The 57,671-nt window shown below is 53.6% G+C and carries 49 protein-coding genes and 1 pseudogene (1 of these 50 running past the window's edge); 9 read left to right on the forward strand and 41 right to left on the reverse strand.

Going from position 1 to position 57,671, the window contains the following annotated elements; all coding sequences use genetic code 11:
- Together ACYX34_RS04615 and ACYX34_RS04620 are read right to left on the reverse strand one after the other, a co-directional pair.
- On the reverse strand, positions 1–1,759 hold a 1,759-nt coding region (locus ACYX34_RS04615), incomplete at its 3' end, for a coiled-coil domain-containing protein (protein ID WP_462075381.1).
- 692 nt (positions 1,760–2,451) lie between these two features.
- Entirely contained in the window at positions 2,452–2,937 is a 486-nt protein-coding gene (locus tag ACYX34_RS04620; protein WP_462075382.1) for a hypothetical protein, read from the reverse strand.
- Positions 2,938–3,209: 272 nt separating this feature from the next.
- On the opposite strand from ACYX34_RS04620, the gene purH reads away from it, so the two are divergent.
- The 3 genes from purH (at position 3,210) to ACYX34_RS04635 (ending at position 6,969) form a co-directional block, all read left to right on the forward strand.
- Entirely contained in the window at positions 3,210–4,766 is a 1,557-nt protein-coding gene (gene purH, locus ACYX34_RS04625; protein WP_462075383.1) for a bifunctional phosphoribosylaminoimidazolecarboxamide formyltransferase/IMP cyclohydrolase, read from the forward strand.
- Positions 4,767–4,991: 225 nt separating this feature from the next.
- The gene (purD, locus tag ACYX34_RS04630) at positions 4,992–6,266 is read left to right on the forward strand and encodes a phosphoribosylamine--glycine ligase (protein WP_462075384.1); all 1,275 of its coding nucleotides are present in this window, start codon (positions 4,992–4,994) and stop codon (positions 6,264–6,266) included.
- A 277-nt stretch (positions 6,267–6,543) separates the two neighbouring features.
- A complete protein-coding gene (locus ACYX34_RS04635) occupies positions 6,544–6,969 on the forward strand; it encodes a hypothetical protein (protein WP_462075385.1) in 426 nt (141 codons plus the stop codon).
- 14 nt (positions 6,970–6,983) lie between these two features.
- Here the strand turns inward: ACYX34_RS04635 and ACYX34_RS04640 are convergent, their stop codons facing one another.
- The 5 genes from ACYX34_RS04640 to ACYX34_RS04660 all read right to left on the reverse strand — a co-directional run bounded on the left by ACYX34_RS04640 (position 6,984) and on the right by ACYX34_RS04660 (position 10,084).
- Complete coding sequence (locus ACYX34_RS04640) at positions 6,984–7,325, reverse strand: FmdB family zinc ribbon protein (protein ID WP_462075386.1); 342 nt, start codon at positions 7,323–7,325, stop codon at positions 6,984–6,986.
- Positions 7,326–7,386: 61 nt separating this feature from the next.
- Positions 7,387–8,580 (reverse strand): pyridoxal phosphate-dependent aminotransferase, encoded by a 1,194-nt coding sequence (locus tag ACYX34_RS04645; RefSeq protein WP_462075387.1) that lies wholly within the window; start codon positions 8,578–8,580, stop codon positions 7,387–7,389.
- Entirely contained in the window at positions 8,577–9,065 is a 489-nt protein-coding gene (coaD, locus tag ACYX34_RS04650; protein ID WP_462075388.1) for a pantetheine-phosphate adenylyltransferase, read from the reverse strand. The genes ACYX34_RS04645 and coaD overlap by 4 nt, the downstream gene beginning before the upstream one ends.
- Positions 9,062–9,631, reverse strand: coding sequence for a 16S rRNA (guanine(966)-N(2))-methyltransferase RsmD (gene rsmD / locus ACYX34_RS04655; protein ID WP_462075389.1), 570 nt, complete (start codon positions 9,629–9,631; stop codon positions 9,062–9,064). Before rsmD ends, coaD begins: the two co-directional genes overlap by 4 nt.
- A 279-nt stretch (positions 9,632–9,910) precedes the next feature.
- On the reverse strand, positions 9,911–10,084 hold the full coding sequence (locus ACYX34_RS04660; protein ID WP_086426070.1) for a hypothetical protein: 174 nt from the start codon (positions 10,082–10,084) through the stop codon (positions 9,911–9,913).
- 188 nt (positions 10,085–10,272) lie between these two features.
- Between ACYX34_RS04660 and radC the strand changes: the two genes are divergently transcribed.
- Both radC and fusA read left to right on the forward strand, forming a co-directional pair.
- Entirely contained in the window at positions 10,273–10,977 is a 705-nt protein-coding gene (gene radC, locus ACYX34_RS04665) for a RadC family protein (RefSeq protein ID WP_462075390.1), read from the forward strand.
- A gap of 103 nt (positions 10,978–11,080) precedes the next feature.
- Positions 11,081–13,192, forward strand: coding sequence for an elongation factor G (gene fusA, locus ACYX34_RS04670; RefSeq protein WP_462075391.1), 2,112 nt, complete (start codon positions 11,081–11,083; stop codon positions 13,190–13,192).
- A 65-nt stretch (positions 13,193–13,257) separates the two neighbouring features.
- On the opposite strand, the gene ACYX34_RS04675 is transcribed toward fusA, so the two are convergent.
- The 3 genes from ACYX34_RS04675 to ACYX34_RS04685 form a co-directional block, all read right to left on the reverse strand.
- The gene (locus tag ACYX34_RS04675) at positions 13,258–14,652 is read right to left on the reverse strand and encodes a Do family serine endopeptidase (RefSeq protein ID WP_462075392.1); all 1,395 of its coding nucleotides are present in this window, start codon (positions 14,650–14,652) and stop codon (positions 13,258–13,260) included.
- A gap of 21 nt (positions 14,653–14,673) precedes the next feature.
- Positions 14,674–15,342, reverse strand: coding sequence for a TrkA C-terminal domain-containing protein (locus tag ACYX34_RS04680; protein WP_462075393.1), 669 nt, complete (start codon positions 15,340–15,342; stop codon positions 14,674–14,676).
- Positions 15,343–15,665: 323 nt separating this feature from the next.
- The gene (locus tag ACYX34_RS04685; RefSeq protein WP_462075394.1) at positions 15,666–16,682 is read right to left on the reverse strand and encodes a class I SAM-dependent methyltransferase; all 1,017 of its coding nucleotides are present in this window, start codon (positions 16,680–16,682) and stop codon (positions 15,666–15,668) included.
- Positions 16,683–16,989: 307 nt separating this feature from the next.
- Between ACYX34_RS04685 and ACYX34_RS04690 the strand changes: the two genes are divergently transcribed.
- From ACYX34_RS04690 to ilvD, 4 genes are all read left to right on the forward strand, one after another.
- On the forward strand, positions 16,990–17,928 hold the full coding sequence (locus ACYX34_RS04690) for an ATP-binding protein (protein ID WP_462075395.1): 939 nt from the start codon (positions 16,990–16,992) through the stop codon (positions 17,926–17,928).
- 85 nt (positions 17,929–18,013) lie between these two features.
- Positions 18,014–19,063 carry a DnaJ C-terminal domain-containing protein gene (locus tag ACYX34_RS04695; RefSeq protein ID WP_462075396.1) on the forward strand — a complete coding sequence of 350 codons (1,050 nt, stop codon included), beginning with the start codon at positions 18,014–18,016 and terminating at the stop codon, positions 19,061–19,063.
- A gap of 111 nt (positions 19,064–19,174) precedes the next feature.
- On the forward strand, positions 19,175–19,822 hold the full coding sequence (locus tag ACYX34_RS04700) for a Spy/CpxP family protein refolding chaperone (RefSeq protein WP_462075397.1): 648 nt from the start codon (positions 19,175–19,177) through the stop codon (positions 19,820–19,822).
- Positions 19,823–19,942: 120 nt separating this feature from the next.
- Positions 19,943–21,616 (forward strand): dihydroxy-acid dehydratase, encoded by a 1,674-nt coding sequence (gene ilvD, locus ACYX34_RS04705; RefSeq protein ID WP_462075398.1) that lies wholly within the window; start codon positions 19,943–19,945, stop codon positions 21,614–21,616.
- 14 nt (positions 21,617–21,630) lie between these two features.
- On the opposite strand, the gene ACYX34_RS04710 is transcribed toward ilvD, so the two are convergent.
- From ACYX34_RS04710 to ACYX34_RS04860, 31 genes and pseudogenes are all read right to left on the reverse strand, one after another.
- A complete protein-coding gene (locus ACYX34_RS04710; RefSeq protein ID WP_462075399.1) occupies positions 21,631–22,392 on the reverse strand; it encodes a class I SAM-dependent methyltransferase in 762 nt (253 codons plus the stop codon).
- Between the two features lie 53 nt (positions 22,393–22,445).
- A complete protein-coding gene (locus ACYX34_RS04715) occupies positions 22,446–23,624 on the reverse strand; it encodes a glycosyltransferase family 4 protein (protein WP_462075400.1) in 1,179 nt (392 codons plus the stop codon).
- A gap of 11 nt (positions 23,625–23,635) precedes the next feature.
- A complete protein-coding gene (locus ACYX34_RS04720) occupies positions 23,636–24,964 on the reverse strand; it encodes a protoporphyrinogen/coproporphyrinogen oxidase (protein ID WP_462075401.1) in 1,329 nt (442 codons plus the stop codon).
- A complete protein-coding gene (locus ACYX34_RS04725) occupies positions 24,961–26,007 on the reverse strand; it encodes an MraY family glycosyltransferase (protein ID WP_462075402.1) in 1,047 nt (348 codons plus the stop codon). Before ACYX34_RS04725 ends, ACYX34_RS04720 begins: the two co-directional genes overlap by 4 nt.
- Positions 26,008–26,123: 116 nt before the next feature.
- Positions 26,124–27,968 (reverse strand): hypothetical protein, encoded by a 1,845-nt coding sequence (locus tag ACYX34_RS04730; protein WP_462075403.1) that lies wholly within the window; start codon positions 27,966–27,968, stop codon positions 26,124–26,126.
- Between the two features lie 9 nt (positions 27,969–27,977).
- Entirely contained in the window at positions 27,978–28,991 is a 1,014-nt protein-coding gene (locus ACYX34_RS04735) for a class II aldolase/adducin family protein (protein ID WP_462075404.1), read from the reverse strand.
- 9 nt (positions 28,992–29,000) lie between these two features.
- Positions 29,001–29,774 (reverse strand): HAD family hydrolase, encoded by a 774-nt coding sequence (locus tag ACYX34_RS04740; RefSeq protein ID WP_462075405.1) that lies wholly within the window; start codon positions 29,772–29,774, stop codon positions 29,001–29,003.
- Entirely contained in the window at positions 29,771–31,816 is a 2,046-nt protein-coding gene (locus tag ACYX34_RS04745; RefSeq protein WP_462075406.1) for a uridine kinase, read from the reverse strand. The genes ACYX34_RS04740 and ACYX34_RS04745 overlap by 4 nt, the downstream gene beginning before the upstream one ends.
- Positions 31,813–32,403: a PI-PLC domain-containing protein gene (locus tag ACYX34_RS04750; RefSeq protein ID WP_462075407.1), complete on the reverse strand. Its 591-nt coding sequence runs from the start codon at positions 32,401–32,403 to the stop codon at positions 31,813–31,815. Before ACYX34_RS04750 ends, ACYX34_RS04745 begins: the two co-directional genes overlap by 4 nt.
- A complete protein-coding gene (locus ACYX34_RS04755) occupies positions 32,400–33,122 on the reverse strand; it encodes a glycosyltransferase family 2 protein (RefSeq protein WP_462075408.1) in 723 nt (240 codons plus the stop codon). Before ACYX34_RS04755 ends, ACYX34_RS04750 begins: the two co-directional genes overlap by 4 nt.
- 52 nt (positions 33,123–33,174) lie before the next feature.
- Positions 33,175–34,869, reverse strand: a complete 1,695-nt coding sequence (locus ACYX34_RS04760) for an NTP transferase domain-containing protein (protein WP_462075409.1) — start codon at positions 34,867–34,869, stop codon at positions 33,175–33,177.
- Between the two features lie 241 nt (positions 34,870–35,110).
- The gene (locus ACYX34_RS04765) at positions 35,111–36,259 is read right to left on the reverse strand and encodes a glycosyltransferase (RefSeq protein ID WP_462075410.1); all 1,149 of its coding nucleotides are present in this window, start codon (positions 36,257–36,259) and stop codon (positions 35,111–35,113) included.
- Entirely contained in the window at positions 36,249–37,631 is a 1,383-nt protein-coding gene (locus tag ACYX34_RS04770; protein ID WP_462075411.1) for a glycosyltransferase, read from the reverse strand. The genes ACYX34_RS04765 and ACYX34_RS04770 overlap by 11 nt, the downstream gene beginning before the upstream one ends.
- Positions 37,632–37,648: 17 nt before the next feature.
- Entirely contained in the window at positions 37,649–38,557 is a 909-nt protein-coding gene (locus ACYX34_RS04775; protein WP_462075412.1) for a glycosyltransferase family 2 protein, read from the reverse strand.
- On the reverse strand, positions 38,554–39,393 hold the full coding sequence (locus tag ACYX34_RS04780; protein ID WP_462075413.1) for an FkbM family methyltransferase: 840 nt from the start codon (positions 39,391–39,393) through the stop codon (positions 38,554–38,556). The genes ACYX34_RS04775 and ACYX34_RS04780 overlap by 4 nt, the downstream gene beginning before the upstream one ends.
- Positions 39,387–40,259, reverse strand: coding sequence for a class I SAM-dependent methyltransferase (locus ACYX34_RS04785; RefSeq protein WP_462075414.1), 873 nt, complete (start codon positions 40,257–40,259; stop codon positions 39,387–39,389). The genes ACYX34_RS04780 and ACYX34_RS04785 overlap by 7 nt, the downstream gene beginning before the upstream one ends.
- Before the next feature lie 15 nt (positions 40,260–40,274).
- The gene (locus ACYX34_RS04790) at positions 40,275–41,069 is read right to left on the reverse strand and encodes a TylF/MycF/NovP-related O-methyltransferase (RefSeq protein ID WP_462075415.1); all 795 of its coding nucleotides are present in this window, start codon (positions 41,067–41,069) and stop codon (positions 40,275–40,277) included.
- Positions 41,070–41,081: 12 nt separating this feature from the next.
- Entirely contained in the window at positions 41,082–41,762 is a 681-nt protein-coding gene (locus ACYX34_RS04795) for a methyltransferase domain-containing protein (RefSeq protein WP_462075416.1), read from the reverse strand.
- Positions 41,763–41,783: 21 nt separating this feature from the next.
- Positions 41,784–42,740, reverse strand: coding sequence for a glycosyltransferase family protein (locus ACYX34_RS04800; protein WP_462075417.1), 957 nt, complete (start codon positions 42,738–42,740; stop codon positions 41,784–41,786).
- A 10-nt stretch (positions 42,741–42,750) separates the two neighbouring features.
- The gene (asnB, locus tag ACYX34_RS04805) at positions 42,751–44,769 is read right to left on the reverse strand and encodes an asparagine synthase (glutamine-hydrolyzing) (RefSeq protein ID WP_462075418.1); all 2,019 of its coding nucleotides are present in this window, start codon (positions 44,767–44,769) and stop codon (positions 42,751–42,753) included.
- A gap of 35 nt (positions 44,770–44,804) precedes the next feature.
- Entirely contained in the window at positions 44,805–45,992 is a 1,188-nt protein-coding gene (locus ACYX34_RS04810) for a glycosyltransferase family 2 protein (RefSeq protein ID WP_462075419.1), read from the reverse strand.
- 12 nt (positions 45,993–46,004) lie between these two features.
- A complete protein-coding gene (locus tag ACYX34_RS04815) occupies positions 46,005–46,847 on the reverse strand; it encodes a class I SAM-dependent methyltransferase (protein WP_462075420.1) in 843 nt (280 codons plus the stop codon).
- Positions 46,828–48,099: an ABC transporter ATP-binding protein gene (locus tag ACYX34_RS04820; protein WP_462075421.1), complete on the reverse strand. Its 1,272-nt coding sequence runs from the start codon at positions 48,097–48,099 to the stop codon at positions 46,828–46,830. The genes ACYX34_RS04815 and ACYX34_RS04820 overlap by 20 nt, the downstream gene beginning before the upstream one ends.
- On the reverse strand, positions 48,099–49,034 hold the full coding sequence (locus tag ACYX34_RS04825) for an ABC transporter permease (protein WP_462075422.1): 936 nt from the start codon (positions 49,032–49,034) through the stop codon (positions 48,099–48,101). Before ACYX34_RS04825 ends, ACYX34_RS04820 begins: the two co-directional genes overlap by 1 nt.
- The gene (locus ACYX34_RS04830; protein ID WP_462075423.1) at positions 48,974–50,134 is read right to left on the reverse strand and encodes a glycosyltransferase family protein; all 1,161 of its coding nucleotides are present in this window, start codon (positions 50,132–50,134) and stop codon (positions 48,974–48,976) included. The genes ACYX34_RS04825 and ACYX34_RS04830 overlap by 61 nt, the downstream gene beginning before the upstream one ends.
- Positions 50,135–50,157: 23 nt before the next feature.
- Positions 50,158–50,922: an ABC transporter permease gene (locus ACYX34_RS04835; protein ID WP_462075424.1), complete on the reverse strand. Its 765-nt coding sequence runs from the start codon at positions 50,920–50,922 to the stop codon at positions 50,158–50,160.
- Between the two features lies 1 nt (position 50,923).
- Positions 50,924–51,856: an ABC transporter ATP-binding protein gene (locus tag ACYX34_RS04840; RefSeq protein ID WP_462075425.1), complete on the reverse strand. Its 933-nt coding sequence runs from the start codon at positions 51,854–51,856 to the stop codon at positions 50,924–50,926.
- A 245-nt stretch (positions 51,857–52,101) separates the two neighbouring features.
- Positions 52,102–52,980, reverse strand: a complete 879-nt coding sequence (locus ACYX34_RS04845; RefSeq protein WP_462075426.1) for a hypothetical protein — start codon at positions 52,978–52,980, stop codon at positions 52,102–52,104.
- Positions 52,977–54,935 carry an O-antigen ligase family protein gene (locus tag ACYX34_RS04850; RefSeq protein WP_462075427.1) on the reverse strand — a complete coding sequence of 653 codons (1,959 nt, stop codon included), beginning with the start codon at positions 54,933–54,935 and terminating at the stop codon, positions 52,977–52,979. Before ACYX34_RS04850 ends, ACYX34_RS04845 begins: the two co-directional genes overlap by 4 nt.
- Before the next feature lie 456 nt (positions 54,936–55,391).
- Positions 55,392–55,661: pseudogene (locus tag ACYX34_RS04855) on the reverse strand (type IV pilin protein); the annotation flags it as partial.
- Positions 55,662–55,989: 328 nt separating this feature from the next.
- Positions 55,990–57,671, reverse strand: partial view of a tetratricopeptide repeat protein gene (locus ACYX34_RS04860; RefSeq protein ID WP_462075428.1) — the 3' portion only. 142 nt of this gene lie beyond the right edge of the window; the window shows 1,682 of its 1,824 coding nt (coding positions 143–1,824); the start codon falls outside the window, past its right edge — the gene reads right to left on this strand; it ends in the stop codon at positions 55,990–55,992.

Genomic DNA, 57,671 nt, shown 5'->3' on the forward strand with positions numbered 1-57,671 from the left:
TGGTGCGATGGGCAGCTTCCCGATCACTGAGTTCGACTTCCAGCTGATGCACGCGATCTTGGGTTGCCTCCAGTTTCTTGACCTGGGCGCGTAGCCGGTCTCGGTGGGCGAGCCCTTCGTTCTGTTGGGCGATATGCTCACGGAGGACGCGGATTTCCTCTTTCAGGACTTCGCGGGTCTGCTCGGCAGTCCGGCAGGCCTCTAGGGCATCCTGAACTTCGTCCGCCTGCGCGGCCGCCATCGAATCGAACTCATTGATCCGCCGGTCTCGCTCCGCCAGGGCCTGTTCCAGTTGCTGGAGTGTTGCGCGATGGGCGGCTTCCCGGTCACTGAGTTCGACTTCCAGCTGATGCACGCGGTCTTGGGTCGCCTCCAGTTTCTTGACCTGGGCGCGCAGCCGATCTTGATGGGCAAGCGCTTCGTTCTGTTGGGCGATCTGTTCACGAAGGACGCGGATTTCCTCCTTCAGGATTTCACGGGCCTGTTCGGCAGTTTGACAGGCGTACTGCGCACTACGCAGCTCGTCCATGTGGGTCGCAGCAAGGGTGTCGAATTCCCCGATGCGCCGGTCTCGCTCCGCAAGGGTCTGCTCCAGTTGCTGGAGTGTCGTGCGATGGGCGGCTTCCCGGTCACTGAGTTCGACTTCCAGCTGATGCACGCGATCTTGGGTTGCCTCCAGTTTCTTGACCTGGGCGCGCAGCCGATCTTGATGGGTAAGCGCTTCGTTCTGTTGGGCGATCTGTTCGCGGAGGACGCGGATTTCCTCCTTCAGGATTTCGCGGGTCTGTTCGGCAGTTTGACAGGCGTGCTGCACACCACGCAGCTCGTCCATGTGGGCCGCAGCGAGGGTGTCGAATTCCCCGATGCGCCGGTCTCGCTCCGCAAGGGTCTGCTCCAGTTGCTGGAGTGTCGTGCGATGGGCGGCTTCCCGGTCACTGAGTTCGACCTCGAGTTGATGGACGCGACCTCGCATCGACTCCAACTCCTTGACTTGAGCGCGAAGACGCTCTCGGGCGGGGAGGCCTTCGTTGAGTTGGGTGATCTGTTCCCTGAGGATACGGATTTCCTCCTTCAGGATTTCACGGGCCTGTTCGGCAGCCTGACAGGCCTGCTGGGTACTACGGAGCTCCTCCATCTGGGCAGCGGCGTTCGTATCAAACGCACCAATTCGCTGATCGCGTTCCGTGAGGAGCTGTTCGAGCTGCTGGATTCTGCGGCGATGAGCGGCTTCCCGATCACTGAGTTCGACCTCCAACAGATGAACACGATCTTGAGCCGATTCCAGCTTCTCCATACGGACTCGGACTTGATCTCGATCAGCCAGCCCTTGGTTGAGCTGGGCAATATGTTCACGCAGGACACGGATCTCTTCCTTCAGAACTTCGCGAGCTTGTTGAGCCCCGCGGAGTTCTTCGGTCTGGGCAGCCATGATTGACTTCAGCTCATTCACCTGTTGTTGCGCAGCAACTCCATCGGTCTCGATGTCCGCCACTCGCTTCGATCGGAGAGCCAACTCTGCCTCGAGTGCTTTGATTTGTTCGCCGCGAGAGACAAGCTCTCGTTGGGCGGAGTTGAACTGCGTCTCCGATGACATGATCTTCTGCTCGAGAATCTGCATGGCGGCGGTCTTTACCTTCAGATCATGAGACGTCGTCTCCAGCGTCCGTTCCTTCGTCCGCAACAGATTGACAAGCTCTTGGTATTGTTGCTCTAAAGAACCTTTTGGAGGAGGTTGTAGCCATCTGCCCAGTGTGCTCATAGTTGATCAGTCCTTACAGCAGCTGCGTGATGTGATGATGCGGTTGAAGACGTATGTTTGGGTTGATGCCGCATGTGACGTGAGGGAGTGTATCGAGGCATATCCGGATCTGCTTGTGGGCGATGGAGTCGCATGCTTCTGGGGAACGAGGGCGTGGTGGTGGGATGCTTCGGCTGCAGGAGGGAGTATCAACGCCATGCCGCCGGTAAGAATCTCCGCATGCTTCACGAGCTTCTGCCCACTGTGGATGATGTGATGCCTGGGGTTCAACACCTGACCGTACCACAATTGATGAGGCATGTACCAGGGTGAAAGTTTGATAGGCTCTTCTTCTTGATAGGATAGGGCGTCGAGAGGCCGCTCTCAGTTTGGTCTGGGGGATATCGAGAAAACTGCGGGGTTCGTCACGGGTATGATTTGGCCGCGAGACTGGATGGAATATCTTGGGAAAGACGGGTGAGTCAGTGGAGGCCTCTCCAGAAGCGATCGGATCGAGTGAAGCGAACGCTCTGTTCGGTGTGTATGATGCGGCGACCTCAGGATCCACATGGATAGAACGTTCTCGGTTGTACAATCAGGTCGGTTGTTCTGGAATAACTGGAATAAAACGCTTGACAGAATAATGAAGTGGGGCTCACCAGTGTACGGTGAGCCCGCCGGTAGGTTGTCTGCGGAGTTACCCTGCCACAGGCCTATGCATGCACTTTCTGATGATCGTCCCTGCGACGGCGGAGTTTCTCTCCGACGCGAGTGCGTTCGCGCTCATACCCCACGGCGGCGTAGTACAACGCCCGATCGAAGAATTGGCCGAGGATGTGCATGAGCTCCAGCTCACCCTGCAATTCCATAGGGCCGTCCGAAAAGCCTTCACGCTGAACGAAGGTCACCATGTGTTCTCTGGTGGCGGTGATGGCCCACAGGAAATGGCTGAACGCGACGCCTTGCCCCGCACGCCGCACACCTAAATCCGTGTAGCGCATCTCAATCTCAAGCTCGGTCATATCCATCAACCAGTTGTTTAAGTTTTGGTAGATTTCGCTGGTGCGGGCTTGGAGTTCGTCGGATGGGACTTTGCGTAAATCACTACAGCGGGGAGAATTCCACACTTTCTCACTGAGTTCTCTCGCGAGCTTTTCGGAGTTCTTCTCGATCAACCTCACCAATCGGCCAGCCAGCATGGCGCACCTCCATATGCAGGTTTACCTGGATTACCCTTGACGGGGGGACGTTACCCGATTGGTGGTGTGAAGGTCAATGACACGTTCGTCGGGCCTCGTAGATTGTCTTCATCTTCGTACGGATCACGGTTTCTGTTTGTTTAGGGTACGAATGTGAGCAAGTACGATGGTACCGCTTCTTGAACTTGCCAGACCCATTTGCTATTCTTCGCGAACCTTTCGTCATAACCGTCACTACTTCCCACTGCCTAGGAACCGTAAGGAGTACACACATGGCCGGCATCAAGCGGGCGTTGCTCAGTGTTTCAGATAAAACCGGAGTCGTCGAGATGGCCAAGGGGCTGGAAGCGCTCGGGGCGCAAATTTTGTCGACAGGCGGAACGTCGAAGGCGCTTCGCGAGGCCGGGGTGAATGTCACGGATGTGGCTGCCTATACCGGATCGCCGGAGATTCTTGATGGTCGGGTGAAAACATTGCACCCCAAGATCCATGGTGGCTTACTGGGGCGCCGTTCCCTTCCAGCGCATGTCGAACAGATGGCTCAACATGGGATCGGTCCTATCGATGTCGTGGTGGTGAATCTGTACCCCTTTGAGGCCACCATTGGTAAGTCTGATTGCCGTTTTGAAGACGCCATTGAGAATATCGATATCGGTGGCCCGTCCATGTTGCGTTCAGCCGCCAAGAATCATGAGGATGTGCTGGTCGTGGTCGATCCGGCCGATTATTCCCGGGTGTTGGATGCCGTGAAGACCAATGCTGCGACGGCGGCGCTCCGTCGTGAGTTGGCCATGAAAGTCTTTCAACATACCGCGCGCTATGATGGATTGATCGCCGGGTACTTGGAGCGGCAGATGAAGAAGGGCGGAGAGGTCAAGTTCCCCAAGGTGCTGTCGCTTCAGTTTGAGTTGAGCGAAACGCTTCGTTATGGCGAAAACCCTCATCAACAGGGTGCGTTTTATCGTGAGCTCAGCAATCATGAGCCTTCAGTTTCGCGAGGGAAGATCCTGCATGGAAAGGCGATGTCGTACAATAATTTTCTGGATGCCAACTCCGCGCTGGAATTGGTGAAAGAATATCAGGACACTGCCGTTGCCATCATTAAGCACAACAATCCGTGTGGCGTGGCCCTGGGAGCGACACCGGTGGAAGCCTATGTGAAGGCCCGCGAGACCGATCCGGTCTCGGCGTTCGGAGGGGTGCTGGCCTTTAATCGTATCGTGGATCTGGCCACCGCAAAGGAAATCACGTCCACGTTCGTTGAGGTCGTCATCGCTCCCGGGTTTGCCGATGATGCCCTCGCTGAATTGAAACGCAAGAAAGATCTTCGGTTGTTGGATATCGGCCCACTCACGAAGGTCAAGCAGGATGGGTTTGACCTGAAGAAGCTCGTCGGTGGACTTATCGTGCAGGACCGCGATCTCGGAGTCTTGACCGATCTTCGTGCACTGACGGTGCCGACGCTTCGCAAGCCGACTGACGAGGAGTATGCCGCCTGTGCGTTTGCATGGACCGTATGCAAACACGTGAAGTCGAATGCCATCATCTATGCGAAGCCAGGCCAGACCGTGGGGATTGGGGCTGGACAGATGAGTCGGGTAGACTCCGTCAAGTTAGCAGCGATGAAAGCGCAAATGCCGGTGAAGGGTTGTGTCATGGCCTCGGACGCATTCTTTCCTTTCCGTGATGGTCTCGATGCCGCTGCCGAAGCTGGGATTACCGCCGTTATTCAACCGGGTGGATCAATTCGCGATGCAGAAGTCGTCAAGGCGGCGGATGAACATGGGATGGCGATGATTCTTACTGGCATGCGCCACTTCCGCCATTAGTTCGGATGCTGAAACAGGTCCCCAACTTCGTTCTCAGACGCTCGAGACCTTCAGCGTACATTCTGTCAGTACGCGTCGGACCTCTCACTCCTTGCGGCCTCGTGGGATGGCCTGTTTGAGCATTCTCGCAACATCAGCATCTACGGGTGTTCCTTCTCTGTCCTGTTGTACGCAACTCGTTTTAAACGACGTCAACGCTGAGCGTTCTCCATCCAGGAAAATGTCATGAAGGTCCTTGTACTTGGGAGCGGGGGGCGTGAGCACGCGATGGTATGGAAGCTTGCGCAGAGTCCACGGAAGCCAATCTTGTATTGTGCTCCAGGCAATGCAGGTATTGCTTCGTTGGCGACCTGTATGCCGATCAACGTAGACGATGTTCAAGGGCTCAAGGAATTTGCCATTCGTGAACGAATTGATATGACGGTGGTTGGGCCGGAAGTACCGCTTGCCCTGGGAATCGTCGATGAATTCCGCAAGGCTAAACTCAGGATTTTTGGTCCGACCAAGAATGCGGCTCGTGTGGAGGCCAGCAAGACCTTTTCAAAAGAGGTGATGGCACAGGCCAAGATTCGCACCGCACAGGCGAGGAGTTTTGAAAAGTCTGCAGAGGCGTTGGCGTATCTTGAGCAGCACGAGGTGCCGGTCGTCATCAAGGCGGATGGGCTTGCACAAGGCAAAGGCGTCATCATTGCCACGACTCGTGAGCAGGCAAGACAAGCGATTCGAGATTGCATGGAACATGCGGTTTTTGGGCAGGCTGGTCAGCAGGTCTTGATCGAACAGTTCTTGGATGGTGAAGAGCTGACGATCATGGCTTTTACTGATGGCAAGACCATCGTGCCGATGCCGCCAGCACAAGATCACAAGCGTGTTGGGGATGGGGATACCGGACTGAATACAGGTGGAATGGGGGCGTACTGCCCCGCTCCGCTGGGGACTCCCTCACTGAGAGATCAAGTATTTCATGAAGTATTGCAGCCGATGGTTGATGCCATGGCCCGTGTCGGTTCTCCGTTTCAGGGTGTGCTCTACGCTGGCCTGATGGTGGTGAATGGGACTCCCTATGTGCTCGAGTTCAATGCTCGGATGGGAGATCCTGAAACGCAGGTTGTGTTGCCTCTGCTGAAGACAGACTTACTCGATGTGATCGAAGCGGTGATCGACCATCGCCTTGAGCAGCTACGAGTCGAGTGGCATCAAGAGGCTGCAGTATGCGTGGTGATGACATCCGGAGGTTATCCCGGGACGTATCAGCAGGGGATGGTGATTGCCGGACTCCCCACGACTGCCGGCGCGCCATCGTCTTTTGTTGTCTTTCATGCTGGCACTGCACAACGGGACAACAACGTGGTCACAGCCGGTGGCCGTGTCCTTGGTGTGCTTGGCCTGGGGGCGACACTCTCTGAAGCTCAGCGTGAGGCCTATCGAGTCGTGGGCACGATTTCGTTTCAAGGGTGTCACTTTCGGACCGACATTGCTCACCGGGCACTGAGACGCTAGCCCGCTTGTACTGAAGGCGGCTCTGCCGTCATCTCTTGTGCGCTCCAATCCAGCGAGGGCATCGCTCCACATATCTGACGAGTGGCGAGAGGCTAAGAGAAGTCTGCCCCGTTTCTCTTAGGTCCGAATAGCCAGGGTCAAACACCTTCAGTGACTGCTTCCCCAATCTGCTAGAATATGCTGATCTTGTCATATGTTGAAGCCATTCCACAAACAATGGAGAAGCTGTACGGAACGATGTGATCAACGGGTCCACATGAGGAGAGGAGAGACCAGCATGAGTCGTCAACAGCGGCGGTTCGTCGGAGTATTCTTCTGTGTGGGGGTCGCGGTGAGCCTGGTGGGATGTGACTATTGGCCTCCGACGCTGCAGGACGAGATCGAACAATTGCGTGCCGAAATTCAAACGTTGACGATGGAGAAAACACAACTTCAGGCTCAAGTGGTCGACTTGACCAGGGTGAAGCAGGAACTCCAGGGACAGATGGATGACATGAGTCGAACGAATCGAGAGAAAAGCGTCATCATCAGTGGGTTGCAGAGTCAGTTAGAAACGTTACGCATCAAGGCAATTAAGGCGATGAGTCCTAAAGCCTCGCCCCATAAAGGTCCCTCCAAGTCACCTGCGACGGCCACTTCCAAGGGAGCGGCAAAGTCTCCGGCAAGCAAACATTCAACCCCACGATCCATCGGTGTGCGATAGCCGGATGCCGACGGTTATGAAGAGGACGTAGATGTTGAGGAACCGGTTGAGCCTGACGCCGGCGCCGGAGAAGAGGCTGGTGTGGTTGTCGTTGTTGCAGCTGGTGCGGTTGAATCTTTCTTCTCGTCTGTTTTTGCGGAGGGTGTTTCACTTCCGCCACTTGATGGTGGTTTGAGCTTGTCTGAATAGTCGGTCACATACCACCCACTTCCCTTAAACATGATTCCCGGTGATGAGATGAGGCGTCTGACCGTTTTTCCACAGCGTTCGCAAACGGAAAGAGGATCATCCTTAATGCTTTGCTTCACCTCAAAGCGGTGTAGACAACTGTCACATTGATATTCATACGTTGGCATGAGTGTGTCCTTTCTCCATCAGTCCTCTGTTCTTGGTACTAGGCGGCAAGCCTCTTGTGATTTATACCAGTTTGGCAAAGGCTTGTCTCAGTCGTTCGAGTCCTCTCGTAATGTTCGTCATGCTGGTGGCATACGACAATCGGAGATGGTTGTGACTGCCAAATGGTTCGCCAGGGACTACCGCAATGTGCGCATCGTTCAAGAGATAGTTGGCCATTTCGTTCGGTGTCTTGAGCATACCTGAAGGGCCTCGTTTTCCCAATAATCCCTTGATATTGGGGAATGCATAGAAGGCGCCACGAGGCATGGAACAGGTCACCCCTGGAATGTTGTTCAACCCCTCGATAATGATATTCCGACGACGGGAAAACTCTTCAACCATGGTGAGCGTGAATGGTTCTCCAAGGCGTAATGCAGCGACGGCCGCTTTTTGTGCGATCGAACAAGGATTGGAGGTGCTTTGGCTTTGGATATTGGCCATAGCCGTGATGAGCTCTTTCGGGCCTGCCGCATAGCCGATGCGCCACCCGGTCATGGCATAGGCTTTTGAAACTCCGTTGATAATAACGGTCCGTGCAGCGATTTCAGGACCCAGCGATGCGATGCTGAGGTGGTGGGTTCCATCGTAGAGGACCTTTTCATAGATCTCGTCGGAAATCACGATGAGATCATGGCGAATCGCCACTGCCGCGATCTGTTCCAGGGTGGTTTGATCATAGGTCGCCCCGGTTGGGTTGCAGGGGCTGTTGACCAGAATGGCTTTTGTTTTCGGCGTAATGAGTCGTTCAAGCTCCGTGGGATGAACGGCATATCCCTCATCTTCTCTGGTTGGCATGAGGATCGGAGTCGCATCGTTCAAGAGCGCTTGATCTGAATAGGAAACCCAGTAGGGTGTGGGGATGATGAGTTCATCGCCGGCTTCAAGCAACGCTTCCGCCAGGTTATACAGCGAATGTTTCGCCCCGCAAGACACCAGGATTTGAGACTTTTCATATCGAACGCCAAGCTCCGTCTGCAGTTTCTCAACGATAGCCCCACGCAACTCATCAATGCCCGAGGAGGGGGTGTACTTGGTGAACCCTGCGCGAATGGCTGCTTCAGCAGCGGCCTTGACCGGCTCCGGTGTATCGAAATCGGGTTCTCCAGTGGAAAAGTCGATGATGTCCAATCCTTGTGCGGCCATGGCCTTGGCTGTTGCCGCCATGGCGAGCGTGGGGGAGGGAGCAATGCGGCTGACACGGGCAGCAAGTTTCATGATTTGAGACTCCGGATCCGATCGTTCAAACGGCGTGCGACTTCAGGGTGAAGAAACTCGATCAGGGGACCTCCATGCCGTGCCACCTCTTTGATGATGGTTGACGACAGGTAGGAGTACTCTTCACTGGGCATTAGGAACACCGTCTCCACGGTCTTGGCTAATTTCCGATTGATCAGTGCCATCTGAAATTCATGCTCGAAGTCTGAGATCGCCCGTAAGCCTCGAATAATGGCGTGGGCGCCAGACCGCTCAACATAGTCGACCAATAAGCCTTCGAATTGCGTGACCTCAACCTGAGGCAGGTCCTTCATGACGAGTCTCACCATATCGACCCGTTCAGTGACATTGAACAGCGGATGCTTGGACGGATTTGGTGCCACGGCCACCACCACTCGATCAAACATCCGAAGACTACGAGTGATGATGTCGGTGTGTCCGTGGGTGATAGGGTCAAATGTGCCAGGATAAATGCCAGTTTTCATGTCTTGTGAAGATCAGGATAAGAGTAAAGCGACAGGGTGGTGTCGCCATAATGATAGTGCCGGCGTAAGGTAGTGGGGCCAAGCGTCGCGGGAACCATAGTCCTTTCTCCATGTTCGACGATCAGCCATGCATCAGGTGCGAAGAGTGACCCCGTCATCGATGCATTCAATAGCGAGGAAAGTTTTCCTGTCTCTGCGTAGGGAGGATCGGCAAAGACCACATCGTAGGGGCCATTCCAGTGGGCTGGACGCCGAACAAACTGCTCAACCGTATGAGGCTGGACGGTCAACTCCGAACCAATCTGGCAGAGGAGTCTATTGCGTTGGAGAAGGCTCACGGCGTCTCTGTCCGACTCGACGGCGGTGACACGGTCTGCACCACGGCTGAGCGCTTCGATTCCGACGGCTCCCGTTCCTGCATACAGGTCTAAAAATCGACTATGTGGCAATCGATTTCCAAGAATTGAAAACAATGCCTCTCGAACGCGGTCAGAGGTTGGACGAAGTGCTTGTGTCCGTGGCCCATAGAGGCGCCTTCCGCGGTAGGTCCCTGCAATCACACGCATTCCACACAGCACCACATCATTAATGGATCGTATGAACTCTAACATAGCGTTTTTACAGGGGTCAAGAAAGCAAGGACAAGGCGAGCTGCGTTAATGGTTGGTCCGACGACTATCAATGATCGCGTGGCTGTTCAGAGGGTGAGGGGTGTCTGCAGTTTTGACCGACTTCCGTGGGAGGACTATAATGCCCGTGCGTGATGTGGAGGAATGCCAGTGATCAGCTTGGACTGTCACGACGGCCTTACGGGCTCGACATTCGAGCCCGAATGGTCGATGGGTTTAGCGCGTACCGACGGTCTGAGACTCGCGGGCAGCCAAACTCTTTCGGCGATTGTTAGAAATGGTGCGGTCGATAATGGCACCGCAATTGATGCATTTCCATGCATAAAACACAAGAAAGAAGTCCGAGAACCGCTCCAGCATCATCATTCCCTTGCATTTCGGACATTCCATTGAACCCTCCCAGGGTGGTTACGTTCACAGCTGACGGCGAATTTAAGCAAGAGCTGCACCAAATTGTCGTTCATCAGTTTTTCAATGACTTATGTGTTACGTAGTTGACTGGAATCGGTCGTTTTCAGAAAATTGACGGTACAAAAGAGTTCGGTTCGTCAAATTTTTGTCCATCACGAGGGGTTGTTGTGGCAGGAAAAGGGCGCGGAAAGGGTATTGCGCACTGGCCCCAGGCCGAGCGACCTCGTGAACGTCTCCTCGCGAAAGGGCCTGAAGCCCTATCCGACGCCAATCTGTTGGCGATCTTGCTGAGAACCGGCCGTCGTGATGCATCAGCGGTCCAGGTTGCCCTTGAACTCCTTGAACGGATGGGTGGGTTGGGGGGGCTTGCTGCCTGCGGGACGGATGAACTCTGCACCATCCCTGGAGTCGGTCCGGCCAAGGCTGCTCAGCTCAAGGCTGCTCTGGCACTGGGGAGACGGTCGCTTGCGGCTCCACTCTCAACCGGGACGCGTATTTCGTCGAGTGCCGACCTCTATAAGCACTTTCACCCGTTGTTGCGCGAGGTGAAGCATGAGCTTTTTAAGGTTGTCCTGCTCGATGCCAAGAATGTCGTGCTCAGAGAGGTAACGGTGTCTGAAGGAAGCCTCACGCTCAGCATTGTGCATCCGCGCGAGGTTTTCGCCCTGGCGGTTCGTGAATCGGCGGCGGCCGTCATTCTTCTTCATAATCACCCCAGTGGGGATCCCACACCGAGTGTCGAGGACCGGCACCTCACGAGCCGACTGGCCGAGGCAGGACGACTGTTGGGGATTCGTGTGGTGGACCATATTGTTCTTGGAGACGGTCGGTATGTGAGTTTTGCAGACGAGGGGTGGCTCACAGACCAGTAGGTGAAGGATGACACCTTGGAACGTTCGTCAAGCAGAGCTTGATCACAGAAAGGTAAGGATAAGAATGGCGTAAAAGACCATCGCTGCACAAGGAGGGCCGATCATGGAAACAACCTGTGTAGAATCCGTCAGGAATGTGGCGATCGTATCCAGTGCCGGTGCAGGGAAGACCTCTCTCTGCGAGGCCTTGTTGTACACGGGAGGAGCGCTCCCGGTACTTGGCTCTGTGACGCAGGGAACGACCATTTCTGATTTTGAGCCTGAAGAACTCCGTCATCGTACGTCGACCAGCGCCAGCCTGCTTCAGTTTTCGTGGAATCACACCCATCTCACCCTCATCGATACTCCTGGCGCATTGGCATTGCTCGGTGAGTCGATGGCTTCGCTCCGTGCCGTCGATGCGGTCGTGCTCGTGATGACCGAACAAATCGGTGTGCGCACTGAACTGGCTCGTTTGTGGGCAAAGATCAAAGACTTGGAACTTCCCTGCCTGCTGTTCCTCAACGGCCTCGATAAGGATGGGGCATCTCTTGAGAATGCGCTTGAGATGTGTCGTAAGCAACTGGACTGTACGCCGATTCCCATGACGGTGCCCGTCAAGACCGAGGGGAAATTGGACGGCGTGATTGATGTGCGGCTCAAGAAGTTCGTGCGATCCGGACCGAGCTCCGTGAACGTCGAGCTTCTTCCGATCCCACCGCATGCGGAGGATAGCCTGATCCGAGCACAGACACAGCTCGTGGAGGCTGTGGCAGAGAGTGGAGAGACACTTCTGGAGACCTATCTCGCGGAGGGGGGGCTGAGCGAGGATGCCCTGCTTGAAGGGCTACGTCGGGATATTGTGACCAGGCAATTTCTTCCCGTCTATGCCGGATCGGCCACGCAGAACGTGGGGGTTTGGTCTCTGCTTGATGCCATGGTCAGTCTCTTTCCATCACCGTCCGAGCGTGGTGTGGTCCATCCCTGGTGCGGCATCCAGCCAGAGACTCATGACAGGTGTGAACGGAAGGGGACTGTCCATGAACCTTTTTCCGCCTATGTCTTTAAGACGATCATCGACCCATTTGTTGGTCGATTGTCCTATTGTCGTGTGGTGTCGGGCAGCGTCCATGCTGATTCGACCGTGTTCAATGCTTCACAACATGTGCGGGAGAAACTTGGCCATTTCTACCGAGTCTTGGGGAAACGACATGTGGCGGTCGAGTCAGCCAAAGGCGGAGACATCGTGGCGATCGCAAAACTCAAAGACACCCACACCGGTGATACCTTGTCGCACGAGGGGAATCCTCTCTGCTATCAGGGGCTTGGTCTGCCGAAGCCGATTCTGTCGTATGCAATCGAGTCCAAGTCGAAGGCGGATATCGACAAAGTCAGTCTCGGACTGCATAAACTCATCGAAGAAGACCCGACGCTGGAATTTTCACGAAACGACGAGACCAAAGAAATGGTGCTCAGCGGGATGGGGCAATTCCATATCGATCTTGCGCTGGAAAAACTCCATCGAAAATTCGGCGTCGATGTCACCCTCCATACTCCCAAAATTCCCTATCGAGAAACCATCAAAACTACGGCACAGGCCCAGGGGAAGTATAAGAAACAGACGGGGGGGCATGGGCAGTATGGCGACTGTTGGCTTGAGGTGGCGCCATTGCCGAGGGGGCAGGGATTTGTCTTCGAAAATCGAGTCGTCGGGGGGGCCATTCCTCGGAATTTCATTCCGGCGGTCGAAAAGGGGGTGCATGAGGCCATGCATGAAGGTCCACTCAGTAGGTGTCCGGTCGTGGATGTGCAGGTTGCGGTCTATGATGGATCCTACCATGTCGTCGATTCTTCAGAAATGTCGTTCAAGATCGCAGGCTCGATGGCATTCAGAAAAGCCATGGAGAGCGCCCATCCCGTGCTATTGGAACCGATCATGACGGTTGAGATCAATACACCGACTGAAACGGTTGGGGCCGTCATGGGAGATTTGAATGCCCGTCGGGGACGAATCCTTTCCGTGAACGCCCAGGATCATGTGGAGCAGATTACGGCGCTGGTGCCCTTGGCGGAACTCCTTCGGTATGCCACTGCGTTGAATGCCATGACCGCCGGTCGAGGGAATTATGCGATGGAATTTTCGCAGTACGACGAAGTTCCACGGGATCTCACAGGAAAAATTCTAGAGAAGCGGAAAGCCGAAGGACTGGTTGTGGCATCGCACGCAGAGCATTAGATCACATGCTTCATGGACGCTTGTACGGAAAGCGTTGAGCCGTAGGACTGTCTGGATAATGTGGGTCAGTCAGAGGTCTTCAAAACGACATAGAATGCCCGAGTTTCACGAAGCACGCGAAGCAAGATGGTATCGCCGCGCCTCGTTTTGGAGATTGCTGCAGAATAGTCGGCGAGGGACGCCGTCTCTACACGGTTTACCTCTTTGATCAAGTCACCCTCGTGCAGCCCTTCGGCTTGAGCCAAGCTGTTTGGCTCGATCCGCATAATCACGACGCCTTTGGCCTCTCGAAGCTTGAACTTTTCAGCGAGACTGGGTGTCAACTCCTGAACCTCAATTCCTAGTTTCACTTCGGCTCGTGCAGGAGGAGTCGTGGGCACCGCCGCTGCGTCGCGGCGTTCCGTGAGAAGAATGGTGAGTGTCAGGGGTTTCAGATCTCGGACGACGTCGATCTTGGCACGTGCTCCCGGAGTCAGTGTCCCGATCAAGCGAGAGAGCTTATTCGGTGAATCGACGAGAGCCCCATCGATCCGGACAATGACATCGCCCGGCCGTATTCCGGCAACAGCGGCAGGATCGTTCTCAAACACTTCATTCACCAAGACCCCTTCGCCCTCGGCGACGCCAAATTTCTTGGCAAGCTCGGCCGTCAGCGGTTGAATGCCGACCCCAAGCCATCCGCGAATGACCTTTCCTTTCGCCAACAGTTGTTCAATGACATGTTTGGCCATGTTCGAAGGAATGGCGAACCCAATGCCCTGGGCAAAATTGATGATCGCGGTATTGATCCCGATCACTTCCCCACGAAGGTTGAATAGCGGCCCTCCGGAGTTTCCTGGATTGATTGAGGCATCAGTTTGAATGAAGTTTTCGTACCGTGAGAGATTCATATTTTCACGACCGATCCCGCTGACGACACCGAGTGTCACCGTACGGTCCAAGCCGAAGGGGTTTCCGACCGCCAGGACCCATTGGCCGACTTTGACCGTGGAAGAATCACCGAACCGTGCCCTGGGAAGGGGCCGGTCAGTTGTCACCTTGAGCAGCGCCAAATCCGTATCCGGGTCCTTGCCGATTACCTGAGCAACGAGCGTGGTCTTGTCTGAGAAGCGAACCTCAATCTCCGTGGCATCGCCGATGACGTGATTATTGGTCACGATGTGTCCGTCGCTGTCGACGATGAGGCCAGAGCCGGAGCCTGATGCATTCGGCGTCCGGTCTCCTGACGTGTCGCGGAGTCTTCCTGTGAGAGTCATCGGAAAGAGGTTTACGACGGAAGGCTTAGCATGTTCGGCGAGTTCTGTGATGACGGTCTGGATTTCTTCGAGCATGCGAAGCCCGGGAGAGTCAGGAGAAACGGCTTCGACTGTCGGCACGAAAGAGACCGAGACGAGAAGAGAAAGGATGAGCAGATGCACACCGGAGCGGATATGAGCTGTGAGGAGCGTCATCAATGCCATGAAGCGACATTGTAACTGATTTTATGCTGGTGTGCCTACTCCCTGAGGCAGACGTGTCCGTGCAGGGGTGAGGGGACGTTGCCCGGTGAACCAGTGCGTGAAGTGATCCAGCTCAGTTTGAGGGCCAATCACAATGACGATGTCGCCAGGCTGTAGGACAAGGTCACTGCTGGGACTTAAGAGGACTGGCCCTCGCAGAACGGTGGCAACAGAGGATGCAAGAGCATGAGGAGAGGCACTCAGTGGTTGTCCTGCCGCAGCAGCTCTATGCGCCACTGTGAGGCGTTCGATTCCAGCCGATCGTACGGTCAGGTCGTGGTGCAATAAAAGTAAATCTTGATGAGTCGCTTCAAGTTTGAGTTCGCGGATTTGTGCATCGACTTGCATCAAGGATCGTTTTAATTCATGGATGTGAGCACGGGCGTCGGTTAAGGCTTCATCAACTGCATACACAATCGAATCTGGCTGAAGTCTGGAGTGGAGTCGATCAGACACCTGCACGGCGATGAGTCGTCCAACTCGAGCGGTGACATCGTCGATACGCTGAAGCAAAGAGGAAGCCTGCCAATGCAGTCGGATAATCTCCACCTTGCGGTTGACGACTTCGGAGATAGCCAGAATGCTTTCATAAAAGGCTTGTCCGGTAATCGAAAGCTCTTTGTGGACGCGGTCAAACAATTCAAATGTCATATTCTGATAACGTCTATTATGTCAACTTATAGATTATTCTGGTCATCTATAGCACCTAATCAACTTCCTACTCCGTACACAGGATGCCGGTTACGTAGGTGCTGATCGGACTATAACACATTACTTTCCCAGGAGCAGCGTGGGATCTGATTACCAATGTTCATCTTTATTTAACTTGAAATGCGAAGCTCTTCGCCGAGATGTGTGCATCATGCCTCTCTACCATCGGATTGGCCGCTTGCGAGTAAAATTTGTGTATGGTTGAAGTGTGTAAAGATGGGCAATGCAGGTGCTAATTCGTCGAATCGGAGGGGGTAGATTCATTATTCTGGCTGGTTCGCCATCCCCGGTACGGCCCTTCCAGCCCCCAATACCGGATTAGTTTTTTTCCGCACGAACCGATACCCCGCATTCATCATCTCATCTCTCAGCACTGGATCAATTACGGACTTGAACAGTACAACGGTGGCAAACTCGTACTTTTGACATCGAGGAAAGCGCTGGCATTGTTCATCTAGGTGCTGGATCGCCTTCTGTACTTCGACGAACATGGGATTACCGGATACCGCGGGCTCAAATTCGCATCCCTTCACATAGTGGTCATTAAACCCCAGCCATGCCATACCACCAAGATCAAGCCCATGGACGATCTTCTCCGTCTCCCGAATTGAAAGGCCATAGATATAGTTCCCGGTGCCGTCTCCATAATCTTCAAATCCATGGCTGACCGGGTTAATCGTTACGACATCGGGCAAGACATCGGCCAAATGGGGATGGGGCTGGCCAATCAGTTTCGATCTCACGCTCTCAATCAAGACTCGAATCGAGTCGCGTCGTGAGAACTGGTAGCCCAAGGTAACGTCTTCGAGCGGCTCGATCAGGATCACCACCTCCCTGCTGACACGCAACATCTCATAGAGGGCAATGGTCGGCCGAGGAAAATGGTGATAGGACTCCTTACAGAACACGACGTCGAATGCTTCGTCTTTGAAGGTCAGCTTCTCTGCATTCTCGACAGCGTATTCGCCGAAGAGCCCCCGCGCCTTTCCCTGTTCGAGCAGACACGAGCCGATGTCAGTCGGCAAGACGCTCGTGATCCCAAAGAGTTTTCGAAGTCTGACAGAGTCTAGCCCATAGCGACCGTCACCGATTGTCAGCCAGCTAGCACCTTGATAACGCACGGCCAGTGGGGTACAGGTTTCGTACATTCTCCGGTGCCGCCAAGAGTCCACTGTATCGTCGCGGAACCAGCTTTCGTGGATTCGCTGACGGTCGGGTCCATGAATGTCGTTGTCCATGTGCCACCGCTGCATGTCGACAAAGATTTTGTCGTCTGCCATGAGTTCACTCCCGGGTTTATGCCACCACAGCCCGAAGGTCTATGTTAGTAAGCATAACTTTATCTTTCTCGTCCAAACCAATCACACCGTGACCGGCTGGAAACTAGTGCAAGGCCTCCCCGTCAAAATCCTCCCACCGCATGAGTGATTGTACTGGCTGCTGTGCTGGGCGCAACGAGAATGTCAGTTTCCACCCGACCGATAGGCTTACACCAAGCTCAGGAGCAACAGAGGTTTTCCCACAATCTGTTTGAAACGCACCCGTCTCAGTTTGCAATCAGCCGGCTTCGTCCGTATGATCACTGCGATGAATTGTACGAAATGTAAGACTAAGGCCGTGCTGAAGTTGCCCCGTCACAACGCAGCATTCTGCAAGGGTTGCTTGAACTCTTTTGCTCATGATCAAGTGGTGCGAGCGATCAAGTCGCAGGAAATGTTCGGGAAGGATGACCGGATTCTTGTGGCTGTGTCGGGAGGAAAGGATAGTCTGGCGCTCTGGGATATTCTCCTGAAGCTGGGGTACAAGGCCGACGCGCTCTATGTGAATCTCGGTATTCCAGGCTATTCGGATCGCTCACGGGACAAGGTTCAGCGATATGCCGAAACGGTTGCGGTGTCGTGTGGAAGTACGCTGCATCTCCACACCGTTGAGCAAACCGAAGGCGCCGGCATTAAAGAACTTGCGCAGCTCGTGCATCGCCCGACGTGCAGTACCTGCGGCACGATCAAACGCTATCAATTCAACCGCGTGGCCATCGAACAGGATTATGATGTGATGGCGACCGGCCACAATCTCGACGATGAGGCTGCCCGCCTGCTCGGCAATGTGCTCCATTGGCAAGAAGACTATCTTGAGAAACAGAGTCCCAATCTTCCTGCCTCAATCGAAGGTTTCGCGAAAAAGGTGAAGCCTCTCTATAGATTGACTGAACGGGAACTTGCCGCCTACTGTGTGCTGAACGGGATCGATTACATCGTCGATGAATGTCCCATGGCGCGGGGTGCGCGCACCCTCCTCTACAAGGAGGTCCTCAACCGACTGGAGACGGAATCTCCTGGGACGAAACAATACTTCTATTGGGGGTTTTTGGAAAAGCAGCGTAAGAAAGCACCGACCGCGACGAGCATGACGGAAAAAGATCAAGCCTCGCTCCACCCCTGCCCGACTTGCGGGCAGCCCACCACGGCTGAGACCTGTTCGTACTGCAAGCTGATGGCGCGAGCCAAGGCACCACCCGCTCGCTGACCCATTCGGCTCTTGCAAACCTGGTGCGCACTCCGTAAGCTGATCGTCGACAGCATCTGCTCCATTCTCCACAAACGGACGTTGTATGGGAACGGCTCCGCAAGATTACTATCAGACACTCGGTGTATCCCGCACGGCTTCAGCTGATGAGATCAAGAAAGCCTTTCGTCGGTTGGCCCGTCAATACCATCCCGACCTTCACTCCGGTGCGAAGAAGGCCGAGATGGAAAAGAAATTTAAAGAGCTCAATGAAGCACAGGAGGTCCTCACCGATCCCGACAAGCGAAAGAAGTATGATCAGTACGGGAGCGATTGGGATCAAGCTCAAGCGTTTGAAAAGGCTCGTCAGCAGGCCTGGACGAGAGGCGCGAGTAGCCCTTGGGACTTTGAGCAAGATCCCAACAGTCGCGGCGGGACCGGAGAACACTTCTCTGATTTCTTTGAGAGCTTATTTGGAAATCGAAAACAGGAGACCGGAGGACGGAGTACAAGTGGACGGTCTGGGCAGGATTTAGAGACGGAAGTGCAGTTGACCTTGCGGGAAGTCCTGACCGGTGTCGTGAAACGGGTGAATCTGCGGGAACCACAAACCTGTTCGACCTGTCAGGGCCACGGCACGGTGCGGGGACGGCCCTGTGGAACCTGTCAGGGCACTGGGAGAACGACCGATCACAAAACCATTGAAGTGAAAATTCCTGCGGGGGTGCAGGACGGTACTCGAGTTCGGGTTGCAGGAAAAGGTCAGCTCGGGAGCGGCGGTGGGAAGCGGGGCGATCTCTATCTGCTGATCAATATCCCTACCGATCAAATTTTTCGCCGGCAGGGGTCGGATCTTCATGTCACCCTCCCCATCTATCCGTGGGAAGCGATTCTTGGAGCAGACGTAACGGCGCCTACGTTGACGGAACCGGTGAAGGTCAAAGTGCCTCCTGGCAGCAAGGCTGACGCGAAACTTCGACTCAAGGGGAAAGGATTACCCTCGGCCACCGGTGGGGCTGGAGACCTCTTTTTGACCTTGCAGATCGTGATGCCGACGATGGCCACGGAAGAAGAGCGGATCCTCTACGAACGGTTGAGCAAACAACGGCATCCGGATCCCCGCGCGGAACTCCTCCATCAGGCACAACGGTATTGAGTCAACACGATAGCCGCTTCAATATGAACGTGGAGTCGAAGGGCTCGCTTGCGTTGCGGCGCTTGCTGTGGCAAGCTTCGGACAAGGGGCTTCCAAACCAAGGAGGAATGCATGAAGTCAGTCACGAAGACGGCAATGGTTGCGGTTGTGTCGGCCTGTCTGTTGGTGTTGGGCGTACCCAGTCTGTGGGCGAACGATCCAAGTTATGGTCATGCGGGAGGCGGACATGGCGACGGCGGCAGTCATGGGTACGGAAAAGGGATGATGCATACCGGGACCGGTCATTTGATCCGACATCTATTGAAGCATGAAAAGGATATCGGACTCAGTGGGGATCAGGTCGCGAAGCTCAAGGAGATACAATTGAACCTTGACCGTGTCCGGATCAAGGCAGAAGCGGACATTCAAATTGCCGAACGTGAGGCCAAAGCGCTGACCGATGAGGAGAAGTCCGATCTCGGAGCGATCGAAGCCAAACTGAGACAGAGTGAAGATCTCCAAATCGGATTGCGCATGGCAGCGATCAAGGCTCGCCGAGACGTGATGGCCGTGCTGACTCCGGAACAGCGCGCCAAGGAAAAGTCCGAGCATGACAAAGTGATGGAGCAACACAAAGGCTCAGGGATGCATCATGGCGGGGCCATGCCCTATGGCGCCAATCCTCACGGTGCCGGCCCTCATGGTGCCAATCCCCATGGGAGCAACCCTCAGGGCAAGAATCCGCATGAGGCTGCACCTCCGGCATCACCCAGTTACTAGCGGGATGGTGAAAACGTCCGCCGGCTTTGTGCTTACGTCGCTTCCAATCTCGTGACACGTATTTCATGAAGCGTTGTTCACTTGCGGGATGCAGATTCAGAAAGAGGACCTCAACGACAGATGAAAAAACAAGTCAAGCTTCAAAGTCATGATCTCTTGGTGGGAGCCGGCCGCGCGCCGGCTCGGGCGATGTTGAAAGCCGTCGGCTTTACGGACGACGACCTGACGAAACCGCTGGTCGGTGTCGCCAATACGTGGATTGAGGTCATGCCCTGCAATTTCCATTTACGTCGGCTTTCCGAGCGTGTGAAAGCCGGCATCCGAGCTGCCGGAGGGACTCCGATCGAGTACAACACGATCGCCGTGTCCGACGGAATCTCCATGGGCACCGAAGGCATGAAGGCTTCGCTCATCAGCCGTGAGGTCATTGCCGATTCGATTGAACTCGTGGCACGTGGACATTTGTTTGATGCGGTCGTCGCGCTGTCCGGTTGCGACAAGACGATCCCTGGAACCGTCATGGCCCTCGCTCGGTTGAATGTGCCGTCGCTCATGCTGTACGGCGGATCGATTATGCCGGGACAGTTTCAGGGGCATGATGTGACCATTCAAGATGTCTTTGAAGCCGTCGGCAAGCATGCCTCGGGAAAAATGACCGATGCCGAGTTGAAGGACCTGGAGGATCATGCCTGTCCGGGACCTGGGGCCTGTGGTGGCCAATTTACGGCGAATACCATGGCCATTGCCTTTGAGTTTCTGGGCATTTCCCCCATGGGGCGCAATGGAGTGCCCGCTATGGATGGTCAGAAAGATGACGTCGCATTCGAATGCGGCAAGATGGTGATGGAGCTTGTGAAGCAGGATCTTCGCCCGCGTCAGCTCATTACGCGCAAGTCATTGGAGAATGCCATTGCCGCTGTCGCGACGACGGGTGGCTCCACGAATGCCGTTCTGCATCTGCTTGCCATCGCGCGTGAATCGGGGATCAAGCTGAGCATCGACGATTTTGATAGGATCAACCGCAAGGTTCCGTTACTGGCCGACTTGAAGCCGGGCGGTCGCTTTGCCGCGGCGGATCTCTATGCCGCTGGGGGAACCACCCTGGTCGCCAAGCGATTGCTCGATGCTGGATTGCTCCATGGGAATCAGCCGACGGTGACCGGTCGGACGATCGGAGAAGAAGCCTCGCAGGCTCGTGAAGTATCCGGACAGCAGGTGTTGCGTCCCCTCGCCCACCCGATCAAGCCGACCGGCGGCCTGGTCATATTGAAAGGGAATTTGGCGCCGGAGGGCTGTGTGGTGAAGGTGGCCGGTCATTCGATGACGAAGTTTCAAGGACCGGCCAAGGTATACGATCAAGAAGAGGATGCCTTCGTAGCGGTCAAGGCTGGTCAAATCAAGGCCGGTGATGTTGTCGTGATTCGGTACGAAGGCCCGGCCGGTGGTCCAGGGATGCGCGAGATGCTTGGTGTGACGGCGGCGATCGTCGGCGCCGGGCTCGGCGACTCTGTTGCCTTGCTCACCGATGGCCGGTTTTCTGGGGCTACGCACGGGCTGATGGCCGGCCATGTGGCGCCTGAAGCGGTCAAAGGTGGACCCATTGCAGCAGTCAAGAATGGGGACATTATTACGTTTGATATTCCCAAACGCCGTCTTGATGTGAAGCTTTCGAAAAAAGAGATCGCGACTCGACTCAAGAAGGTCAAACGACCGACTCCGCGGTACACCTCTGGTGTGATGGGGAAATATGCCAGACACGTTTCGTCCGCCTCGGAAGGTGCAGTGACAACGTAAGTCTTGATGGCGGCTCAGGCCTGTGGTTTTTTGAGCCACAGTATGAGGACACTGGTTACGGCATCATCATATGAGTAGCGATGCAAGTATGAGAGTGAAGGCAACACCTCGGCGATGAGGTGGCTCACCGTGGATTCTTGGTGCTCAATTGCGAATCCTGCCTCAGTAAACAACCTCATCCACTCTGATTTTCTCAACCTATTGGTGTAGGAGCTGCGATTCCATTTCATCAGATTCCATAGCCACTCAGGATACCGGAGGCAATCGAAGAGCTTGAGTGGCTGTGGAGGCTGTACACCGTAGTACGAGTGGTCGCCGAGGTCAATCAGCGCCACGAGGTGCCCACCGGCGCGCAGGACCCGAAAACATTCTGCGACAGTCGTCGCTGGATCGCGCACATGTTCAAAAGCGGTGTGGGACCAGACGCAGTCGAATTGGCCGGAGTGAAACGGTAGCCGCTGGCCGTCATAAATAATGTAGTTGATCCGCTTTCGTGTTGCCTCATTGTTCGTCACATACCTCAAGACATCGACAGCGGTACAACTGACCGCCCCTTTTGTCAGTGCGGTTTCCAAGACCTCCAGGGTTTGTCCTGGTCCAATCTCCAATACATCCTTTCCAAGTGTCGACTCGAATCGGCTGTACATCTCAAAAACCTCTTGCACCTTTCTGGAATCCGAGTTGATTCCTGTCAGGTGGTACTGCTGGATCAATTGAGCAATTGGCTTCAATCCAAGAAGCAGATTGTGAATGATCTCAAGCGGGACAAACGTCATAACTCACGTACGTCAGGGCCTGACTTCTGGGTATGGCCCGTTCAGGGTGATCCTCACTCGATTATTCTGTGACTCATGCCCGCGTGAGAGGGGCTCAGTAAGCAGTCATACAGTCGTTCGTATTGCAGAATCGTTTCGCTGATGTGAAACTCACATGGAAGTGGAGATGGCTCTGCTGTGCGAACAACCGATGGTTTCACTGGAGATGACAACATCCGGATGATTGCCTTAGCCAATCCGTTGATGTCTCCTGCTTCACAGAGTTCTCCCATTGTCGGCTCAATCACGACTTCATCCGCCCCACCGACCTTTGTGGCTACAATAGGTAAATCTGAGACCCGTGCTTCAAGTAAAACTCGAGGTAATCCTTCCCAGTGAGAGGTTAAGAGAAATATATCGAGTGCGTGCATCACCGCCGGAATATCCCGTCTCCACCCAGCGAGATGGACACAATCCTGAAGACGATGGCGAGCGATCAACGACTCGACTTTCGCTCGCAATTCGCCGTCTCCGATGAGAACGAACCGGACGTTGGGTAGTGATGCGGTGACCAGCTTGGCCACCTCGATGAAGTCCTCGGGAGCTTTTTGCGGTTTGAGACATGCCACAGTTCCGATCAGAGGTGTTTCGGTCCGTGCGCCCAGTTCTTTTCTCAGTCGTTCGCGGTCTGCCGGGTCCATCACTTGTTGAAACGGTCTTGGATCGATCCCCGGCCGTACCAACAAAACGTTGTTTCCAAATAGACCCCAGGCGAGGCCCTTCTTGATGTCAGCGTGAGAGACGGCAATCCACTGGGTCGTTACCCAGCCGGTGATTCGTTCCACCATGACCAGCAACCACTTCAAGCAGCGAGGCTGTACGGGAGTGACACCATATCCATGGATGGTATGGACAATGATTGGAACTCCGGCAAACCATGCAGCCCATCGGCCAAGGATGCCCGCCTTTGAGCTATGTGTATGGACAATCGATGGACGAAGACGGCGAAGGAGTGTGGTCAGCCGAACGAGGGCCACCAGATCATCCAACGGATGGATCTGTCGGCCCAGCTCGGGAAGCAGTCTTACCTCGACATGAGGTAAGTGTCGGGCCTCCTCTGTCAGGAGTCCCCCGGGCCCACTGATCAGAATGACTCGATATTTTCTGGGGTCCAGATGGGACACGACATGAAGTGCGACTTCTTGCGCTCCGCCAAGCTCAAGCTTTGTAATGATATGGCAAATCGTGTCCACGACACCTGTCACTATGCAGAGAGGGTGTGATCTTGTCTCAATCGGAGTCGTTCCGCGAGTTGTTTCCCCTGCCCGATCGCATCTTCCATAGAGGTGTGTTCCCAACGGCCATACCGTCCGATGGAATAAATGCCTCGTCGCTCAAGCTCCGAGAGGATGGCGGGAATTGCACGCGCGCGATGACGATCGAAGTAGACATAGGCGTAGTGCAAATCTTTCACGTCTGAGACGATGATGTCGTCACTGGGCCGTAAGATGCCAGCCCGCTCCAATCCTGTCCGCGCTTGGCCGGCGAGCTGGTCAACCGACTGATGCTCTGTCGGCCGATGCGAGATCTCCACGTACATCGAGCTACAGCCAGGTTGTCCCAATGACGGAGAGAAATTCATAGGAAATCCGACTCGGTAAAAAGGAAATGCCGGTTCCGGGAAATAGAGCCAATGCTTGTCCGAGACCTGCTCGCGTGCCACGGCCATATTGAGGTTATAGACCGACACCCACCGCAGTCCGTCAGCGGCTTCTTTGAGATGTGTCGGTAGATCGAGACAACGGCGTACGAGTTCCGGAACCGGAATTGTCGAGACGAGCGACTCATAGTGTTCGGTTCTGGTCGTGCCGTTGAGTCGATCGTGGAAACGTGCGCGTCGGCGTTTCGTATCCACTTCGAGAAGTTCGACATGGGTCGTGACACCTGTAATGCCAGGCAGGAAAGCCTCCGGCAGGATGCTGATCCCGCCTGATGCGGGATAGAGGAACGACGGATTGTAGCCGAACGCCTTGTCTTTGATGCCTAAGGCGCCGTTGATGACGTCTTTCAACTCCGGCTTTGGCACCAGCCACGACACCCAATCGGAGGTGAGCTCATCCAAAGACACCTTCCACAGCTTTTCGTTGAAAGGAACCATAAAATGCTTGGCCATCCCTTCTCCAAGGTTCTCCAAGATCCATTGCGTGAAACAGAGGTCTTGGGGATCGCGTGCCGCGGATGGTTGCAGGAGTGTGGCGATGAATCCCATCACACACTCTCGCACGACTTCAGGCGGAAGCCCGTAGATGTTCACCTGAAAAGGATATTCCGTGTAGGTTTGGTGTGAGTAAATGAATGACTTGCGATGGTGTTTCTGGAGTTTGTCAGCAAGGAGCTGCTCCACCAGTGCTTTGATCGGCGGCTGACGGAAATGTAACAGGTGACCTGTGTAGTCAAAGGTAAATCCGTCTTTGTGATAAGACCGGCACAGTCCTCCCACCTCCGATTCACGTTCATAGAGCCGGTATGGGAGTCCCGTCAGATGGTACGCAGTGCTCAATCCGGCAAGCCCGGCACCGATGATCAGAATCATGCTGCTCGCTTTCTTTCTTCTAGGGATGTCTCACCCTCCATATCCCTGCCGTTCTTGACCTCAATCCGTTTCAACGTGAACGTCAGGGCCAAGAGTATGACAACGGTTCCAAGGCAGAGGCCCCAGGCCACCTCATAGGCCACCATCATGAGCATGAGACCGACGATCCCAACCGCGGCGGTGGCAAGATAGCTGACGATCACGATGTGGCGAGTCGACATCCCCCAATGCCGGAGTCGGATGGCGATATGGTCAGGGCTGCCCAGGAATATCGGAAGGCCTCGTTGATAACGGATATACATGACGAAAAGCGTGTCAAAGATCGGAATACCCAAGATAAACACCGGTGTCAGCAGCGAGAGAGGGTGCGTGCTTGGAAATTGTCCGATCATCGCCATGGCGCCCAGCAAGAGGCCGATGAACATGGCCCCTGTGTCGCCCATGTAAATCCGAGCCGGTTGCCAATTATATCTTAGAAATCCGATGAGGCTTCCGATCAACGCTGCCAGCATGAAGGCCACAACTTGATCGCCCTGGATCAGGGCCGCCACAAGTAAACACGCTGCGCTGATGGCTCCGACTCCGGCGGAAAGACCGTCCATGATATCCAAGAGATTGAAGGCATTGATGAGTCCAACCATCCAAAAGACGGTCAGCACGAGGTCCAACCATTCCGGTAGTGCCGCGATCTGAATACGAATACCGCTCTTGATCAGGACAAAAATAGCAAGAAGCTGACCAATCAGTTTCGTCGTGGGTGAGAGCACCCCAAAATCATCGATGAGTCCCAGCATGACCACGATGGTCGCGCCAAGAATAATGCCAAGGACATCCTGTCGGAATTCAAACGTGAAGGCGAGACTCATCAAAAAAGCCAGGTAGATCGCCAACCCTCCGAAGTATGGGACCGCTTCCTTTTGATGTTTCAGACGTCCGTCTGGAGCATCGACGATGCCGAATTTCAGTGCGGCTTGCCTGGCGATGGGCATCCCGTATAGTGAGAGTAACAAAGACAGAGCAAATGTCAGAACGTAGAGCGTCATTGTCTTAAGAAGGTCTTGCGATCCTCTCCTGTCGAGATCGGACAACCATCAAGCTCTGGACAGCGAAGCGGTCCATGCATTCTGTGCATGCCGAACAGTCCGACTGCCCGTTTCCGTTAGCCTTGCAATAAGACAAGGATTTCTCCGCCGTTAGGGAGCACAGCTTTCCGTTCGTAACAACGAGGCGCCACACATGAGCCGCTGGATCCTACCACGTACCGTGCGTATTCCTTCCGCGACAGTTGCAACTCATGAAGTATCCGGGCATCGTCGGGATAGGATGCCCCTTGCAGAGTATGTATCGCTGAAAAGATCACAATGTCATAGTGCAAGGACCAATTCTTAAAGGCCCCGTAGAATTCCTTGATTTCATATGTCTCCGTATTTGCCGGCGGAAACATGAGTGGATCGAAGGCGACTTGTATCTTGCTCCCAACGGGTGGGGAAATTTCAGAGAGAACCTTCACCACCTCTTGGTATGACCTCAATTGATCTACATACGTCTGTGCGTGCGTTCTCATTGCCTGTGTTTGATAGTCCTTGAGACTCTGTGGAAACCAGTAGACAGTGATCATGAGGACAGCGCCGCATAAAACGACTCTGGTTAGCAGGTTCTCAATCCGTTTCCCTATCAAGGGACTCACGTCTAGAGAAATTCGTAAGCCCTCATCCACGAGGGAGGCGATCCCCACAAGCAGCAAAACAGTTCCAGGAAATAAATAAAATCCCCACAAGCGGTGCGTTGTGAGCATGATGGATCCATTCATGGCCAGGCCACATAGCAGAAGAATAACGCCTTCGGTAGCAATCTTTTCGTAGCCTCCGGCCAATCGGAAACCGCGACCTATATGCATAGCAACAAGACAGGCACATCCCAAGAGCAACGTAATCGACAACCAGGTAGGCATGAGGAGCCACGCGTCGACATAGTAGGTAAGCCAACTGAAGAAGGTAATGCTTGCTTGATCCGACCCATGAGTCGCATTTGCAAACAAGCCGCGTGCCCAGGATTCGACGACATGAGTCGAAGTAATTGCTGAGTACAAGGCAACTCCCAGGCTAAAGCATTGCCCGAGCGCATAACCGAGGCTGCCTAATCCATACCGGTCATGAATCCAGCTCAACCACAACCTACTTGTGAAATACCCGCCCATGCCGACCACCGCCGGAACTGCCAAGATGGGCACAGCCATCACTACACCCAGCACAAATCCAGTAAGAGCCACCTCAGCCTTCCAGAACCTATTCTGTAGTATCTGTCGACACCGTTGACCCGCTAGCGCTTCTACCACAAGAATGATTACGATCGGGAGGGCTGATACTTTCGAACCGAATGCAAGTCCCAACCAAATCCAATGAGGCCCAAACAAATGTTGTTCTTTTCGATGCCAATAGAAGAAGATCGCTACGAACAACATTTGAATCGGTTCCGGTTTCGGCATTGTCATGTAGTAAGAGGTGTATGGCATGGCGTAGAGGCCTAGCAGCGTACAGCACCGCAACGTCCAGCTTTGAACGAACGTCCAAGTAAGAATGAGAAACGAGACGCTTAGCAGCACAACCTGCGTCATGCGAGCTGCAATGATTTGCCCGGTATCGCCAAACATATAGGCAGGAATTGCTGCTCCTATTGAGAGTGAGTTCCAAAGAGATCGTCCATATCGATGGTCTCCCCCGTCCGTGATGCTATGAAAAAAATCCTCGATGCTTCCCGGATGGAGAATGTTCCGTACTCCATCGAAGGTAATGCGTTCATCCACGTGTAATGCAAACCGACCTGCAACAAGATCGCTGTTTGCCCACAGCCCTAACGCAAGATACCAGAGGATGATCGTGATGCTGCCCGCAACCCACATGCGTTTCAATCGATGATCTGGTATATGTTTATCTGCCTCCCCTGGAGGTCTTGCAGCGACGTCGGCAGCTTCAGTCACCTGACTTAAGTGATTTATCGAGTCCATGGTCGGTACTTACTGTCCAGTATTGACTCGATAACGCTCTGCTTCCCACTCCATGAGCGCCTCGATATCACTCCGCGTCAGTGAACGCACGTGATCAATAGCCTTCAATCGACCTGCAATCTCCGCAAAAAACACCAGCATCGCCTCAATCGCTTGGTTTGCATTCTTCTGGATAAAAACGCCGAGATGCCGTATCAGCACAAACGCCGGAGCGGAGCGAGCAAACCGGATAAACCCAACAGCATCATCCGATGTATCAAATATCTGCGGGCGATCACCAAGAAAGACAACAATATCGGGAACCAATGCCCAATGTTTCTCGACGAGCAAAAGACAGATATCGTCAAGCGCTATTCGATGGACGAGCGGGTTTTCAGGAAGCCTGTATCCTCGCTTGATTAACTGGTGTGGGATTTCTGATGGAGCACAATCATCAAGGGGACGAGGTAATTCACGTAGAGAATCGAGTACCTGCCGGTGCAGATGATCCACCTCGTTGACCGTCTCTCCGCCGACAAGCATGCCATGATTGGCCAGGAACAGGACGGAAGGGCTCAATGCTGTACGCTCGATGGCTCTCTGCAAGGCTTCTGCGAGCTTGGCTCCCGGTTTATGGTAGTCGACGAGAAGCCATGAAACACTTGGTGGCAACCGTCGCTGGAGAATTTCAACGCATCCGGCTTGCACCAGATGGACCAAGACGGCGATTGGATGGGTATGGACAACAATCCGATGCGGGACGATGCTGTGAAGCATCGTTTCGATCGACGGACGTTTGGACATCCGGTGGAGGACTACCGGCGCGGCATCGAATCGTTGCGATTTGACATGGTCTTTGAGACGGATCAAATCAACTGGCACAAAGATGGATTTTCGGTTGGCGTCGGCCAGCCAAGCTCCTGAGGCTTTAATCCATAGTGTGTTGCCAGCCTTCCAGGACACGTTTCCTCCGGCACCTTGGACTAGTGATGCATCCACGCCGATCGTATGGCAATAGTCAGTGATTACTTCCTGTAAAGTCACAATCGTCTCTCAGTAATTCGAGACACGTCGCACGCCTGCCTGTAGGGTGGTCAATAAGTGCCGCACATCTGCAAACGCTGTAAATGTGCAATCTGGGGCTTCCCCTTCCTTCCCCACGTTCACGCCTCGATGGAGTTTCTGCAATGTGACTGCTCCCAGATGCTCTCTGGCTCCACGGATATCGTTGGTTGGGTGATCTCCGATCATCCAGATCCCACTGCCTTTGGGCGTTATCTTTTGCAACGCCAGTCTGAAGGGGGCCGGATCAGGCTTGTCAGCTCCTGCTTCTTCGCTTGTTACGCAATAGTCGAAATATCGATCAAGTCCAAAATAAACGAGTTTCCTGAACTGGATCTGCGCGGTGAGATTGGTCACGATTGCTGTGGGGATACCGGCGATCCGAAGGTCATCGAGCAACTCTTTCACGTCATCGAACAACACCGCGTGACTCAGAAACGTTCGCCAATAGGTCTGCTCGAAATCCAGTGCTAGGAGGACTTGCGATCCCAATCCGATCGTTTCGAGCATGGATTGAAAATAGAGCAAGCGGCTGTGAGAGCTTGCAGTTTTTTCCAGCCGCCCATTGACATCGGACCGTGCTTTCTTGAACGCCAGATCAAATTCTTCAGGTGTGATATTGAACAGTCGTTCAGTCTTACTCCGTACTGCCGTAATGCCAGCCTGGTGTGCCGGCTCATACGAGTACAGCGTATTGTCGATATCAAACAACACTGCATCGGGTAATCCGACGACAACATTGTGGCGATGGATTATCAATGTCATATGAGTCGCGCTCGCAATGATTGCGTCACATGGGTCAGGACGATCAATTGAGTCAAGCCGCGCATGCCGCTGTACCACTGCGGAATCGTATCAAGCAGTTCTTTCAATTGAGGCATGAGTTTTCCGGCTGCAAACGCCATATCTTCAGCCTCGACTTCTCCCTCGATTGAGAGCTCAATCTCTCCACTCGGCCGCTCCTGAGCGACTTCGACGTGAAGCCCACAGACTCCGATGAGCACCCTTAGAAGGTCCTCGTAGTACATCCCTTGGCGGGCCAGAACGCTGAGTCGTAACTTCGAGTGGCCGTCGACTTCACCCACATGGTCGGGATGTGTCGGGCGGATCGATATAACAAGATCAGCCTCTCCAGCCTGAGGATGAATGTACTTCTCAGCATCGGCCTCCCTACGTTCGATCGTCGCCAGGACATGAGATCGATGGTGTCCCCGCTGCCTCACATCCCGGTTCAATTTGAGCTGGCGTCGCAAGCCCTCGTCCATGTCAATAAAGATCTTGAGGTCATAGAGTGATCGTAGGATGGGGAGATAGAGTGCGTGGAGGCCGCTGACGACGATGAAATCATTGCTTTGGACCAATGCCGGTTTGCTCATGACGCCAGTGCGATGGTCGTAATGTCGAGCCAAAGCCGGATGCCCGTTTGCGAGAGAGATAATATCCTGTGCAAAGCGGGAGAGATCGTTTGCATGGGGATTCAGATGCGTCATCACTTGCCACATGGGTTTCCGCCGGTCCCACAAGTGATAGTCATCACCGGACACATGTACCACGGAATGCTGGCCGAAGAGGCCGACGAGGCTGGAAGCCAGCGTGTCTTTCCCAACACCGGAATCGCCGGCGATCCCAATAATGAACGGTCGGCGGGAAAGCCGAAAATATTCATTGGAGTGTACCCCTTCCTGCAGCATGCGAACGGCGAGAATGATCCCTGCCGCGAATAGGATGGTTTGCCACAGTGATAATACATATGCCGCTGGTTGCGGCCAATCCATCGCACGAAGGGCCGGTAACCAACTGTTAAACGTGAAGATCGGCGTTGGAGCAAGGATTCCGCTCAGGCCGACGTAGAGCAGACTGAAACCTGCAACCAAGGCAATAGTCATCTGCCCGCTTTTAGCCTGGTAGAGGACAAGGAACGGGATGACCCACATAAACCAACCAGGTGAGGCGGGAGTCAGCAGCAAGACAAGCAGAAACGCCACTCCCAGTAGAAAGAGCAGTAACTCAAAACTCATGCGCCGAACACGCCACACGGTGAAGAGAACCAGTAAGTAGGTGAGCGGTAGTATGTAGATCTGCAGACCTCCTCCGAACGAGATGGCAAGATCATATATTTTGAGGAGTTCCGGATTTCCTAACAGCATGGCACGCCCTCCCGGAGAATGGAGGTAGGGTAACTGCAGCGCCGCCATCGCCACCGTGAGTGGAAGGACAAATGGGAGAAAGGAGGTCTTGAGCCGCTTATTTTGATGTAAGTAGATGAGAACGAATGGAACGGCGAGTATCATGCTCAGTTTGGCCGAGACGGCCAATGCCATGAATACGCCAGCCCATTGGGGGGGGCCATCTCGAAGCTCCAAGATTCCTATGATCAGAAGAAGAATGGGGATCAAATCGTTCAGCCCCAGCCAGTAGGTGGCAAACAATACGACAGGCGACAGCCAGTACACCTTCAGTAGCAAGTGATCGTTTCCTTCAATCAGTCGCTTCAGGGCTAGGAGCATCCCGATATCGACCAGAAGCAAGGTCATTCCGTAGGAGTGGGCGATCGCGAGGCCTGCTGCATGACCGAGAAATGTGAGTGGCAGAAATAGGAACCACATCGCATATCCGTATGGGAATGCGCGGGGATCTCCGCCCATGGCAAGATAGGATGTCCATGGATCAAGGCTCGGTGCCGTGACGCTCTGCAGAAAAAACGGACCATACCACTGCTGAACTGCGGAAGGGATGAGAAGCCCCATGCAGGTCAGTCGTATGATGAGCCCGAGATGAAAAAGAGGATGCCCCAAGATCCCCGTCATAGACTCCACCGTTCGGGCACCTTTGTGCATACCGCATGAGGCTGGATGCCTTGTTCCTTGAGGGTCGCGCATAAACGAGGGATTGCCTGCACATCAACCGGTCCTTGCAATTCGGGAGACACGATGCAGAGTTTGAAACCTGCTTCGGTCAAATGTTTGGCGTCAGACGCCGACAAGGGAAAACGTGAAAAACAGTCTACCCAGACCCAATCAACTTTTCCCGAGAGCGTCAGGGCCGTTTCGACCGACTCGAACTCAGACACGCGCACGGCGCACCGCCGTTCCCCGCGCGTCATCGTCTTCACCAGCATCGGAAATGATTGGTCCAAGAAAAAGAATTCCTCGATGTTAGCCCCCGACAACGTCTCAATGATTCTTGTTTCTAACCCCTCTTCCTTCACATTCACAATCAGTATCCCGTGTTGATATGCACGAACCCAGTGCGTGAAATCTTCCCCATCAAGAAACGGCTCGTGTTGAAGAATCAGCCGGCCTCCGAGGCTGCGAATGTCGATCTCGACACCTAGGTGAGTCGGTGTCGACATCAGTTCATGAATCGTGTTTTTCCGATGCGCGATGATTCTCATGCGCCGACCGTCTTCTTGAGTTGCACGCTGTACAGTACGGTTCGTGCAATGAACTTTCGTTTTGCCCTCCAATTCACATTCCAGTGGGACATGCCGTGTCCCCGCTTCTCAAACCGCACCGGAAAGCGATGGATGAAAAGGCCGCTGCGCTTCGCGTGAAAATAGGCGTACAGGTCGAGAGAGAAATCGTTTGGCGGATGTTTCCAGGTCTCGTAAAACCTCCGACTGAAGAGCGTCGGTTGGGCGTTGATATCCCATAGCGGGCGCCGAAGCAGAACCGACTCAAAGAGACTCATCCCGACGGTAAAAGCCTGATCACTGATGGGTCGGCCATATCGACGCCCCTTCACAAAGATGTCATCTCCGAATCTGTCGAAATAGGTCCGCCCGTGTTGGGCATCAAATGGATCCGTCTGCAGGTCGGCATGAGTCCATCCCAGAATGTGTCCATTAGCGACCTGCAGTCCACTTAGAATTCCGAATCCATACCCCTTGTTCTGTTCGACTCGGATCGTCCTGCAGCGGGGGTGTCGTGGTATCAATTCACGAAGGATCATCGGGCTCTCATCGGTGGAACCATTGTCGACCAGAATGACCTCAATATGCTCCGTCTCAACCAGTCGCACACAGCGCTTGAGAAGCTCAGGCAGGTTACCCGCTTCGTTGTAACATGGGATGATGAGCGACAGTTCCATGCGATTGCGTTGTGTCTCAGGCACTCGTATTCAATAGTTCCATCGTCGCCCAAGTAACATTCTTTCCCTTTTTGGGCTAGGCAGCCCTGCGATCGAGCGCACAGGACTCAGGCAGAGCAGGACAGCGTTCTGCGTAAAACTCAGAGAGCATGGGGCGCGCTTCTCCTGCCACATGCAGGTCGTGTTCCAGGCGGTAGGGGTGCGTCGACCACTTATGGAAACATGATTGCCAATACTGAAACGTCTGAAGTTCTGTTGGCGTTCCCCAGCCGATGTAGCTGTCGATTGCGAATGCCCGAACCCGTAGCCCCAAGGCGAGTGCGTCTTCGATGGCGACATCCAAGTAGAATTCTCCGTTCACCCTGGCATTCCGGTCGATCATCCGTGTGACCACTTGGCGAAAATACAGGGCGCGCCGGAAGGTGAACGTACCTGTGATGATGGCGTCCTGTGCCGGATGGTTGAGCGGATTTTTTACAGACACGTTCCGCACCACACTACTTGTGTCATCGATGTCAACCCACCCATACATATGAGGGTATCGAACAGCGTTGGGATATTTCTTAGCCACCCACACGATCACATCGGTTGCCGGATCATCCAACAGGTCCATGAGTCGGCTGTTCCGATAGAGCATCCCGTTATCGCAGGCGGCAATGGTTACCGTCTCGTCGTCCAGCACATTCCTGTACGCGATATCCCATCCCAAGAAAGCTGTTCTTGCCTGCCCATCGGTCGGGCCATCCAACAAAATGGAGTGAGCATTTGGAAACTGCGCCTTGAGGATTTCGGCTACCTCCTTGCTCCCTGGCATGTCCCTTCGAAGAACGAAGACGTGGCGAGCGGTTTTCGGGAGATCCGATGTTGCCTGCACGACCATCGGTTTGCCGGAGACGGAAATCAGTGGTTTTGGCGTCGTGTAGCCAGCTTGTCGAAACCGCTCTCCCAACCCTGCCATGGGAACCAGCGTTGCTCCTCCGACAGTCAGGTGACTTGCATAAGCAGGATCGACAAGCTGGCGAAATGCATTCGACCACATCGAATATTCCTCAAGGTCTTCGGGTGTTCCCCATTGCATGAAATGTTGTAGCTCATAGATCGCGACCTTGCATCGGTTCTCCAATAAATGCCTGTAGGCCATACTGATGTAATACTCACCGCCGACCTGCAACTCGTCAGCGATAACAGTTCGACACGCTTCCAGCATGAGCGCCCCACTGGAAAAGTAGTACGTTCCGCTCGACGCATATTCTTCTAGGCGATTCTCTGTGAACGGCCGCTTTTCTTGGATGTCTTGAACCCAGCCTTGATACTCCTTCAGATAGGCATAATTCGTATTGCCGAGTGAGTGGGGATGAAACCCTTTATAGGCAGGAATAGCACCATCGCACCGCGTGGCCTTCACATATGAAATGAAATGGTTCCAATGCCAATAGCATGAGAAATCACAGTAGTTCACGATTACCGGACCGCTGTGATCAACTTCTTTCGCGGCTTGGAGGACCGCATGAACGGGACCACGTTTATGGGAAGAGATACCGATAACCTTACCAGTCGGGCAGTGTGTATTCAGAACTTCCTTGATTTGAAACGAGGGCTCACGCAGATGCTCGTCGTTACAGATAAAGAGAAAATGTGTTTCTCCAGGGAACATGTCGATCACATGAGCGATAATCGGTTTTCCTTCGATTTCGATCAGTGGCTTAGGAATGGTGTATCCCGCTTGACGAAAGCGTTCACCGAAGCCTGACATGGGAACAATAATCTGCATTCTAGGAACCCGCTTGCCTGCCTTTTCTTGACGTTTCCATTAGGTCCCCAATCATGCCGGTTGGCATACCCGTGTATGGGCTCACCGATTTCATTTCAACGCCAGTATCCCATAGATTCTCTGTATTTCCAGCTATTTGTGAATTGGGCGTTCACTCCAAGGTACGTCGGGAGGGGGCTGGCTCAGGGAGAGAGACTAGCTGCTGTCAGATGGATCAGTCTGAAGGAGTGCGCTCGAGAGCTTAGATGCTTACGGGAGAGGGCGAAGGCACCGATGAGAAGCTCGACAGGCAGCGCACGTATAAATCTTCATGTCGTTTGACCACCGACTCGATAGAGTACAGCTTCTGCACGTGGCCCCGACCATTCCGACCCATGGCTTCTGCACGTGCAGGGTCAGACAATAGTGTACCTATCGCTGTAGCCAATGCGGCTGAATCGTCTGGAGAGACCAATAGACCTGATTCCCCAGTCCTGACAAATTCTGGTATGCCTCCAACAGTCGTCGCGATAACAGGCTTTCCGGCCGCCATGGCTTCAAGAATAGCAATCCCAAACCCCTCGTAGCGCGACGGCAACACAAACACATCCACCGCTGAAAAAATACGTGGAAGATCACGTCTCAACCCGGTGAATACGACCTGGCGTGAGAGCCCAAGATGATCACGTAGGTATTCAAGCATACTTCTTGCCGGTCCATCTCCCACGAGGAGCAGTTGAAACAGCGGAATCCTTTCGTCACCCTTCAGCTGTGCTAAGGCTTCCAGCAGAACACGCAGTCCCTTCTTGGGTTCCACCAAACGACACACGGTCCCGAGCACGATTCCATCGCGTTGGAGCCCCAACTCTTGTCGCCCTAGAGCCGTGGCAGAGGCAAACCGGCTTATATCTACGCCGAAGGGAATGATAGCATGCTGATCGACAGCACCACCAATATGAGCCACAACTGACCGACTCACAGCCTGTGAACAGCACACGATGGCATCGGTCCACTTCAGAGTGAAACGATCGAGAAAGCGAACAACCTTCCCCTCGGTCACAATCTCATCATGATAGGATGAAATCACAGGAAACGTGCGTAAGATATGTCTGCATACGCGGGCGGCTACATTTGCCCAGAAGAGGAAAGCCTGCACCACGTCAGGCCGTTCTGTTCGAAGTAGCTTGAGCAATCTAAGAAGGACACGAATATCGAGTTTGCCCGTACCATCCAAAGAGACGACCTTGACTCCCCTCACTCGAAGTTCCTGAGCGAGGGGGCCATCTGGTTTGAGAGTACAGACCGTCACCGTAAACCGTACGCGATCGAGTCGTGAGGCTAACTCCATAATATGTGTTTCGGTTCCGCCAACTCCCAACCCAACCGCCAGCAGCATCACCTTAGCAGGCATGAGCGTTTCTACCACTCAGTTGTGAGGAGGAGAGGATCTGCTCGTACCAACCCAAATACGATTGCACTTGCCGATGAATACCGAACGAACGTGATGCGATTGCTGCTGCAGTTGTTCCCATTGAGGTCCGTAACGGTTCGTTCGAAAGAAGTTGGATCACACGACCGGTCATGGCGTCCGCATCACCGGCAGATACAAGGAAACCCGAACGGCCCTCTTCAATTTGTTCCGGTATGCCGTCGATTGCGGTTGCGACTACCGGACGGCCGCAGGCTAACGCTTCCAATACGGTGTTGGGGAAGGTGTCGGATTTGGCGGCATGCACGTAGACATCAGTCGCCTGGTAATACTGGGCGGTGATCCGCTTGTCTCGTTGAAACGGCACGAACTGGATCCCGCCGTTTTTGTACAGGATCGGATCGCCCTGGTCCCCCAACACAATCACGGTAATACGGCTGTTCGAGTACTGAGCGGCCACCTGCCGAGCACATTGCTCGATCGTCCGATAGTCCTTGAACACATTGCTCCTGGCGGCGTTGGCCACGAAGAGCAGCATCATGTCCTGCTGAGACAGGCCCAGCGCCTCTCTCGCCTGCTGCCTTGAGCCTGGCTTGTAGACTGTTGAGTCCACACCGTTTGGGATGACGCGCCCTTCTACGACTGCCGGCGCCAATATGGATTGTTCGACCTGCCGCATCAGCCACCGGGAAGGTGTAGCGACATACACACGGCTCTCCCTATAGATGTCCCGTTTCCGTTTCCAATTCGCGGCAGTCGCATCCCGCGCAATCGCCGGATAGATCGAAAGATCAGGGCAATGGCCACAGCCGGTCTTCCACCGATCACAGCCCAATGTGTACGCACAATGCCCGCTCAACATCCATGTGTCATGCAAGGTCATGACCGTAGGGATCTCCCGGCTCAACCAGGGTAGCGCACTGAGATCAAAATAGCCTCCACGCGGCAACCAGCCTCCGTGCAGGTTATGACAATGGAGGATATCCGGGCGGTCTTGCATGAGATCGAAGAGTCTCCAGGACTCCGGAAAGTTGAAGTTCTCTCTACCCAGCCTGGCCTGCCACCAATTGTTGGGTTGAGCAACGTAGGTCTGTAGCCAATGTCGCATGCGCCATACTCCGCGAATCCGCCCTTCATACGGAGCAAGCCAGTTGTCAAGATGGATCAGCGATGCGTTCACGGCCTTCTCTTGTTCCACATGGGACAAGGGAATTACCTGAGGGTCATCACTAGACTTCTCACCGACCGCCAGCAGGGAGTGATGCCCTCGTTGCCGGTACTGGTCGAAGAGCTGCCAAGCAATCGCTTCGGCGCCTCCTCCTTTTTCATATGTACTGATCTGGAGGATTCTCATATGGCTAGACTAGCAGGTCAAACCACGAAGCCTGAAATGATTCTCCATTCCGTCCCATCCCAGACCACGACCTGGGTGGGGAACGTCAGACCAGAATACCGGCCGGCGACCCTAATCCATCGTGGTAGCGTCGCGAGCGACAGATGGCGGCCGACTTTCCACGCCAGTCCCCTCACCAGCGCCTCGAATCCTCGGCAGGGCCTGCCGCCGTATTGAGCGAGCGTGCGCTGAGCTTCCTCCATATAGTGATCAACCTGTCGTACCGATTTTTGATTTCCATGGGCCCGGAATCCTGCCAATGGGGCCATGACACCATAGAGGTCGGCGTGGCGATAGAACCTGGCCCACAATTCAAAGTCCGCTGCCAGTTGCAGCGAGGTATCAAGCCTTCCTCCCGTACGTTCCCAGAGCGACCGCCGCCAGAACGTCGACTCTTGTTGGATGAAACGTCTGCCGTAAGATCCTGCTGTCGGGAGATTCCCGCCTTTGAGGAATGATGCCCGATTGAATCCGCCGCTGAAATTAATCGACGTCAACTGGCCGTGAGCATTCCAGCTGAGCGGCTGAACAGTCGTCAGCCACTCGATCTGGGGAAACTTCGTGAAGAGCTCGCGGACAATCGAAAATGCCCACGGGGTGTACTTGTCATCGCTGTTGATCCACGCCATGATTTCGCCGGTTGTCTTCACAAACCCCTTGTTGATGGCATCGTATTGTCCATTGTCCGGCTGGCTCATCCAGTGGGTCAAGCGTTCGGCATGACGTCGGATAATATTGACACTGCCGTCGGTCGAACCTCCGTCGACGATCACATACTCGAGGTTGGAATCCCGCTGCGATAGCACGGACTCGATCGTCTCTTCAATAAACTGAGCTTGATTAAACGACGGCGTGACGATGGATATTTTCAGCGATGATGAGCTCACGAGACTTGATCGAGTGCCAAGATTTGTTGGAGATGAGATCGAAACTCACGATTCTGTTGTAGCCGTTGTTCAGGCGTGGCGTAGTAATGGAATCGCCGTAACGGGCCGTTCTCCGGCACAAACACGATATCGACTTGAGATAATGCGTGATCCAATGGGCGATACTGAAGTCCCAGAATGTCATGGGGAACGAACCCCTTGGATTTCATATAAGTGACGACGTCGAAAAATAGTGGGCCTTCTTTGAAAAACTGAAAGAGTGAGACTTCTAGGAGAACGAGCTCAGCTCCACACAGGGTTGCTTCGCCTCCCCTCAAGACGTCCAGTTCGGCGCCCTGCACGTCGATTTTTATAAAATAGGGAGGATGCGCATCACGCTCTTTGACCAACCGATCGAGGGTGATCGCGTTCACAACACGGGGAAATCCGTTCACATCTGTTCCGCTCTCCGTCTCCCGGTACAGAGATGATCCAACAAGATCTGGGTGTACATTGATCGTCACCGGATTGTCGCAGGACGAGGCAACGGCAATCTCATAGCTCGCTCTGGGAATTGCTTTGACTGTTTTGTCCAAGCATGACACATACTCATTGAGTGGTTCGATGAGTAGATACTGAGCGTTGGGAAAAATCTCGTGGCATTGGCGAGAAAAACTCCCGATAGCTGCTCCCACATCAATGACCGTTGCCGGCGCCACCCCCGTATCTCGAACCTGTGCTAAGCTCCCTTCGAGTGATGTGCGTTCCAGTCCTTTGACGCTGGAAGCCGTCGAGGCTCGTCTACGAACTTCATATCCCAATGATCGAACGATGCGTCGAATGATTGATTTCAACATGGCGTATGAGCAGACCGATCCCAACATTTCCCCGCTGGCTTGATGGCTTCCATAAAGAGGGAGTCAGGTTTTCTCACCTTCCCGTCTGTTACCTCCAGGCCAAACGAAGCGAACTGTCCTATCCGACTATCATGTGCGTGGCACACCTGTGCGTCAGAAAATCCGCATTGTGTGATCAATTGCCCTAAGGAAAACCGATCATACATCCACTGGTGGCATTCCCCAGACAGTCGAAAACGGCCGATACGCAAGGCCTCGTGATCACCGTTGATCAAGTATCCCTTGAGTTCAGGCACAAGAGATCGTATAGTCCGAACTATTCTCGACATGATTGAGAGGCCACCGCAACGACTGGATTCTGAGCTAAGGGATGAGTGACGTCCTGGTTCCATATAGGTCATCGCTCCTACCCCAATCCTTCCAATCACATACTTGGTATTGTTGCGGGCTTGGGTACGCAGATACCGCTCCATCTCCCCTCCAGACGTGTCTCGTACTAGTTGATCAAGTAGTTCGAGTGTGATCCATTCATATTCTTCTGTTGCCCGTGGTTTTCCCGCCTCAGCTCTCGCAAGGACCCGAAGGTATTCACGGACGATTCCTTCAAGGTCCGGAACGGCCAGTCGGATGATGCCGCCAGGACAAAGAACTCGGTGGCATTCCAGTAACAGCCGCTTGGCCTTCTCCTGTGTGAAATGTTCGAGTACATGTGATGCATAGCACACATCAACTTGCCCATTCTCGAATGGCAGTCCATTCCCTACATCCCATGTTTGTACCGATGGACTGTGCGGACGCACATCCAGATTGATCCAATCGGGATGCCACACCGAGCCGCAACCGATATTGACTAACACAGGAGACACGCACTGTTCCTTTCTCTACTCAAACACTTTCACCCCGATACGGCCGGTATAGTCGATGGGGTGAAGCAACATCCTGATCCGATACTTAGTCATATATTCGTCGATAGCCCGACGCGCCCCCTGCCAGTGGCCATAGTCGTCGACAATCAAGACACCTCCCCGACTCATCCGCGGATACAGCACTTCCATTTCATGCTGAGTTGATTGATACCAATCGGTGTCCAACCGCAAAATCGCGATTCGATCGGGAGCGGACTGCGCCAACGTCTCTTCCACCCGGCCCGGTATAAGGTGGATACGGCCTTCTGGATACTGTGTCAGCGAGAGCGCTTGAGCAACCCGTTCGATCGGTGCGTAACACCAAACCATGTCATGTTCTGTCTTACTGGATTGCATCAATAGTTTGCGTGCTGACTCACCTGCCAGGGAGACGTCTTGGGGGCCCGGTTCCGTCATTCCCTCGAAGGTATCAAACAAATAGAGTTCGCGACTCGCGGCCCCACGACGCATCAACGTTCTTGCAACGGCCATCATGCTACCGCCTCGCCATACCCCACATTCGACGATTGCGCCGTCAATTGCCGCGTCTTCGACGTAGCGAACGGCTGAGCAGAGTGCCCGAATGCGTTCAGGGGAAGTCATCGTGTATGGGCGGACAAAAGCGATCGTCTCGCTGTCTTGACCTTCTTCGGCCGTGACGGCGATGTTCGGCGCATCAGTGGGGGTTCCCTGGTTCATCAACTGCCACCGCTCGGCTAACCCCTGAAGGGGAGCAAACACTTTGGCCAATGCGAGAACTTTCCGATTCATTAGTAATAAAAACTATGAATTGCGTAGTAGAATGAGGGAGTCACGTTGTAGAAGGTCCAGATCGGCACACTGCACTTCCCAACCCGCTTCGGTCGCGATCTTCACCATGCTCTGTTGATCATTGCGTGGCCACCAGATATCTCTGTCGTGCTGTGATTTGAAAGCCTCGGGAACCCCGCCCTTGGTCCAGCCGAACCGCTCCAACTTGACCCAATTGCCATATTGATGAATTGATACCGCTCCTGGCTTCATCTTGCGCCGAGCGGTACGGAGAATCTCCAAGATGGAATCTTGTTCATTATGGCAGAGCACGCCGAACGACCAGAACAGATCGAAGTACCCGTCCGGCACCCCCTGGAAGGAATTGTCATGAACTCGATGGCAGATCAACTGCCCAGAACGGGCATTCGGCACTAGCCACTGAGTGACGTCCTGAAAATCGACGGTGTGCAACTCGCCATGTGGAATGAACCTCAAAATTGCACGGGACCACGATCCTTTACCAGGCCCTAATTCGAGTACCTTCGAGTCAGGACGTAGGTGTGGCTGAATGGCCTGTCTGAAGACTCGCCGATAGGATCCCCCGCTTCTCTGCTCCTCGGACCATCTAGTCCTCCCTGGGACCAAAGAGAGGATGTTGCCGCTGTCGTATCCATAATTAAATTCCTCCTGCAACCAACGCAAAGTAGGCATGGTATAAACCTAGGTCATGTGTTATCCGGCGCGTTGAACCGCTGAGGAGATTGATCGCTTTATTCTACCCGCCACCATGCGGAGGCGAGAAGTCAATTCTACTATCGTGCTGATCTTTTGTTCGCTTCTCAGCCCAGCGAGAAACGAGCGGATCAATTCTCGCGCTATCGCAGACTCGGTGACAGCGTCCGGATAGTCCCAGGACTCCAACGTACTTAACATGACGTTAAAATACTGCGAGGAGCTGCAATGTACGCCGCTTCCATCTATCCCGATGTTTTGGACCAGTGACCGACTTGGGTAGAGACAGAGTCCATTGGCGGCGAACATGCTGGCATACCAACGAACGCCCCACACATCCAACTTTCCTTCGGCTTGGAGGGCCAAGTGTTCGAAGTAGGTATAGGCTCCATCGACGTTGAAGGCCGTTCGCTGGGTTTCGTCGACCAGGCCGGCCAGTAGCTTGGAAGAATCTCGTTCCAGCCGGTTCCACGCCCGATTCCATGTCGCCCACCCCCAACTTGTGGGGATGCGACTAAAAAATGTTGAATTGAGTCGACTAAGATCTTTTACCGGAAACATGTAGCCGGAAATCTGCATCACTCGTGGCTCCGCATGGTATCGCTCCAAGGCTTGGTTCATGAACGATAAGAATCCCGGCGCGACAACCAGGTCATCTTCCAGGACGATCACACGTCCGTGTTTATTCGCCAACTCAGTTACGCCGAAGATAACAGACTGTGCCAATCCGAGATTCTTTTCCCGCTCCTGCACGACGATCTTTGAAAAACCCTCAGCACATCCTGCAACCTCCCGAACCGCTCTTACGGCATCCGCATCATGAGATCCTTTTGGCCCGTCACTAAACACATAGAGCATACTTTCTCGAGCGAGTGTGTTCGCTTGAAGTGCATATAAAGTGCGCTGCAAATGTGCCGGGCGGTTGTACGCAAAGAGGGCGATCGGTGCGATAGCCATATCGTTCTACCTATCTAGAACTCGGATGTGTAGAAACGGACGCGGTTGAGTCCAACGTGACCAGTCTCTTTGAATCCATCAAGTCTCCGCATATTGCGATTGAGGATTTGCCAACCTTGCTCATAGCCCGGCACCATAGCTCCAGTGTTAGAGCTTTGAACGACATCGGGGCGCCGGCCTCAGGAGGATACGGCCCTTTGGACAAAGCCATCCCGGTCTCGGCACGAAGGACACCAGCGTTCACCAAAAACCCATCATGTAACTGTTCCCCATGGGCGGTAAACAATGCGTTGTGCCACTCGTGTAATGGCGGAGTGAATCCTCGCTTTGGCCGGTTCATCACCCACTCAGGAACCACGCTTTTGAGGGCCTCCCGCAGCCATAACTTTGGAGGGGCCGAACTATCGGGTGATGTCTTCCGGAGTCCGATCACCGTTTCCACCAGTCTGTAGTCGACGAGCGGAAGCCGAAGTTCCACAGACGAGGCCATACTCAATCGATCACCTTGAGCCATCCCGTTCTCCAGCAAGTAGGTTTGACAGATGAGTCGCGTCAGCAAAACATCCACATCAGGCCACGGAAGCGGGACGGTAAAAGGATCGTAGGCGCGTGACGTGTGCAGGTTATCCAAGAACCTGGGAGAATAGAGGCTCTGCAATTCTTTTCGAGCAAGTCGGAAATCTGGCGTGAGGTCATAGAAAATCGTCTGCTCCTTCGGGCTCAGCTGATCTCGCTTGTAGTGTGCCCACGATTCTCGCCCCCCTGCCCCGGCGATCAGCCACTCCTTGATCCCCCACGGGTTCCAGTAGGTAGGAAGCGAGAGCTTCAGGTACTGTTGAAACCGTGGTCCCCCGGAGTTCCGTCCCTCCTGCTTCCGACGGGTCTGCGCGGCGGCCTGCCGCACCCAGGGATATCCCCAAAAGAGTTCATCACCGCCATGCCCTTGGAGCATCACTGAAAGACCAAGCGACTTTGCCTCCTTCATGACCGAATAGGATCCGAAGGCCGAGATATCTGCAATGGGATCGTCCAGCCAAAACATCAACTCGGGGAAAGAAGCTGCAATATCGCTGGAGTGCAGCTCGATCGCGTGGAATGGCAAATCGAGATACTGTGCCAACGCGCGTGCGTCGTTCCGTTCGTCGTGTCGACTGTTCTCGGCGTAGCCGACGGTAATGGCTTGCATCCGGCCGGGATACCTGCGGGACGCCATGGCCGCGATAGCGCTCGAATCGAGCCCTCCGCTGAGGGCGACCCCAACTGGCACGTCCGAATGAACGATCAGTTCGCTGATGGACTCCAGCTCGCGCTTGATCAGCGCGACGGGATCTCCCGTGAGCGCGGGAATGTCTTCCATTCGCCAATAACACCACTGCCTCTGTTCCCAAGTGTCTGCGTTGATGGTCAAGATATGGGCTGCCGGAAGTTTCGATACGCCTCGAATTGGCGTCATGGGATCAGGTACGTACCCGTAATGAAAGTACAGATCGATGGCGGATGGATTCAGTTCAAACGGGATGCAGCCTGCGGCCAGTAAGCCTTTGAGTTCTGAGGAAAAATAGATCTCGCGAGGTCCTATATGAAGATATAAAGGCTTTTCCCCCATTCGATCGCGTGCGAGCATCAGTCGGCGCCGCTGCGAGTCCCACACAGCAAAGGCAAACATTCCTCGCATGTGCTGCACGCAATCGAGCCCATACTGTTCATAGAGATGGACGATGACTTCACAATCGCTTCCGGATGTGAAGCGATGCCCCTGAGAACGCAGCACATTTCTTAGATCTACATGGTTGTAAATCTCGCCGTTGGCAATCGCGACGACCGATCGATCCTCGTTGAAGAGCGGCTGCTGTCCTCCCTTGATATCGATGATGCTCAGGCGGCGCATGTTGAACGCGACCGGACCATCGTGGAACATGCCATGTCCGTCCGGGCCGCGGTGGATCAGCCGTTCACCCATGTGTCTCACACGAGTTAGGGTCTCTCGTTGTAGAGTTTCGGTCGCAATGACGCCGGCGATTCCGCACATTTCCTAGCTGCTCCTTGATTTCAGCATTCCGCGATCTATCTTTGGCCCAACTTTCTCCTATCCCCTCCACTGAGTCTATCCTCGGTTTTGGCTTTCAACCAGCGGGAAATTTTTGTTACAGGGTTCCATGCCCGGCGATACAACCGCTTTAGTTCTGGTCTAGACCCCATCTGGTCAGGCACCTCTTCGCTCAACACATACCAATCGCTCCGTTTCCATCGCTTCAGTAGACCGGTACGGAGCAGGCCTTCGGTTGAACAGCCGCATCTGGTGCAGTCATCTCCAGTCACGTAGTAGGTCCCCGTCAGGAACCATGCCAACGGAAGCACCACGTGTCGGAGTTTTGTCCGGCTCGCAACCAGATAGAGACTACGGCGGATGAGCTGGCGGTGCACGTGCCGCTGCAAGGCCGAGGGCGCACAGTCTCTGACAAACCGCCAGTGATCTATGAGGTTATCCATTGATCGCCTTGAAAATAAAGCCTTCCAAGCCTGGATAAACGTGAGATTCTCCATGCATCGGCTGGAAAGTCCCGTGACGTCGACATGCGATCGTACCACTGCCTCGTACGTGACTCCGAGGCGAAAACCTCGTCGCTTCAATCGGAGAAAAAATTCGTAGTCAGCAATGTAATGAGGAAACCGACTCCCGTTCACGTTTCCGGCTGTTCTTACCATTGAAAGAGGAACCAGTGTCCCTCGACCTGATAGCACGTCGATTTCCGTCGTGTACGTCTCATGCGACTCGATCGCCGTTCTGACCGAGAAACTATAAGAACTCCAGTTGATATATTCTCCGGCGTCGAGAATGCAGGCTGTATCACGGCTATCGACAACCAGCCCTCCTATTGCGGCATTGTGTTCTCTCGACACACGAACCAGCGTCTCGATATAGTGATGGTCGATGAGCGTGTCGTTGTTCATCATAAGCACCATGTCGTCGCTACGGCTTCGAGCAAGACAGTGCGCAATTCCGAACTCCATCGCTTGTCCCCACCACAGTTCTTTGTTGCTCTGCAGCACTGTCACAAGAGGATGGTACTGACGAAGATATTCCGGTGTCCCATCGGTCGACCCACCATCAACAACGATTAGCTCCAGCGGGGCGTAGGACTGCTCGGACAGGCAATCAAGACAGGATTTGGTTAATTCAAGCCGATTGAAGACCGGAATAATGACGTACACACACGAGCTGGATATCGCCAAATCAGCCAGAGTCTGCATACGTTTCGTGCTTCAGTCGCCGTGAGGCATCGCATGAGTATGCCCAACACCATTTTTCTCTATGACGAACAACATCACGCGCCCTGTCGAGCAATACCGGAATTTGGTAAGACGTTCGTCGGAAAGCAGTGCTCGGAACTGTTGCTCGGTCCAGAAGTTGATGTGCCCGACATATTCGTCGAGTGCCCCGTTTGGAATCGTAATGATGACATGCCCCCCGACTTTACACAGTCTAAAGAGTTCAGCGATGGCGTGGGCTGGTTGTTCGAGATGCTCCAGCGTTTCCATACACACCACAGTGTCGAATACCCCGTCTTGGCAAGACACGCGGTAAATGTCGCCCACAAAGAAATGCCCTTCCGGAACCTCCTGACGGCAACGCTTGATGGAAGCCGAAGAAAAATCGGTGCCGTAGATTGCCCGGACCTTCCTGGACGAGGAAAGAACTTTCGAGAAGAATCCTGGCCCACATCCGACATCGATGACGTTTCCGTATAAAAACAGGTCACATTCGTTCAGTACTTCCCGATAGAAGTCTTTTCGTGCTTCCACCAGGTATTCGGACACCAGTCTCTCATCGGCCCAATACTCGTCATACGACTCCATGGCATTATCGACGATGACTTGTACTGACGTATCGGCGGCATGGGTTGCGATCCAGTCCAGCCTAGGCACAAATTTATACTTACCCTTCTCGGTGATCAAATACTGTTTCTTGTCGACGACTTGGTGATCTCGGAAGTCAACCGATGCAAAAGTCTTTCCGCAGAGCACGCCTTCGCACTCTTTGGAGAGGATAAACAGGTGCTTCCCCAGAAGTCGGCGAAGCACCTTTTCAATCAACCGCAACCACATAATCAAAGTCCGTGACGGTCATGTTACCGTATTCGAAGTACCGGTCGTCTGCAGGCGGAGGCACGACGTTGAAGAGCGCAGCGTTGGTGAGACCTCCTAAGTGAACGTTGCGATCCATGGGGACGATGGCAATGTCTATTAAAAATGATTGTGGAAAGAGTCGGGGGTTCAATACCGTGATCTGAACCGTACCGGAGTGTTGCATGCGGTGCACTTTGACGTTCTCATACTGGTGGGTGCTGCTGAACGGAGCCTCTTGGAATGTTAGCCGTTGAACGTCCCTGCCGTCTTGTGTCCGAATCCACACACGTACTTGCCTGTTGTGTGACGAGTCTTGAAGAAAGTCGTAGTCAAAACGGATGATGAAATTCTTCCCGAACGAGATGGATCTGTTCTCGGACGTTCCACCCTCCTCAAACACGTCCACATTCGAGATGTCGACGGTACCGAGACCAAATGGGGTCGGTTGAGGCGCGTCGAGGAGGTTTTCTCGCGCAAGTTGATTGCTGTAGCGTTGGATACAGTCTCTGATTTCACCCTGGAATACCTGTGCCCCCTGCTTCAAGAGCAACCCCGAACGACACAACCGTTCGATGGCTTGAATCGTATGGGAAACAAAAATGATCGCCGTGCCGTTCCGATTGAGTTCCAGCACCTTCTCAATGCATTTATTCTGAAACGTACTGTCGCCGACCGCCAACACCTCATCAATGAGCAGCAGATCCGGACGCGAATGGATGGCGATGGCAAATCCCAAGCGGACATACATACCTGAACTGTAGGTTTTTACCGGAGCATCGAGAAATGTTCCAATATCGGAAAAATCCACGATCTGGTCGAAGCATTGCTCGATTTCGCGGGTCGTCATACCAAGCAGCGAGCCATTGAGTAAAATGTTTTCTCTGCCAGTTAAAAGTGGGTGGAATCCGGCACCCAATGCAATCAAGGCTCCGACTCGTCCACGCACCTCGATACGTCCCTTGTCTGGTTGGTAGATCCCAGCTAGAAGACGCAAGAGCGTGGATTTGCCCGATCCATTACCACCGAGGAGTCCAAGCCGTTCTCCTTGTTTGAGAGTGAAGGTGATTCCATCGACGGCCCAGAACTCATGAGGCCGCAGGCGGTGTGTGTCCGCTGCCATTCCGAGAATATTGCGGCAGACATCGTGTAATCCGTAGTACATGCTGTGCGGTTGCGTAGCGCAAAATTTCTTACCGACACCATCGACGCTCAAGATGCAAGGATCACCCATCAGAGTTTCTCCGCGACCTTCTGTTCACTGATAAAAAATATTCTCCACGACAGGAGGAACACGGCCACGGCGAAGGACACGGCGACCACATAACCCTGAACATCTCGGATTATCCCAGAGATCATCAAATCGCGAGCCCCTCCGACCAAGTACGTCAACGGGTTCAGCCAAATCAAGTCTTGCAATACTTCGTTCCCGACATCCGGCGTATAAATGACCGGGGTAAAAAACATGAGAACACCGAGCAAAGTCGTCATGACTTTCGTCATGTCCCGCACCAGGATCGACAACACTGACACGATCATCCCGATCCCGACCCCTAGCAAGAGCAGCGGCACCAGGCTCAATGGGAAGAATAGCGCTGTCCATTGGGGATGAACGCCGAAGAACGTGAACGCCGCGGCTAATAAAACTAGATTGGCTACCATAGAAAGACTGGCTTGGGCCACCTGTTGCGCGACAAGCACCTGATGCGAAAAGTGTGCGTGCATGATCAAGTTGCTATTGGCACTTAAACTGGATGCTGCTGACGTGAACACTGCCATGAATACGCCCCAGATGGTTGTCCCCAACAATACGAACAACGGATAAGGCACATCTGACTTCCCGGGCATCAACACACCTACTTGGTTTAAGAACAACCAGGACGCAATGCCGATCAGTGGAGACACCCAGGTCCAGGCGATTCCGAGCAAGGATTGCTTCGAGGCTGCCAGCATATCTCGGTAGAATAATTGGACAATGAGCTCTCGAGATTGCGCGATACCAGCGACCATCGCGACCCAGCACCGGACAAATCCAAGTTTGACTCGGTACTCAGGTTCATACACGGTTTGCTCTTCACCGATTGGCATGATGATCTTCACAGGCCAGATCATAATAGTCTGTTCATGGAGCGGAGGTGCTCGAACAGTCGGTCGAACCGGTGTTGCCATGTATGAGATTGCAACGCCCGCTTCTTTCCGGCATCACGAATTCTCAACGTTGCCGCGATGTTCTTCGAGTAAAAGGACAGTTTATCGATGAGCTCGATGGGGTCATTCCAGGTTTCAATCTCCTCGCCAATCTTATAGTACTCTGCATGATCAGGTGCCTCTTGGGTGAGATAAAACCCTCTCGACATCGGGACCTCAAAGTCTCTGAGTCGGCATTGTAACTGTCTTGAGGCAATGACATGTGTTCCTCCATGCCATCCAGTGTCGGAGAACCCAAGATTCACAAAGCTTGATCGGAAAATTTCAGGAAGGGCCTCGTCGGAGCACGGAGAACAATATTCAGGACCATCCAGCTCCTCAAAGATGTGAGCCCTTGCAATCTTTTTTCTGATCGGGCCGATCAACCCATCGCTCCCTTCCGCTCGCAAGCGTGGAAGTGCGTAATACCGAAGGTCGTGCCAGATTTTGTAGAGATCCCAATCAAATTGATAAGGGCTTGGTGTTTCTCGTTTCCATCCTCGCCCGTACACAGTGGGCATGAAGCCATGATCCACGCATGTGGCGAGCAATGCTCGCCGATATGGGTTGAAACTTCCAACAAAACAGATGTCTCTTTGCGCAGCAGGTTCCATGCCAGTATCTGAGGCATACCAGTCAGGATTTGCGGCCATCGGCATCCAATGAATATCCTGACAAAATGGCTTGAGGTGCTCCGTATTGGCCATTTGTGCCACAGCCAGCACGTCAAAGTATGGAGCGGTGCGAATGACACGGTACCACTGAAAAGCCATGTCAACATGGTAGTTGACCATGGGAACATTCAAGTCGCGAAGTCGCTTAGCTGTTTCAACAGTGAGGAAATCGTCGTAGACGACAAAAAACATGATATCGAGACGGCGAGACGCCTTCAGGCTTCGCGCAAGGGCAACGAGTTGCTCGTTGAGTTCATCGCGATTATCTCGCCAGGGTCTCGACCCTAAACGACCCATCCCACCAGGATACGTGAATACCTCTAATCGATCGCAGTAGTGCTGGCGCAAAGTGCCGAGGAGATTGATCTCAATCCATCGCTCAGGTGGGAGTACGGCAAGTACGTTCATGTCCAGAGGGCCTGGGGGGCTCCTTAGAAATCACGGTGCTCAAAGATTCGGCAGGCTCCACCCAAAAGTACTGCAGCATAAAGTATTCCATAAAAAGTAGCCGCTAGCTGGTAATCCACGCTCACGACGCTGCCGCTGGCGGCCTGTCCTTTGATGTTCAATAACTCCAGGTTAGGACAGACGTAGTACAATGCTGTCATAACGCCTTCGGCGATGGGATCCTTGCTCTTCTCTGCGATACCCTTCAGGTCACCAGTCAGATGGCCGATGATATAGAATCCCAGGGTCATGATTGCGCTGAGCGTAGGAGAGCTGAAGGTGGAGAAGAACATGGCCAAAGCGGTCGTCACCAACACCTCAACCAACATGAGTTCAACTGCCTGAAACAGCGATCCATGAATCGCATTTCCGCTTAGCCACACCGTCGCAAGGAACATTGTGAACATAATGCCGATATTGAGGCCGCCGATAAATATCAGGCCGCAATACTTTCCCAAGACAAACTGAGTCCGGGTGATCGGTCGGGCTAATATTGTGTAGATTGTTCGACGATCTATTTCCTTAGTGACAAGCCCGATTCCAACGAATATCGCAATAATCACCCCAACTAAATTGATTGATGCCAGACCGACGTCATTGATAATTCTGGCCTGTTCCCCGATCGTCAGGGTGCCCAGTAGGACGGAAGCACCGATTAGGAGCAAGGCGAAGAACACAAGATTGTAAAGGATCTTATCTCGAAGAGTTTCCCGGAACGTATTCTGAGCGACGACCAGGAGACTGTGCATATCACATCCGTTGACTTGTTTGTTCCAAGAAGATTTCTTCGAGTGAGCCTTTGTGAGGGATCACAGACACGAGTTTGCCTCCTGCATGTCGAATGGCGGCCAGCACATCCTCTAACCGCTGTTGTCCTGGAATGGCCATCCAACACCGAGTCCCTCTCTGTAACACACGCATTGCCACTTCCTTAACCAAAGGGATGCTTTCTCCATTAATTCCTTCACATACGACCTCCACTGATTGGGCAACGTTTCGGTTGACGAGCTCGTCGATGGAGCCCACTGCCAGCATCTTGCCTTTGGCAAGAATCCCAACCCGGTCGCATATCATCTCTACGTCGGTAATGATGTGCGTGCTGAAAAATATGGTCTTGCCCTGATCTCGAAGCCCCAAAATGATGTCTCGAACATCTTTTCTCCCAACGGGATCCAGACCGGACATCGGCTCATCCAGCATGACGAGTTGTGGATCATGGATCAGTGCTTGTGCCAAACCAACTCGTTGCAGCATCCCTTTCGAAAATTTTCTCAGTGGACGGCAGCGTGCCTCAGTCAAACCTACCCGTTCCAACAATGCCGGTATGCGTTGCTGTAGATCGGAGGTATTCACTCGCCCTAGCTGGCCGTAGAACCATAGAAACTCCTCGGCTGTGAGGTAATCGTAGAAATATGGAGACTCCGGCAAATAACCGATGTTCTTGTGCATCTCGACATCGAGTGCCGGCCGCCCCAATAATTCGACGGTTCCGCTCGTCGCCCGCATCAAGCCAAGCACGATTTTCATCGTGGTCGTTTTGCCTGCTCCATTCGGACCCAGAAACCCAAAGATCTCTCCTTGCCCAACGGAGAGAGAGACCTCATGAAGAGCCGTGACAGCCGGTTGCCATGGCCAGGTAGGTCGATGAGTCTTACTGAGCTTGTCTATGACAATTGCATCCATCTGCTATCCCATCCGCTGGGGGGGAACTTTTTTGCACCTACCTAATCAGAGGAGAAACAAACAGTCCATTTTTTGCGGCCCCCTGCAGATCCTCACTGAATCATAGCAGGACACCGAAAATCATCAAGCATTCAGGCAATTTGCACGCGTGTCATCACGAGAACTGATCTATGGTAGGAGCAATCAGAGGGATGGAGATATCGAATACTTAAGAGTGGGAATGCGGCTCGCCGAAATCTGGTTCCCTATTTCCCCCTTCTTCTTCCAGTAAGCGTCAATCGTTCAGCCATCGTGCTGCTGGAGACGGTTCCAGTACGTGCATCGTAGATATACCGTCCCCCTGACGGTTCTTCCGGTAACGTTTTGAGCACATGTGATTGCACGAGGGCATCGAGGCTGTCTGGGAAGTGCCCCATCTGCTTCTGGTATTCAACGATCGCGTACTCGAGCAGCTGCAAATCCCGTTCGGTCAACACAAGCCTGAGCCGTACCTCCAGCAGCTTCTTTGCACTCTCATCCGTTGTATGTCTATACATGGCTGCTAGAATATCGACAGCTTGCTGCGGCGAACGAGCCGATACAAACAGATTAGCTGCCAACGTTCCCAGCATCGCCGGTGCGCCCCTGACTTGAGAGGCTTGCATCATGTACTGAGCGGCAGTGGCATCATCGTATAACTCGTAATAGTAATTGATGCCAAGGAGAAACGGGAGTTTCCACTCAGTTGGGTTATTCAGAATGCCTTTCTTCAGGAGCTGATTGCTCTCCTCCGGAAGTACGACAAGGGTAGTGAGTGCAAGTCCGCCCGCCTCATACGCTCGCACAAATTGTGGGTCTATAGTGGTAATGCTGTCTAGCACACGATACAACCATTGTCCATTCGAGTCCGATACCTTTTTCTCGCCCATCACCTGTATTGCCTGGATCCAGAGCATATCTGCAAGCAGTTCACGATAGCCTAACGAGGCGATTCTCAAATACTCTCCGTTTGGAAGGTATCTCATCTGTTCCAGCTTCTTCTCTGCTTCTTGCCAAGGCGTGAGATAAAGTTGAAGCCCCAGCAACGTGACCATGACCGTAAGGCTCAATGGCCAGAAAACCCCATGCTCTCGTAGTGATCTCATTGAATTAACTCCAATGCTAACGCTCTCTCCAGCGGAGTGAGATCAACGGACATGAATTGCCGTTCGGTCTCATTCAGCGCTCCACTCCCGTACGTAGAAAGAACGGTTCTTATTGCGGCCAATTCTGCGCCATAGTCGCCGGGAATCCCCGCTTGTACTGATAACTCAGCAAGTAGGGCGCGGCCTGGTAGAAAGTTCGGCTCGTGATTTTTGGCAATCTTGAGCAAAACAATCGCGTCTCCCAATCGTCCAGCGGTACGATACATTTGGGCCAAGTCAAAATAACTGAAAGGAGAAAAGGGGTCTAAGCGCATGGCTTCCCGGTAATAGCTGGCAGCCTGCTCCAGGAGCTCTTCACGTTTCTGTATTGAGATGTGTTGACCTGCCATCAGGCGGTAGATTGCTCCTAAACGATACGCAAATCGCCCGTCTCGCCCATTCAACTTCAAGGCAATACTTTCTTCGCTTGCCGCCTGTACCAGCCATTCAGGATTGCCAGATTCGTAAAAGAGTTGGGTGGCAGTCCGAGCCGCCGCATCGTGATAGCCCGTGGTTCCAGGATCGATCGTTGTGGCACGAACATACCAATCGATAGCCTGCTCAAGTCTTCCCAGACGGGCTTCTTGCTTTCCTTGTTCATAGAGATACCATCCAGCAGTGGATTGCACACACACAACCGCCAGACTCAGACCTCCGAGGACAATACCTACGGCCCGACTTGGATGGTAGAGAAACGACACCTGCTTCCACGGCAATGTTTCAGGCTTTGTTATATAGCGCAAGGTGTAGACGCATCCGGCACAGAGGATGAGCAAGATGACTAGGGCAGGTTCGTGAAAAGTCGAATCGACTAGGGCGTGCAGCAAGAGATTACATGTCGCTGCTGTGAGGCCGATGACGAGTCCCCGATCCCCTTCTTCTTGCTGCTCAAACCAAAGCTGCCGCGCATTCCATGCCCAGATACCAATACCGAGCAGGAAAATGACAAGTCCTGGTATTCCAAGCTCTACCCCGATCTGCAGATACTCGTTGTGTGCCGACTCAGGTCGTTTCCAATACTGTACGATGCTGTCCTTGATAGGGAACCGATCCTGAAAGGATCCGTGTTTGTACATGCCTACCCCAATTCCTAACGGTGTATCGGCCAGGCGACTGAGGGAACTCTTCCAGATGTCCAGCCTTGTGTAGGCATACGGATCTTCTGCCCCGACATTGATGACTCGATGTGAAAGAGGATTTGGCACGATAATTCCAACGGCAAGGCATACTGTGGCAATTGCTAAGAATTGTTTTCCAAAACGACTAAACCCGAGGATGGAGATTCCCCCGATGAGAGCCAGCAAGGCTCCTCGAGATTGTGCCAGGACGAATGCCACCGATGTGATGGCAATGGTCGTTCCAATGAACACTCGTTCGGGAGCTGATTTTTCATTCTGTCTCAGAAACAATACCAATCCAAGGGCTACAAGTAGGACAGCGGCTTCATACGTTGCAAAAAAGTTAGGATTGAAAAATGTGCCTCTTGCTCTTTCCTCTCCGAGCCACATGTATTGGGCAATTCCCACTATTCCTTGGAAAATGCCCATGCCTAAGATCAATCGAAGATATATTAGAACCTGCGTCTTGGTATTGAGGCGTTGCACGAGGAGCATGAAGAGTAATGCGTACAATAGGATACTCATGACCCACTGCACGGCGGCATTCTTGTACGGCGCCCATATCAGGGATAGTGTGGCCAAACTGCTGAAGAGGAAAACAGCAAGAGCGAGATGATCCCACGGTAACCGAAGCGTTCGGCTCTTCATCCCATCGAGAAACCACAGGACTACACTTGCAAGTAGAGTGAGTCGAATGACGAGAACGGGAAGCTGTGTAGTGCCCCCGTCAATCAAAGGCGAGAATAGGATGAGAAATCCGATAGCGCTACATGACCCAGCGATTTCCCACCTTGTCATGTGTCGCACCACCCAGCCTAGTAGGTGTCTTGAGCATTGTTTAGGTGTAACGGTTTGAAAATTCTCGACCTGAGTTATTGAAGGAGGTGGATTGACCTGCGTCCGATCATTGACCACAGAATCACCCATCTGAAACAACAAGGGAGGGAGGCGATGGAGCCTCCCTCCCTCTTGACCTACAGTCTCAGTCCGGCAGAATTATGTGCCCTGCGATACGTCGTTGTAGGTATTCTGTAGATTGCGCTGGTCATTGATAAACCAGTGGTCGCATGCGACGTCGCCGTCTACATTGCCATTCGCACCTGCCGTGAAGCCTGTTGGCGTAGCCAACACGTTAAACCCTCCGCTCGACGGAGCTACTCCAACGTTGCAAGGCGTAGCCGCGTTAGAACTGCCGGGGAAGCGAGTAACCGTGGTGCCGTTGCCGTTACCAGTATTTACGCCGTCTTGATACCAGTACGAGTAGCGTGGTGTGCCGGATGGCTGCCAGCCGATATTCGAAATTGACGGTGGCGAATAGCTCTGGGGATTTTGAGATTCAGCTTGGTATGCCACCGCTGACGTGAAAATAGCTCCCAAGCTCACCTTGGCTTCCGATTGCTTCGACTTGGCCTGATAGGCGACGAAGTTGGGAATGGCGATCGCCGCCAGGATCCCGATGATCGCGACGACGATCATCAACTCAATGAGGGTAAAACCCTCTTGTTTACGGAGCGACGTCAACATTGTACTGCCTCCTTGTTGGTGGTTCACTGACGGCTCGGTTCATAACCTGCGGCGCCTGTGTTGCCGCCTACCGGTTCTCATAGCAGGTTCAATGCCGCCAAGTGACAAGGCTGAGCGTATCACTTATCCCTGATGTTGCAATCAGTTATAAAAAAACTGCCAGATAAGCAACCCGTATCGGGCGGTCGTGTGACCGTAATGTGTTCAGAAGAGCCAAGAATTGGCACTTGTGGGGTTAGGAAGCAGGTTATACAAGACCAGAGGAAACCTGCCGATCACTCGTCTGGTTAGACGCAATAGCTAAGGGCTTGTTTGATAGGAAGGAAGATTAGGGGATGGCTTGTTGGCTCTGCGTCTTCTCGGCAACACGACGCTTTGCCTGCTGGATCCGCTCTTCAGAGGCAGGATTAGTTAGGCCCTGCTCCCGGAACCGTTGGAGCAGTTTATCGTTGGAAGGGTCAAGCTCAAGGGAATGAAGCCACGCGTCACGCGCGTCCGTCGACTTCTGTTGCTTCATATAGACGTCCCCTAAATGCTCGTAGATCACAGGATCATCGCCGACGAGGGTGACGGCTTTCTTGATCTCGTGGAGGGCCTCGGTGAGCATCCCGGACTTATAGAACGCCCATCCCAGACTATCCACGTAGTAACCATTCTCCGGCTTTAGGGCGACCGCTCGTTTTGTCAGGGACAAGGCTTGTTCGATCTTAATTCCACGATCGGCATAACTGTACCCCAGATAGTTCAGCGCATCCGAATGATGAGGATCCAGGGAGAGTGCTGTTTCCATTGCACGTTCCACGTCCTCGAAGCGATTCAACTTGTCGTATGCCGTGCCAAGGTTGAAATGGAGGTCAGCGTTTTTGGGATGATGCCGAATCCCTTCCTCAAATGCTTGCGTAGCCTTTTCAAACTGATCACTCTGCAAATGTGCCAACCCAAGTACAATGTACGGCTCTGGTTGCTTCGGTACCAGATGGACGGCCTCACTGAGATGCGTGACAGCTTCAGGAAATTGTTTAAGCCGATAGAGAAGCACACCCAGGTGCATGTGGCTATCTGAGAATTTCGGATCCAAGTGAATGTTGTATCGATAGGTTTCGATTGCCTTGGGAAAATCTTTCGTCTCTTCGTATAGGTATCCGAGGTAGTCGCGCACCTTGAGCTCGGCCGGCTTGGCTTGCAAAATGTCGGTTAACAGATTGATGGCCTTGGAGAATTCTTTTTTTTCTCCATAGATCAATGCCATCCGCAATTGGGCATCGAGATCTCCTGGATTGTCTTGCAATATCGTTTCAAGTTCTGCGAGCCCTCCGGCATAATCTTTCGTCGCAATATATAACTGAACCAAATGCTGGCGAATATCTCGATTGCGTGGATTCACCTGCTCCAGGTACCGCTTCAGAACAGCGATGGCTTTGCCCTTCTCTTGGCGTGACTCAAACACCGATGCTTGTGCAAGGTAGGCCGGTTCAAACGCGGGATTCACGGTGATGGCACGCTCAAAATTTGCTACGGCTTGCTCGGTGTTTCCAGCCTCTAATGAGACCCGCCCCAGGTAGTAATGGCCAATCGGGGAATCCTGGCTGTACTGTAGCCCCTTTTTTATGGCTTGTTCCGCCTCGGTGATTCGCTTCTGATTTAACAGGATCAACCCTTTGGGGAAATAGGACTCTCCCCTCTCTGGGGCACTGTCAAGCGCCTTGTCCAACAACTCAAGCGCACGTTCCGGTTTTCCGGCACTGGCGAGGATGCCGGCCATCTGCGTAAGCATCTGAGGCTCTTGTCCCGTCCCTTGTCCCACTTCTTCAGCATACTGAACGGCCTGCGGGAGATCTCCCAACGCAAAATAGATGGCGGCCAAACGCGATTGGACTTCTCGCGACTTCGGATCGATCTTTAAGGCCGCGTGATACTCCTTGAGAGCCGTGTCGATATCTTGGGAGAGCTCAGCTTGGTGTCCCATCATGAAATGATACGTCGCATCGGAGTCCGGTGCGGTCGGTAAAG

The sequence above is a fragment of the Nitrospira sp. CMX1 genome (assembly GCF_054902215.1).

Coding starts and splice junctions, on each gene's coding strand:
- ACYX34_RS04800 (WP_462075417.1), bottom strand. CDS start 42,740: ATGGCTATCGCACCGATCGCCCTCTTTGCGTACAACCGCCCGGCACAT.
- fusA (WP_462075391.1), top strand. CDS start 11,081: ATGGAAACAACCTGTGTAGAATCCGTCAGGAATGTGGCGATCGTATCC.
- ACYX34_RS04635 (WP_462075385.1), top strand. CDS start 6,544: ATGAGTCGTCAACAGCGGCGGTTCGTCGGAGTATTCTTCTGTGTGGGG.
- asnB (WP_462075418.1), bottom strand. CDS start 44,769: ATGTGCGGAATCGCCGGCGTCATTGCGACCGAAACTCTACAACGAGAG.
- ACYX34_RS04690 (WP_462075395.1), top strand. CDS start 16,990: ATGAATTGTACGAAATGTAAGACTAAGGCCGTGCTGAAGTTGCCCCGT.
- ACYX34_RS04695 (WP_462075396.1), top strand. CDS start 18,014: ATGGGAACGGCTCCGCAAGATTACTATCAGACACTCGGTGTATCCCGC.
- ACYX34_RS04685 (WP_462075394.1), bottom strand. CDS start 16,682: ATGGCAGACGACAAAATCTTTGTCGACATGCAGCGGTGGCACATGGAC.
- ACYX34_RS04825 (WP_462075422.1), bottom strand. CDS start 49,034: ATGGCAACACCGGTTCGACCGACTGTTCGAGCACCTCCGCTCCATGAA.
- ACYX34_RS04770 (WP_462075411.1), bottom strand. CDS start 37,631: ATGAGAATCCTCCAGATCAGTACATATGAAAAAGGAGGAGGCGCCGAA.
- ACYX34_RS04850 (WP_462075427.1), bottom strand. CDS start 54,935: ATGACAAGGTGGGAAATCGCTGGGTCATGTAGCGCTATCGGATTTCTC.
- ACYX34_RS04745 (WP_462075406.1), bottom strand. CDS start 31,816: ATGACGGGGATCTTGGGGCATCCTCTTTTTCATCTCGGGCTCATCATA.
- ACYX34_RS04640 (WP_462075386.1), bottom strand. CDS start 7,325: ATGCCAACGTATGAATATCAATGTGACAGTTGTCTACACCGCTTTGAG.
- ACYX34_RS04830 (WP_462075423.1), bottom strand. CDS start 50,134: ATGAACGTACTTGCCGTACTCCCACCTGAGCGATGGATTGAGATCAAT.
- ACYX34_RS04815 (WP_462075420.1), bottom strand. CDS start 46,847: ATGTGGTTGCGGTTGATTGAAAAGGTGCTTCGCCGACTTCTGGGGAAG.
- ACYX34_RS04765 (WP_462075410.1), bottom strand. CDS start 36,259: ATGCCTGCTAAGGTGATGCTGCTGGCGGTTGGGTTGGGAGTTGGCGGA.
- ilvD (WP_462075398.1), top strand. CDS start 19,943: ATGAAAAAACAAGTCAAGCTTCAAAGTCATGATCTCTTGGTGGGAGCC.
- ACYX34_RS04645 (WP_462075387.1), bottom strand. CDS start 8,580: ATGAAACTTGCTGCCCGTGTCAGCCGCATTGCTCCCTCCCCCACGCTC.
- rsmD (WP_462075389.1), bottom strand. CDS start 9,631: ATGCGTGTGATTGCAGGGACCTACCGCGGAAGGCGCCTCTATGGGCCA.
- ACYX34_RS04725 (WP_462075402.1), bottom strand. CDS start 26,007: ATGACGCTCTACGTTCTGACATTTGCTCTGTCTTTGTTACTCTCACTA.
- ACYX34_RS04730 (WP_462075403.1), bottom strand. CDS start 27,968: ATGGACTCGATAAATCACTTAAGTCAGGTGACTGAAGCTGCCGACGTC.
- ACYX34_RS04795 (WP_462075416.1), bottom strand. CDS start 41,762: ATGCCTACTTTGCGTTGGTTGCAGGAGGAATTTAATTATGGATACGAC.
- ACYX34_RS04660 (WP_086426070.1), bottom strand. CDS start 10,084: ATGGAATGTCCGAAATGCAAGGGAATGATGATGCTGGAGCGGTTCTCG.
- ACYX34_RS04750 (WP_462075407.1), bottom strand. CDS start 32,403: ATGAGAATCATCGCGCATCGGAAAAACACGATTCATGAACTGATGTCG.
- ACYX34_RS04845 (WP_462075426.1), bottom strand. CDS start 52,980: ATGAGATCACTACGAGAGCATGGGGTTTTCTGGCCATTGAGCCTTACG.
- ACYX34_RS04835 (WP_462075424.1), bottom strand. CDS start 50,922: ATGCACAGTCTCCTGGTCGTCGCTCAGAATACGTTCCGGGAAACTCTT.
- ACYX34_RS04740 (WP_462075405.1), bottom strand. CDS start 29,774: ATGACATTGATAATCCATCGCCACAATGTTGTCGTCGGATTACCCGAT.
- ACYX34_RS04810 (WP_462075419.1), bottom strand. CDS start 45,992: ATGCAGACTCTGGCTGATTTGGCGATATCCAGCTCGTGTGTGTACGTC.
- ACYX34_RS04840 (WP_462075425.1), bottom strand. CDS start 51,856: ATGGATGCAATTGTCATAGACAAGCTCAGTAAGACTCATCGACCTACC.
- coaD (WP_462075388.1), bottom strand. CDS start 9,065: ATGAAAACTGGCATTTATCCTGGCACATTTGACCCTATCACCCACGGA.
- ACYX34_RS04680 (WP_462075393.1), bottom strand. CDS start 15,342: ATGACATTTGAATTGTTTGACCGCGTCCACAAAGAGCTTTCGATTACC.
- ACYX34_RS04700 (WP_462075397.1), top strand. CDS start 19,175: ATGAAGTCAGTCACGAAGACGGCAATGGTTGCGGTTGTGTCGGCCTGT.
- ACYX34_RS04820 (WP_462075421.1), bottom strand. CDS start 48,099: ATGGGTGATCCTTGCATCTTGAGCGTCGATGGTGTCGGTAAGAAATTT.
- purH (WP_462075383.1), top strand. CDS start 3,210: ATGGCCGGCATCAAGCGGGCGTTGCTCAGTGTTTCAGATAAAACCGGA.
- purD (WP_462075384.1), top strand. CDS start 4,992: ATGAAGGTCCTTGTACTTGGGAGCGGGGGGCGTGAGCACGCGATGGTA.
- ACYX34_RS04790 (WP_462075415.1), bottom strand. CDS start 41,069: ATGAATCGGAAAGTTCTCGCATTGGCCAAAGTGTTTGCTCCCCTTCAG.
- ACYX34_RS04675 (WP_462075392.1), bottom strand. CDS start 14,652: ATGGCATTGATGACGCTCCTCACAGCTCATATCCGCTCCGGTGTGCAT.
- ACYX34_RS04710 (WP_462075399.1), bottom strand. CDS start 22,392: ATGACGTTTGTCCCGCTTGAGATCATTCACAATCTGCTTCTTGGATTG.
- ACYX34_RS04620 (WP_462075382.1), bottom strand. CDS start 2,937: ATGCTGGCTGGCCGATTGGTGAGGTTGATCGAGAAGAACTCCGAAAAG.
- ACYX34_RS04720 (WP_462075401.1), bottom strand. CDS start 24,964: ATGATTCTGATCATCGGTGCCGGGCTTGCCGGATTGAGCACTGCGTAC.
- ACYX34_RS04760 (WP_462075409.1), bottom strand. CDS start 34,869: ATGCAGATTATTGTTCCCATGTCAGGCTTCGGTGAACGCTTTCGTCAA.
- ACYX34_RS04780 (WP_462075413.1), bottom strand. CDS start 39,393: ATGTTGAAATCAATCATTCGACGCATCGTTCGATCATTGGGATATGAA.